General features: G+C 52.7%; 55 protein-coding genes, 1 tRNA gene and 1 pseudogene (1 of these 57 only partly in view). 20 read left to right on the top strand and 37 right to left on the bottom strand.

Features of this window, described 5'->3' with window-relative positions:
• The 3 genes from AC6CHQ_RS06270 to AC6CHQ_RS06260 form a co-directional block, all read right to left on the bottom strand.
• Positions 1-502 carry the 5' portion of an alpha-ketoacid dehydrogenase subunit beta gene (locus AC6CHQ_RS06270; protein ID WP_251239081.1) on the bottom strand. It extends 476 nt beyond the left edge of the window, so 502 of the gene's 978 nt are visible here — the first part of the coding sequence; the start codon lies at positions 500-502; its stop codon lies beyond the left edge, outside the window.
• Positions 503-505: 3 nt separating this feature from the next.
• Positions 506-1,621: a pyruvate dehydrogenase (acetyl-transferring) E1 component subunit alpha gene (gene pdhA / locus AC6CHQ_RS06265; RefSeq protein WP_498081161.1), complete on the bottom strand. Its 1,116-nt coding sequence runs from the start codon at positions 1,619-1,621 to the stop codon at positions 506-508.
• A 264-nt stretch (positions 1,622-1,885) separates the two neighbouring features.
• On the bottom strand, positions 1,886-2,527 hold the full coding sequence (locus AC6CHQ_RS06260; protein ID WP_498081160.1) for a YkyA family protein: 642 nt from the start codon (positions 2,525-2,527) through the stop codon (positions 1,886-1,888).
• A gap of 144 nt (positions 2,528-2,671) precedes the next feature.
• On the opposite strand from AC6CHQ_RS06260, the gene def reads away from it, so the two are divergent.
• Positions 2,672-3,235, top strand: coding sequence for a peptide deformylase (gene def / locus AC6CHQ_RS06255; protein ID WP_498081159.1), 564 nt, complete (start codon positions 2,672-2,674; stop codon positions 3,233-3,235).
• A 448-nt stretch (positions 3,236-3,683) separates the two neighbouring features.
• Here the strand turns inward: def and AC6CHQ_RS06250 are convergent, their stop codons facing one another.
• Positions 3,684-4,457, bottom strand: coding sequence for a Cof-type HAD-IIB family hydrolase (locus tag AC6CHQ_RS06250; RefSeq protein ID WP_251239077.1), 774 nt, complete (start codon positions 4,455-4,457; stop codon positions 3,684-3,686).
• Between the two features lie 270 nt (positions 4,458-4,727).
• Between AC6CHQ_RS06250 and AC6CHQ_RS06245 the strand changes: the two genes are divergently transcribed.
• Positions 4,728-4,937, top strand: a complete 210-nt coding sequence (locus tag AC6CHQ_RS06245; RefSeq protein WP_092049216.1) for a DNA-dependent RNA polymerase subunit epsilon — start codon at positions 4,728-4,730, stop codon at positions 4,935-4,937.
• Between the two features lie 5 nt (positions 4,938-4,942).
• Positions 4,943-6,613 carry a ribonuclease J1 gene (gene rnjA, locus AC6CHQ_RS06240; protein WP_251239076.1) on the top strand — a complete coding sequence of 557 codons (1,671 nt, stop codon included), beginning with the start codon at positions 4,943-4,945 and terminating at the stop codon, positions 6,611-6,613.
• A gap of 117 nt (positions 6,614-6,730) precedes the next feature.
• Here the strand turns inward: rnjA and AC6CHQ_RS06235 are convergent, their stop codons facing one another.
• Both AC6CHQ_RS06235 and AC6CHQ_RS06230 read right to left on the bottom strand, forming a co-directional pair.
• The gene (locus AC6CHQ_RS06235) at positions 6,731-7,390 is read right to left on the bottom strand and encodes a potassium channel family protein (protein WP_498081158.1); all 660 of its coding nucleotides are present in this window, start codon (positions 7,388-7,390) and stop codon (positions 6,731-6,733) included.
• 106 nt (positions 7,391-7,496) lie between these two features.
• Complete coding sequence (locus AC6CHQ_RS06230) at positions 7,497-7,781, bottom strand: hypothetical protein (RefSeq protein WP_498081157.1); 285 nt, start codon at positions 7,779-7,781, stop codon at positions 7,497-7,499.
• Positions 7,782-7,848: 67 nt separating this feature from the next.
• Here AC6CHQ_RS06230 and AC6CHQ_RS06225 point away from each other — a divergent pair, with 67 nt between their 5' ends.
• The 8 genes from AC6CHQ_RS06225 to AC6CHQ_RS06190 all read left to right on the top strand — a co-directional run bounded on the left by AC6CHQ_RS06225 (position 7,849) and on the right by AC6CHQ_RS06190 (position 15,508).
• Positions 7,849-9,306, top strand: a complete 1,458-nt coding sequence (locus AC6CHQ_RS06225; protein ID WP_498081156.1) for a hypothetical protein — start codon at positions 7,849-7,851, stop codon at positions 9,304-9,306.
• A 175-nt stretch (positions 9,307-9,481) separates the two neighbouring features.
• Complete coding sequence (locus AC6CHQ_RS06220; RefSeq protein WP_498081155.1) at positions 9,482-10,024, top strand: helix-turn-helix domain-containing protein; 543 nt, start codon at positions 9,482-9,484, stop codon at positions 10,022-10,024.
• Between the two features lie 23 nt (positions 10,025-10,047).
• Positions 10,048-11,154, top strand: coding sequence for an ABC transporter ATP-binding protein (locus AC6CHQ_RS06215; RefSeq protein ID WP_498081154.1), 1,107 nt, complete (start codon positions 10,048-10,050; stop codon positions 11,152-11,154).
• Positions 11,144-11,968 (top strand): ABC transporter permease, encoded by an 825-nt coding sequence (locus tag AC6CHQ_RS06210; RefSeq protein ID WP_092049232.1) that lies wholly within the window; start codon positions 11,144-11,146, stop codon positions 11,966-11,968. Before AC6CHQ_RS06215 ends, AC6CHQ_RS06210 begins: the two co-directional genes overlap by 11 nt.
• Positions 11,952-12,752, top strand: coding sequence for an ABC transporter permease (locus AC6CHQ_RS06205; RefSeq protein ID WP_092049235.1), 801 nt, complete (start codon positions 11,952-11,954; stop codon positions 12,750-12,752). The genes AC6CHQ_RS06210 and AC6CHQ_RS06205 overlap by 17 nt, the downstream gene beginning before the upstream one ends.
• On the top strand, positions 12,749-13,825 hold the full coding sequence (locus AC6CHQ_RS06200; protein WP_498081153.1) for an ABC transporter substrate-binding protein: 1,077 nt from the start codon (positions 12,749-12,751) through the stop codon (positions 13,823-13,825). The genes AC6CHQ_RS06205 and AC6CHQ_RS06200 overlap by 4 nt, the downstream gene beginning before the upstream one ends.
• A 139-nt stretch (positions 13,826-13,964) precedes the next feature.
• Positions 13,965-15,185, top strand: a complete 1,221-nt coding sequence (locus AC6CHQ_RS06195) for an MFS transporter (RefSeq protein WP_092049240.1) — start codon at positions 13,965-13,967, stop codon at positions 15,183-15,185.
• Positions 15,186-15,313: 128 nt separating this feature from the next.
• Entirely contained in the window at positions 15,314-15,508 is a 195-nt protein-coding gene (locus AC6CHQ_RS06190; protein WP_092049243.1) for a hypothetical protein, read from the top strand.
• A 91-nt stretch (positions 15,509-15,599) separates the two neighbouring features.
• Here the strand turns inward: AC6CHQ_RS06190 and AC6CHQ_RS06185 are convergent, their stop codons facing one another.
• The 11 genes from AC6CHQ_RS06185 to AC6CHQ_RS06135 all read right to left on the bottom strand — a co-directional run bounded on the left by AC6CHQ_RS06185 (position 15,600) and on the right by AC6CHQ_RS06135 (position 29,205).
• The gene (locus AC6CHQ_RS06185) at positions 15,600-18,170 is read right to left on the bottom strand and encodes a VWA domain-containing protein (protein ID WP_498081152.1); all 2,571 of its coding nucleotides are present in this window, start codon (positions 18,168-18,170) and stop codon (positions 15,600-15,602) included.
• Entirely contained in the window at positions 18,154-19,917 is a 1,764-nt protein-coding gene (locus AC6CHQ_RS06180; RefSeq protein WP_498081151.1) for a vWA domain-containing protein, read from the bottom strand. The genes AC6CHQ_RS06185 and AC6CHQ_RS06180 overlap by 17 nt, the downstream gene beginning before the upstream one ends.
• 16 nt (positions 19,918-19,933) lie before the next feature.
• Positions 19,934-20,800 (bottom strand): DUF58 domain-containing protein, encoded by an 867-nt coding sequence (locus AC6CHQ_RS06175; protein WP_498081150.1) that lies wholly within the window; start codon positions 20,798-20,800, stop codon positions 19,934-19,936.
• Positions 20,797-21,789 carry an AAA family ATPase gene (locus AC6CHQ_RS06170; protein WP_498081149.1) on the bottom strand — a complete coding sequence of 331 codons (993 nt, stop codon included), beginning with the start codon at positions 21,787-21,789 and terminating at the stop codon, positions 20,797-20,799. The genes AC6CHQ_RS06175 and AC6CHQ_RS06170 overlap by 4 nt, the downstream gene beginning before the upstream one ends.
• A 5-nt stretch (positions 21,790-21,794) precedes the next feature.
• Complete coding sequence (locus AC6CHQ_RS06165) at positions 21,795-23,183, bottom strand: DUF8809 domain-containing protein (protein WP_498081148.1); 1,389 nt, start codon at positions 23,181-23,183, stop codon at positions 21,795-21,797.
• 12 nt (positions 23,184-23,195) lie between these two features.
• Complete coding sequence (locus AC6CHQ_RS06160) at positions 23,196-24,026, bottom strand: ABC transporter permease (RefSeq protein ID WP_251239062.1); 831 nt, start codon at positions 24,024-24,026, stop codon at positions 23,196-23,198.
• Positions 24,023-24,958: an ABC transporter ATP-binding protein gene (locus AC6CHQ_RS06155; protein ID WP_251239061.1), complete on the bottom strand. Its 936-nt coding sequence runs from the start codon at positions 24,956-24,958 to the stop codon at positions 24,023-24,025. The genes AC6CHQ_RS06160 and AC6CHQ_RS06155 overlap by 4 nt, the downstream gene beginning before the upstream one ends.
• The gene (locus tag AC6CHQ_RS06150) at positions 24,955-27,276 is read right to left on the bottom strand and encodes a DUF8725 domain-containing protein (RefSeq protein ID WP_498081187.1); all 2,322 of its coding nucleotides are present in this window, start codon (positions 27,274-27,276) and stop codon (positions 24,955-24,957) included. Before AC6CHQ_RS06150 ends, AC6CHQ_RS06155 begins: the two co-directional genes overlap by 4 nt.
• Before the next feature lie 72 nt (positions 27,277-27,348).
• The gene (gene ccpC / locus AC6CHQ_RS06145; RefSeq protein WP_251239059.1) at positions 27,349-28,227 is read right to left on the bottom strand and encodes a transcriptional regulator CcpC; all 879 of its coding nucleotides are present in this window, start codon (positions 28,225-28,227) and stop codon (positions 27,349-27,351) included.
• A 165-nt stretch (positions 28,228-28,392) separates the two neighbouring features.
• Positions 28,393-28,836 (bottom strand): cyclic-di-AMP-binding protein CbpB, encoded by a 444-nt coding sequence (gene cbpB / locus AC6CHQ_RS06140; protein ID WP_092049264.1) that lies wholly within the window; start codon positions 28,834-28,836, stop codon positions 28,393-28,395.
• Between the two features lie 138 nt (positions 28,837-28,974).
• A complete protein-coding gene (locus tag AC6CHQ_RS06135; RefSeq protein ID WP_251239058.1) occupies positions 28,975-29,205 on the bottom strand; it encodes a hypothetical protein in 231 nt (76 codons plus the stop codon).
• Positions 29,206-29,332: 127 nt separating this feature from the next.
• On the opposite strand from AC6CHQ_RS06135, the gene AC6CHQ_RS06130 reads away from it, so the two are divergent.
• Positions 29,333-29,854 carry a YkyB family protein gene (locus AC6CHQ_RS06130; RefSeq protein WP_498081147.1) on the top strand — a complete coding sequence of 174 codons (522 nt, stop codon included), beginning with the start codon at positions 29,333-29,335 and terminating at the stop codon, positions 29,852-29,854.
• Positions 29,855-29,862: 8 nt separating this feature from the next.
• On the opposite strand, the gene AC6CHQ_RS06125 is transcribed toward AC6CHQ_RS06130, so the two are convergent.
• Together AC6CHQ_RS06125 and AC6CHQ_RS06120 are read right to left on the bottom strand one after the other, a co-directional pair.
• Positions 29,863-30,732 (bottom strand): NAD(P)-dependent oxidoreductase, encoded by an 870-nt coding sequence (locus AC6CHQ_RS06125; RefSeq protein ID WP_498081146.1) that lies wholly within the window; start codon positions 30,730-30,732, stop codon positions 29,863-29,865.
• A 139-nt stretch (positions 30,733-30,871) separates the two neighbouring features.
• The gene (locus tag AC6CHQ_RS06120) at positions 30,872-31,075 is read right to left on the bottom strand and encodes an aspartyl-phosphate phosphatase Spo0E family protein (RefSeq protein WP_251239055.1); all 204 of its coding nucleotides are present in this window, start codon (positions 31,073-31,075) and stop codon (positions 30,872-30,874) included.
• A gap of 115 nt (positions 31,076-31,190) precedes the next feature.
• Here AC6CHQ_RS06120 and AC6CHQ_RS06115 point away from each other — a divergent pair.
• Both AC6CHQ_RS06115 and AC6CHQ_RS06110 read left to right on the top strand, forming a co-directional pair.
• Positions 31,191-31,373 (top strand): annotated as a pseudogene (locus AC6CHQ_RS06115) (YkvS family protein); the annotation flags it as partial.
• A 74-nt stretch (positions 31,374-31,447) separates the two neighbouring features.
• Complete coding sequence (locus AC6CHQ_RS06110) at positions 31,448-32,200, top strand: DUF8580 domain-containing lipoprotein (RefSeq protein WP_498081145.1); 753 nt, start codon at positions 31,448-31,450, stop codon at positions 32,198-32,200.
• 56 nt (positions 32,201-32,256) lie between these two features.
• On the opposite strand, the gene AC6CHQ_RS06105 is transcribed toward AC6CHQ_RS06110, so the two are convergent.
• The 11 genes from AC6CHQ_RS06105 to AC6CHQ_RS06055 all read right to left on the bottom strand — a co-directional run bounded on the left by AC6CHQ_RS06105 (position 32,257) and on the right by AC6CHQ_RS06055 (position 48,113).
• On the bottom strand, positions 32,257-32,703 hold the full coding sequence (locus AC6CHQ_RS06105) for a MarR family winged helix-turn-helix transcriptional regulator (protein ID WP_092050719.1): 447 nt from the start codon (positions 32,701-32,703) through the stop codon (positions 32,257-32,259).
• Between the two features lie 81 nt (positions 32,704-32,784).
• Complete coding sequence (locus AC6CHQ_RS06100) at positions 32,785-34,215, bottom strand: ATP-binding protein (RefSeq protein ID WP_498081144.1); 1,431 nt, start codon at positions 34,213-34,215, stop codon at positions 32,785-32,787.
• Between the two features lie 219 nt (positions 34,216-34,434).
• Complete coding sequence (locus AC6CHQ_RS06095; protein WP_251239051.1) at positions 34,435-35,814, bottom strand: TrkH family potassium uptake protein; 1,380 nt, start codon at positions 35,812-35,814, stop codon at positions 34,435-34,437.
• A 93-nt stretch (positions 35,815-35,907) separates the two neighbouring features.
• On the bottom strand, positions 35,908-37,239 hold the full coding sequence (locus tag AC6CHQ_RS06090) for an anti-sigma-I factor RsgI family protein (RefSeq protein ID WP_498081143.1): 1,332 nt from the start codon (positions 37,237-37,239) through the stop codon (positions 35,908-35,910).
• Complete coding sequence (sigI, locus tag AC6CHQ_RS06085; protein ID WP_251239049.1) at positions 37,236-37,982, bottom strand: RNA polymerase sigma-I factor; 747 nt, start codon at positions 37,980-37,982, stop codon at positions 37,236-37,238. The genes AC6CHQ_RS06090 and sigI overlap by 4 nt, the downstream gene beginning before the upstream one ends.
• A gap of 178 nt (positions 37,983-38,160) precedes the next feature.
• Positions 38,161-38,925, bottom strand: a complete 765-nt coding sequence (locus AC6CHQ_RS06080; protein ID WP_251239048.1) for a TerC family protein — start codon at positions 38,923-38,925, stop codon at positions 38,161-38,163.
• A 210-nt stretch (positions 38,926-39,135) separates the two neighbouring features.
• A complete protein-coding gene (locus tag AC6CHQ_RS06075; RefSeq protein WP_498081142.1) occupies positions 39,136-42,216 on the bottom strand; it encodes an efflux RND transporter permease subunit in 3,081 nt (1,026 codons plus the stop codon).
• A gap of 166 nt (positions 42,217-42,382) precedes the next feature.
• Positions 42,383-43,957: a peptide chain release factor 3 gene (locus tag AC6CHQ_RS06070; protein WP_251239046.1), complete on the bottom strand. Its 1,575-nt coding sequence runs from the start codon at positions 43,955-43,957 to the stop codon at positions 42,383-42,385.
• A 139-nt stretch (positions 43,958-44,096) separates the two neighbouring features.
• Positions 44,097-45,584, bottom strand: a complete 1,488-nt coding sequence (locus tag AC6CHQ_RS06065; protein WP_498081141.1) for a UDP-N-acetylmuramoyl-L-alanyl-D-glutamate--2,6-diaminopimelate ligase — start codon at positions 45,582-45,584, stop codon at positions 44,097-44,099.
• Between the two features lie 12 nt (positions 45,585-45,596).
• Complete coding sequence (locus AC6CHQ_RS06060; protein WP_498081186.1) at positions 45,597-46,643, bottom strand: M42 family metallopeptidase; 1,047 nt, start codon at positions 46,641-46,643, stop codon at positions 45,597-45,599.
• A gap of 81 nt (positions 46,644-46,724) precedes the next feature.
• Complete coding sequence (locus AC6CHQ_RS06055; protein WP_251239044.1) at positions 46,725-48,113, bottom strand: aldehyde dehydrogenase; 1,389 nt, start codon at positions 48,111-48,113, stop codon at positions 46,725-46,727.
• A gap of 361 nt (positions 48,114-48,474) precedes the next feature.
• Between AC6CHQ_RS06055 and AC6CHQ_RS06050 the strand changes: the two genes are divergently transcribed.
• Together AC6CHQ_RS06050 and AC6CHQ_RS06045 are read left to right on the top strand one after the other, a co-directional pair.
• Positions 48,475-48,618 (top strand): hypothetical protein, encoded by a 144-nt coding sequence (locus tag AC6CHQ_RS06050; RefSeq protein WP_177168223.1) that lies wholly within the window; start codon positions 48,475-48,477, stop codon positions 48,616-48,618.
• A gap of 222 nt (positions 48,619-48,840) precedes the next feature.
• Positions 48,841-48,913, top strand: a tRNA-Val gene (locus tag AC6CHQ_RS06045).
• A 17-nt stretch (positions 48,914-48,930) separates the two neighbouring features.
• Here AC6CHQ_RS06045 and AC6CHQ_RS06040 read toward each other — a convergent pair.
• The gene (locus AC6CHQ_RS06040) at positions 48,931-49,212 is read right to left on the bottom strand and encodes a hypothetical protein (RefSeq protein ID WP_251239043.1); all 282 of its coding nucleotides are present in this window, start codon (positions 49,210-49,212) and stop codon (positions 48,931-48,933) included.
• Positions 49,213-49,457: 245 nt separating this feature from the next.
• On the opposite strand from AC6CHQ_RS06040, the gene AC6CHQ_RS06035 reads away from it, so the two are divergent.
• On the top strand, positions 49,458-49,961 hold the full coding sequence (locus tag AC6CHQ_RS06035) for an STAS domain-containing protein (RefSeq protein ID WP_251239042.1): 504 nt from the start codon (positions 49,458-49,460) through the stop codon (positions 49,959-49,961).
• 42 nt (positions 49,962-50,003) lie between these two features.
• On the opposite strand, the gene AC6CHQ_RS06030 is transcribed toward AC6CHQ_RS06035, so the two are convergent.
• The 4 genes from AC6CHQ_RS06030 to AC6CHQ_RS06015 all read right to left on the bottom strand — a co-directional run bounded on the left by AC6CHQ_RS06030 (position 50,004) and on the right by AC6CHQ_RS06015 (position 54,287).
• Positions 50,004-52,019 (bottom strand): TRAP transporter permease, encoded by a 2,016-nt coding sequence (locus AC6CHQ_RS06030; protein ID WP_251239041.1) that lies wholly within the window; start codon positions 52,017-52,019, stop codon positions 50,004-50,006.
• Positions 52,009-52,521, bottom strand: a complete 513-nt coding sequence (locus AC6CHQ_RS06025) for a DUF1850 domain-containing protein (RefSeq protein ID WP_251239040.1) — start codon at positions 52,519-52,521, stop codon at positions 52,009-52,011. The genes AC6CHQ_RS06030 and AC6CHQ_RS06025 overlap by 11 nt, the downstream gene beginning before the upstream one ends.
• Before the next feature lie 90 nt (positions 52,522-52,611).
• Entirely contained in the window at positions 52,612-53,607 is a 996-nt protein-coding gene (locus AC6CHQ_RS06020; protein WP_251239039.1) for a TAXI family TRAP transporter solute-binding subunit, read from the bottom strand.
• 98 nt (positions 53,608-53,705) lie between these two features.
• A complete protein-coding gene (locus AC6CHQ_RS06015) occupies positions 53,706-54,287 on the bottom strand; it encodes a phosphatidylglycerophosphatase A family protein (RefSeq protein WP_251239038.1) in 582 nt (193 codons plus the stop codon).
• A 99-nt stretch (positions 54,288-54,386) separates the two neighbouring features.
• Between AC6CHQ_RS06015 and AC6CHQ_RS06010 the strand changes: the two genes are divergently transcribed.
• From AC6CHQ_RS06010 to AC6CHQ_RS06000, 3 genes are all read left to right on the top strand, one after another.
• Complete coding sequence (locus AC6CHQ_RS06010; protein ID WP_251239037.1) at positions 54,387-55,109, top strand: alpha/beta hydrolase; 723 nt, start codon at positions 54,387-54,389, stop codon at positions 55,107-55,109.
• Positions 55,110-55,173: 64 nt separating this feature from the next.
• Positions 55,174-55,689 (top strand): 2'-5' RNA ligase family protein, encoded by a 516-nt coding sequence (locus tag AC6CHQ_RS06005; RefSeq protein ID WP_092054038.1) that lies wholly within the window; start codon positions 55,174-55,176, stop codon positions 55,687-55,689.
• Positions 55,690-55,692: 3 nt separating this feature from the next.
• The gene (locus AC6CHQ_RS06000) at positions 55,693-56,121 is read left to right on the top strand and encodes a GNAT family N-acetyltransferase (protein ID WP_092054041.1); all 429 of its coding nucleotides are present in this window, start codon (positions 55,693-55,695) and stop codon (positions 56,119-56,121) included.
• Positions 56,122-56,173: 52 nt separating this feature from the next.
• On the opposite strand, the gene AC6CHQ_RS05995 is transcribed toward AC6CHQ_RS06000, so the two are convergent.
• Positions 56,174-56,431 (bottom strand): stage VI sporulation protein F, encoded by a 258-nt coding sequence (locus AC6CHQ_RS05995; RefSeq protein ID WP_092054045.1) that lies wholly within the window; start codon positions 56,429-56,431, stop codon positions 56,174-56,176.
• A gap of 12 nt (positions 56,432-56,443) precedes the next feature.
• Positions 56,444-56,608 (bottom strand): YjcZ family sporulation protein, encoded by a 165-nt coding sequence (locus AC6CHQ_RS05990; protein ID WP_251240733.1) that lies wholly within the window; start codon positions 56,606-56,608, stop codon positions 56,444-56,446.
• Positions 56,609-56,715: the final 107 nt, after the last annotated feature.

The raw sequence follows: 56,715 nt of genomic DNA, 5'->3' as shown, positions 1-56,715 counted from the left end.
CCGGATCTTCATCCCGGATTGAGGAAATGAGAAGCCCTTTAGCATCGTACGGGCCGGATGGAATGACTACTTTAAGACCCGGTTGCTGCGCCATAAGGCCTTCAAGGCTGTCGGCGTGCATTTCAGGCGTGGCCACACCGCCGCCAAACGGCGAGCGGATCGTCACCGGCGCGTGGAAATGGCCGGCACTGCGGAAGCTCATCCGTGCAAGCTGGCCACTGATCGAATCCATCACTTCATAGACGAACCCGAAAAATTGGATCTCCGGTACTGGGCGGAAGCCCTGCAGTGAGAGGCCGACCGCCAGTCCGCCGATGCCGGATTCGGCCAGCGGCGTATCGAATACACGGTCTTCCCCGAATTCTTTCTGGAGTCCTTCCGTAGCACGGAAGACGCCTCCGTTAACGCCGACGTCCTCCCCGAAGACGAGGACATTTTCATCGTTTTTCAGCTCATTACGGAGTGCATCCGTAATCGCCTGGATCATCGTCATTTGTGCCATCGGTCACTTCGACTCCTTCGCTGTATAAATATCAAGCTGTTCTTTCACGTTCTCAGGCATTTCACCGCGGTACATGATATTGAGGAAGTCGCTCACTTTCTGTTTAGGAGCGGCATCCGCATTCTTGATGGCTGCCTTGATTTCTTCTTTGGCACGCTCGATCACTTCGTTTTCCTTTTCCTCATTCCAGAGGCCCTTGCCTTCCAGGTATTTGCGGAAACGGATGAGCGGATCGCGTTTTTCCCATTCCGAATCGGTTTCGGATGTGCGGTAGCGGGTCGGGTCATCCCCGGCCATCGTATGTGGCCCGTAACGGTAACACATGGTCTCGATCAGTGTCGGTCCGCCGCCGTTCAGTGCGCGTTCGCGAGCCTGTTGCGTGACCGCATAAACTGCCAGCGGGTCCATTCCGTCGACAAGTACACTTGGAATGCCTGCAGCAATCCCCTTTTGGGCAAGTGTTTTCGCCTTTGTCTGGAGAGAGCGTGGCGTCGAGATCGCATACTGGTTGTTCTGGATGATGAAGATTGCCGGCGAGTTGAATGCACCTGCGAAGTTGATGCCTTCGTAGAAGTCACCCTGAGATGTTCCGCCGTCACCCGTATAAGTGATGACAACCGATTTTTCTCCCCGCTTTTGCTTGCCAAGCGCTACGCCCGCCGCCTGGATGTACTGGGCTCCGATAATGATCTGCGGAAGGAATATATTGACTCCATCAGGAACGTCGCTTCCCTGGAAGTGACCTCTGGACCACAAGAATGCCTGCTCAAGAGGGAGACCATGGAAAACGATCTGAGGGACATCCCGGTATCCCGGAAGGATGAAGTCATCCTTTTCCAAAGCATACTGGGAAGCAAGCTGAGAAGCTTCCTGGCCGGCAGTCGGCGCATAGAAGCCCAGGCGTCCCTGGCGGTTAAGGGATATCGAGCGCTGGTCAAGGATCCGCGTCCACACCATGCGGGTCATCAGTTCTGTCAGTTGCTCATCACTCATTCCAGGATCCATCTCTTTGTTGATGATTTCCCCTTCCTCATTGAGGACCTGAAGCATTTCGAATTGATCTTCGATTTCCCGGAGATTCTGTTCCGGATCGAATGCGTTCGCCTTCTTTTGAGCCATTGCGGCAACTCTCCTTTATCTGTATTATCATTTTTGTTTTGCGAATTGGTACACCTGATTCATTTCGGATTATACAAGAACGTGAAACACCAGTCAACACAAGGCTTTGAAAGCGCTTTTAGTATTAGTACACAGCGCTATATTCATTGATCTGTATTAACACATAGCCGTGATTTGTTTTAACTCATGGTAAAGGACAATTCCAGTATTCCCTTTATGAAAATGAAAAAACGCCCGAAAGCTTTTGCTTTCGGGCACGTCGGATTAATTACCTTCGCTTTCGGCGATGGTGTCATAGGCCATCTTTTTCTTTTCGTTGACAGTATCCGTCGCTTCGTTAAAGGCACTTGCAGCGGCCTTGACTTCAGAATTCGCGCTGTTGACAGCTTCCACTTTTTCCTGGATAGACTGGAAGTCAGCTTCCTCATCTGTCGCCAGGCTGTATAATTCCTTCTGAATTTCTGAGGCTTTCTCGTATAGTCCGGAGAATTCCTCATGGGCGCCGTAACGGTCAGTCATCGATTGCTTCAGATTGTCAATGGCATCTCTGACCGGATCCCCGTCATCACCGATTTCGTCCAATCCGGAAAGCTCTTTTTGGGCTTGACCAAGCGCATCTTTGCCTTCTTCAAGGAGGCTGAGGCGTTCATCTGCCGAGCTGTCCGCTTCGGCTGCCAGTGCCGCCAGCTCCTCCCGATCATCCTGTGTAAGCTCCATCATCTCATTGAACAATTCAAATTCCTCTTTTTCAAGCGATGCCATTTTTTCCTGGGCTTCCAGGAACGGCTGCTCCTTTTCCTGAATCGTGCCGATTGCATCCGATAGCTTGCCTTCGGATGACGCACCGAAAGAGCAGGCGGAAAGGAGCATCGCTGCAAGCGCAGTGCCCGCCAATCTGATTTTCATGCCAATCTCCCCTTCCCTTTCCTGTTTCTACTATATTCTCTGTAAAGGCTGTTTTCAATCGGGCGGGGCATTTTGTTTCATCAACCCGCCAGTGCCGTATATAATGATAGACAAGGTAAACCGCACGAAAGGAAGTCAGCTGCCATGATTACGATGGACCAGATTATCCGCGAGGGTCACCCGACCCTTCGGAAAAAAGCGGAGGAATTAAAGTTTCCTCTGACAGAAGAAGAAAAGAAAACTGCTGCCGAGATGCTTGAGTTTCTCAAGAACAGCCAGAATCCCGAGACAGCGGAAAAATACGGACTCCGTGCGGGTATCGGAATAGCCGCCAACCAGATCGATGTGCCAAAACGGATGTTCGCCCTGCACATCGTTGATGAGGGCACGGAGCCGCTCAGCATGACCTTTGTCAATCCAAAGATCGTGAGCCACTCTGCCCAAAAGTCCTATCTGCCCGGCGGGGAAGGCTGTTTGTCCGTTGACCGGGATGTGGCCGGATTTGTTCCGCGCTATTCCAAAATTACGGTCAAAGGCTTCACGCCCGATGGAGAACCGATCAAAAAGCGGCTTAAGGGCCTCCAGGCCATTGCCTTCCAGCACGAGCTCGATCATCTGAATGGCGTCATGTTCTACGACCATATCGACCCGGACGAGCCGTTCCGGAAATATCCTGACGCAGAACCGCTGAAAACAGACGAAGAATAATAAAACCGGGACCGCTTTACGGCCCCGGATCTATTGCAGACAGGCAAACCCTGTCTCAGACTGCAGCCAAAGTGAGTGTACGGCTCCTTTGGCTGCAGTTTCTTCTTTGTCTAAACATCCCCCGGATTTCCGCTCCGGGCCTTTGTTGGCCAACGCTGTCGCTTTTGGCCACAGACGCCGTTCTTCGTGACGGCGTCCGCTATTCCGCGGGCGTTGCCTTAGCCGATACCAGTACGCAGACTGGCATCGGCTAACGCTTTTTTCACTGTAAAACGCCTGTACCGAAGATATTGATTGAAGTGCAGGGTGGTGACTCCTCCGGGATAGATAGCGCGGAGAAACCCAAATGTAAGTAGGTTTTGCCCAATTGAACCATCCGGTGATCACTCCCGTGGGTAAACCTTGGACGAGTTTTTCCATAGTCTGAGACAGAGAAGTTTTTCTTTTTTTAGATGAGTTTCAGTTGGTCAAGGATTCTTGCGATGCCATCTTCTGATACATCACCCGCGATATAATCAGCGCGCTTTTTGGCTTCTTCATGGGCATTTCCCATAGCCACGCCCACACCGGCAGCCTCCAGCATCTCAATATCGTTCAGGCCGTCCCCGAATGCGACGGCATCGGACATCGTCAAGCCTTCCCGATCGAGGATCCGCTGCATCCCTTCTGCTTTGGAAGTTCCTGCAGGAAGGATATCGGTGGATGTGCGGTGCCAGCGGACAAACTTCATTTCCGGGAAAGCCTCGGCGTATTCCTGTTCCTGCTGCTCGGTGCAGAACAGGAGTGCCTGATGGATCGGCCTTTCCAAGTAAAACGTTTCCGATGCACGCGGATACGGCATTTTAAGCGAACTCAGGCTGTCTCCGACATGCGGATGACCAGTCTCCGTTGCTACCATCTCCCTGTCGTCCATGAAAATTAACGGGAACCGGTCTCTGTCCGCCTTTTCCTTTATTCGCGCAAGGACATCCGTTTCGATGATGCCGCCATGGATCAATTCGCCCTTGTGGACGGCATATTGTCCGTTAAAGCAAATGTATGTATCGACGTCCAGGTCTTCAAGCACCGGACCGACCATGAATGGCGCCCGTCCGGTTGCAATGGCGACAAGATGGCCTTTTTCACGCGCAGCCATGATCGCTCTTCTGGCTGAATCGGGCAACTTTTTCTCATGGTCGTACAGGGTGCCGTCAATATCGAAAAAGAGGATTTTCTTCGTCATCAAAATCTCCGCCTTCCTATATAACTTCTTTCACCTTGCACCTTGACAGAACATTCAAAAAGGACTATAATGACGTCAAGGAGTGATAGCCATGCTTAAACGCCTGAAACGCAAATGGTTGAAGCGGCTCAATGGCATCCTCGGCAAAAAGTCCATTGCATAGTGAACTCATGCCCCCGCAACTACGGGGGCTTTTCTTTATTTCACTGTGCCTGCATGCTATTATAAACGATATGGCAAGTATTTGAACGTGAAAAAGGAGAGCAGACCATGATCTACAAAGTGTTCTATCAAGAAAACATGAATGAAGTACCAGTCCGCGAAAACACAAAGTCCCTGTACGTGGAAGCAGAATCGGAACGCGCAGTCCGTGCCGCGCTGAAAGATCGCAACCTGTACATCGAATTCATCCAACTACTCGAAGACGGCCACCTGGAGTACGAGAAAAACTCGCCGGACTTCCGCATTGAACAGGTGTGACGCGGATGAAATCGGTCAAGAATGATCAGACAGCCGTATTTGCGCTCGGCGGACTGGGCGAAATCGGCAAAAACACGTATGGGGTCCAATTCCAGGATGAAATCATCCTGATTGATGCGGGAATTATGTTCCCTGAAGATGATCTTCTCGGCATCGACTATGTCATTCCCGACTATACGTACATCGAACGGAATGTCGATAAAATCAAGGGCCTCTTCATCACACACGGCCATGAGGACCATATTGGCGGTATTCCGTATCTGCTCAAGAAAGTCAATATTCCTGTCTACGGCGGAAAATTGGCGCTGGGTCTTCTGCGCAACAAACTTGAAGAGCACGGTCTTCTGCGCCGTACGAAACTCATCGAAGTGAAAGAAGAGGAAGTCATCAAGTTCCGCAAGACTTCGGTCAGCTTCTTCAGGACTACACACAGTATCCCGGATGCCTTTGGGATTGTTGTCAAGACGCCTCCCGGCAACATCGTCCACACCGGCGACTTCAAATTCGACTTCACACCTGTCGGAGAGCCTGCGAACCTGGCGAAGATGGCACAGATTGGAGAAGAAGGCGTCCTTTGCCTCTTGTCCGACAGCACCAACGCGGAGGTTCCTGATTTCACGATGTCCGAAAAAACAGTCGGAGAAAGCATTGATGAGATCTTCAGGAAAGTGAACGGGCGTATCATCTTCGCAACGTTCGCTTCCAACATCTACCGACTGCAGCAGGCAGTGGACGCCGCGATCCGTCACGGCCGCAAGATCGCCGTATTCGGACGCAGCATGGACAATGCCATCACCATCGGGACAGAGCTTGGTTACATCAATGCCCCGAAGGAAATGTTCGTCGATACTCAGGCACTGAACCGCCTCCCTGCCAACGAGGTCATGATCCTCTGTACAGGCAGCCAGGGGGAACCGATGGCTGCCCTTTCGCGGATTGCCAACGGCACTCATCGCCAGATCCAGATCCAACCTGGAGATACGGTCATTTTCTCTTCTTCCCCGATTCCAGGAAATATCGCAAGCGTGAACCGGACGATCAACCTGCTGTTCCGCGCCGGTGCGGAAGTGATCCATGGATCCCTAAACAATATCCATACTTCCGGCCACGGCTCCCAGCAGGAACAAAAACTGATGCTCCGCTTGATCAAACCGAAATTCTTCATGCCGATCCACGGAGAATACCGTATGCTGAAGACGCATGCCGGTCTCGCCGTGCAGTGTGACGTTCCGGAGGACAACATTTTCATTATGGAAAATGGAGATGTCCTCGCGCTCAGCGCAGACGAAGCCCATCTGGCGGGAAGAATCCCGTCAGGCGACGTCTACATCGACGGCAGCGGAATCGGCGACATCGGCAACGTCGTTCTTCGGGACCGCCGCGTCCTTTCAGAAGATGGCCTCGTCATCGTGGTCGTCACGCTCAACAAGGCGAAAGGCAAGATTGTGGCCGGACCTGATCTGATTTCCAGAGGATTCGTCTATATGCGGGAGTCCGGTCAGATGATCAACGAGGCACAATCGATGCTGAACCGCCGCCTCCGTCAGACCGTTGCCAACTCTGATACACCTGATACAGATGCGCTCAAGAGCCAAATCAACGATATTCTCGGCCCGTACCTGTATGAACAGACCAAACGCAAGCCAATGATCCTTCCGGTTGTCATGGAAGTCTGAGTGCTGGCATAAAAAAGCTGCGCGGAACCGATTCCGTGCAGCTTTTATTAATGGCAAGCGGATAAAGCCCTCAGCAAAATAGCCCATGCGGAAGTGATCTCCGCATGGGCTATTTGTTTAGTGCAGTGCTTTTTTTTCAAAGCGGAGAATATCTGAATCCGAACCGATAATGATCAGGATATCTCCCTCTTGGATGCGTTCTTCTGCCAGAGGTGAGACGACTACGTCTTCTCCCCTCTTGATCGCCACGATATTGATGCCATACCTTGCACGGATATCAAGGTCAAGGATGGAATTGCCGGCAAGCATCTCATTGGCCTTGATCTCCATGATGGAGTGCTCTTCAGACAGTTCGAGATAGTCGAGTATATTGTTCGATATCATATGATTCGCAATCCGGATGCCCATGTCCCGCTCCGGGTGGACGACCTGGTCCGCCCCGATTTTCTCGAGCACCTTCGCGTGATAGTCATTTTGTGCTTTTACGGTGATTTTCTCAACGCCAAGTTCTTTCATGATCAGTGTTGTCAGTATGCTTGACTGGATGTCTTCCCCGATGGCGACAATCACGTGTTCGAAATTCCGGATGCCTAGTGACACAAGTGCCTGTTCGTCGGTCGTATCCGCCACGACGGCCTGTGTCGCAATAGATGCGAATTCGTCCACCCGCTCCGGATCCTGGTCGATGGCGAGGACGTCTGCCCCCTGCTCCACCAGTTCCCGGCAGATGCTTCCGCCGAAACGTCCCAATCCGACAACGACAAACTCTTTTTTCATCAGTCTTTCCTCCAGCTGCCGGCCCGGCTGCGCGGGCCGCGCGTAAAATACGGCTTCACCCGTTTATACTACCCCGCAGAAAGGGAAGGATGAATGTGAGACATTCTCAACCCCGGTCAAACGGATATTTCGGCCGGTCCGTGCAGAACTGGCATTTCGGGTCGGTGCAGGGTTCTTCGCGCCACTCGTTGCATCCGGCGCAGTACGCAGAATCATAGGTGGCATCATAGGACAGCGGTTCCAGACAGAATTCGCAGTAGTCATCAAGTTCTTCGTAGGGGATGATACGGTCTTTCGTCATCAGGAAGACCCCTTCAATGATAGGCGTAACGCCATTGCGGCTCCGTCCCCGTCCATTGTCCGGACCCGGGAAGAAATTGTTTTTGCCCATTGCCACCCCTCCTTTTTCCAATAGTGTACCACATCATCCCAAAACTACAATGAATCGTGGTGAAATCATGACTGAGCTTCCGATAACCAAAGACTTCATCGTTAAAGACGGCTATCTCTCATTTATTCTGCCGTTTGCCTACAGGAAAAAACAGATCCGCAAAGCTGCAGACGCCCTTAATGATGATGGCTTCCACTTCTTTACACTCGACGATCCTGGAGGGCGGATTGATGAGCTTTATGAAGGGGCGATCGAGATTTCCCAGGAAGAGCTTGACCAGTATTTCCTTCCCTACGTGGAACAGAAAATCTTCCCGCCCTCTGTGGAAGATTACGGTTTCCACCGCTTCTACAAAGTGGTCGGGGAAGATTTTTCACTGAAGGCTGACGGAGAGACGTATCCCTTCCGTTTCATGAGTCTCGATGTGATTCTCGGACCGTTCGGCATCGCCTTCCTCACGTCAAGAGTGCGCCTTCAGGATAAAGACCTTCCCCTGTCCTCTGTCCTGAACTTTATGCAGCACTTCAGAGCAACAGAAAACAAGCTGAAAGAAGAAAAAGGTTCTGTCATATTCTGTGATGATGGCGTGGAGTTCTCAAGTATCCATGAATTTCTGTTTGGCCGATTGGCCTCCGCGGTCAAGCCATTCGTCATTCACGACGACCGGCTCACGGGCTACTTCGGCAGCCTGCCATATTTTGAAGACGAGCGGATGTATGTCACTTCTTTTCTGTTCGCGGAGTCAGGCACCGAAATCAGCGATGAACAGCTTTTCCGCATCGGCAGGGTGGACGGGCTCAGTCCCGAGAGAGAATCTTTCATCTCAGCATCCAACATGGATTACATACGGGACTATCTGGATCAATATCTGCATGACCGCTGGGCACCGGACCTTTATACGATAGCAACTGATTTTGCCTACTCCAATGTGACGACGAAAAACCCGGAAGACATGCAGCGGCCGCTTGCCCATTTCATGGGTACGCATTACTACAATTTCATGCTTCATTACTTTTACCGGATCATGCTGCTGCGGGTCTCATTCGAATACAGCCGGCTTAAATGGGACAAGGACGAAGAATATCTGAAGCGGCTGATCGAGCTGATCACGATCTTCTCATCCTGGTACCACTTTAAGCTGGTGAGTGTCCGCCAGGAAGGCCGTGAGCTCGGCCAGCTTTTCAGGCGGGCCTTCAGTCTGGATGAACTTTACGAGGAAGTCCGCACAACCCTCGAAGAGCTGTATCGCACACAGGAAAACTCGGCAACCAATCGGATGAACCTCCTCCTCTTTTTCCTGACCGTCTTCACAGTCATCTCGGGTATCTATGGGATGAACCTGGTAATTGACGACTGGAAGAATGACACCAGCTGGAAGGAAATCTCTTCGTACGGAGTATTTGGATGGATCGCGCTCGTGACAGCCCTGCTCGGGATTGGCATGTCGATCTACCTCTTCATTACTTACCTTGGCCGCATCGTCTGGAGGAAGCTGCGGAGGAAGTTCGACGATATGGACTTCTGATACTTTGGTTCGGCACGCAATCACAGGCGTGCCGGGCCTTTTCGCATGCCGCCGGTTATTTTTGCAATAACACAAGCATTTTACTCTTGCATTCCCGGATGGATTTTGTATAATAAAACCCGCTATTGCTAAACTTAAAGTTTATTATAAGTAAACTCCAACAGGAGGCTATGCCATGCAGATCGGAAAAAAGATCAAGCGGCTGAGGCTGAAAAAAGGGCTCACCCAGGAAGAACTGGGCGAGCGTACGGATTTGACCAAGGGCTATATTTCACAGCTCGAACGCGATCACACCTCACCATCCATCGAAACCCTGTTTTCGCTTCTCGAGGTGCTCGGCTCATCTCCCAAGGAGTTTTTTGACGACGGCAATCCTGCCGCCAAGGTGGTTTTCGGTAAGGAAGAACACATTTTGAATACCGATGAGGAACGGGGGTACTCCGTCCGTTGGCTCGTATCCGAATCAAACGAAAAGGAGATGGAACCTGTTCTGCTGACCCTTGCGCCTGGCGGTGAGTTCAAAGAGTTCGAGCCTTCCCTCTCCCAGACGTTCATTTTTGTACTGGATGGGCAGATCCGCCTTCAATTAGGTACAGAGAGTTATGAGGCCGGTTCAGGCGATGCCCTTTATTACGAGGCTTCGCATGACCATCAGTTGTTGAATTCCGGTCCCGGGGAGGCCAGGTGCCTGCTCGTCGCCACCGATTCGTATCTGTGATTATTGGAAACTGGAGGTAAGACATGACGCAACAGCCCATCATCCGTTTTGACAATGTCTCAAAACGGTACAATGACGACACGACTGTCCTGAACAACATCAGCTTTGAAATGGAACGCGGCAAGTTTTATACGCTTCTCGGACCATCCGGCTGTGGAAAGACCACGATTCTCCGCCTGATTGCCGGCTTTATCGAACCGAGCAGCGGCGAAATCCAGTTTAACGGCAAGAAAATAAATGATATCCCGCCGAATGAGCGGCAGGTCAATACCGTTTTCCAGGACTATGCCCTCTTCCCTCACCTGAATGTCTTTGAAAACGTCGCCTTCGGACTTCGCATCAAGAAAGTCAAGCAGACGGAAGTCAAGCGCCGTGTCGAAGAAGCCTTGCGGTTCGTCAACCTTCAGGGGTATGAGAACCGTGAGATTTCCGAGATGTCCGGCGGCCAGCGCCAGCGTGTGGCAATCGCCCGCGCCATCGTCAATGATCCGGAAATCATCCTTCTCGACGAGCCGCTGTCCGCACTCGACCTGAAACTCCGGACAGAGATGCAGTATGAGCTTCGCGAATTGCAGCAACGGCTCGGCAAGACCTTCATCTTCGTCACCCATGACCAGGAGGAAGCACTTGCGATGTCCGATGAGATCTTCGTCATGAATGCAGGCGAAATCGTCCAGTCCGGAACACCGATCGATATTTACGACGAGCCGATCAACCGCTTTGTCGCGGACTTTATCGGGGAGTCCAATATTGTGGATGGAATTATGATCCGGGACCACCTCGTCCGTTTCGCCGGCAAGGAATTCGAATGTGTGGATGCCGGTCTGGATGCAAACGAAAAAATCGAGGTCGTCATCCGGCCGGAAGACCTGGAAATCACTTCCCCGGAACGCGGGAAGCTGATTGTCACAGTTGACACACAGCTTTTCCGGGGTGTCCACTATGAACTGTCGACTTACGACAGGGACGGCAACGAGTGGCTTGTACATTCCACAAGAAAAGCGCAGGTGGGCGATGAAATCGGCCTCGACTTCGACCCTGAGGCGATCCACGTCATGAGGCTCAACGAATCTGAAGAAGATTTCGACCGGAGGCTCGAATCATACGAGGTGCCGGACCATGCAGAATAAATCGACGAAAGCCCTTTATCTGATCCCGTATGGTGCCTGGATCCTCCTGTTTGTCGTCGCACCAATTGCACTTGTCGTCTACTACTCGCTGTTCGATATCCACGGCGATTTTACATTTTCCAACTACAAAGCGTTCTTTTCCTCGGTCTATCTGGAACTGACGCTCAGCTCGTTCTGGTACGCCTTCCTGATCACGCTGTTCTCGTTGCTGATATCGTATCCGACCGCTTATTTCCTGACAAAGACAAAACATAAGCAGCTATGGCTGCTCCTGATCATCATCCCTTCGTGGATCAACCTGCTTTTGAAGACTTACGCTTTTATCGGGATCTTCGGGCAGTATGGTCCGATCAACGCCTTTTTTGCAGCAATCGGCATCGGATCCACACAGCTGCTGTTCACCGATTTCAGCTTTATTTTCGTATCAGTCTATATTTTCATTCCGTTCATGATCTTGCCGATCTTCAACGCGATCGACAGGCTTAATCCGGCACTGATCGATGCGTCGCGTGATCTCGGGGCAAGTCCCTGGACGACATTCCGGAGGGTTATTCTCCCGCTCACGATGAACGGGGTGAAATCCGGCATCCAGGTGACTTTTATTCCCGCGCTTTCGCTATTCATGATCACACGGCTGATTGCAGGGAACAAAGTTATCACGCTCGGCACAGCGATCGAACAGCAATTCCTCGTCACCCAGAACTGGGGAATGGGGTCGACGATCGCGGTCTTCCTGATCCTGTTCATGTTCATTATCATGCTGTTCACCGGCCAGAAAGAGAAAGGAGGCGCATCGGTTGGGAAAACAAAGTAACGCGCAGAAACTCTTTCTTGCGCTCGTATTCATCATCTTGTATGCGCCGATCTTCTTTCTGATCTTCTACTCGTTCAACTCAAACGGGACGATGTCGTCTTTTGAATCGTTTACGTGGGAGCACTATGCCGCAGTATTTGATGATACCCGGCTCATCATGATTGTGCTCAATACCGTTATCGTCGCACTCTTGTCGGCACTGATTTCAACCGCGATCGGCGTTCTCGGCGCACTTGCGATTGTTTATCTGAAAAACCGGAAACTCCGCAACACGCTGCTTTCATTGAACAACGTGCTGATCGTCAGCCCGGACGTCATTATCGGTGCGTCGTTTTTGATTCTTTTTACTGCGGTTGGTGTGCGCCTCGGATTTGCATCGGTGCTGATCTCGCATATCGCATTCAGCGTGCCGATCGTTGTCCTCATGGTGCTGCCGAAACTGCTGGAGATGAGCGACTCGCTGATCGATGCCGCCCGCGACCTCGGCGCATCCGGCCGGGACGTGCTGACACGCGTCATCATCCCGTACATCAAACCGGGGATCTTTGCCGGATTCTTCCTGGCGCTCACATACTCGCTCGATGACTTTGCCGTGACCTTCTTTGTAACGGGCAATGGATTCAGCACCCTGTCCGTCGAGATCTACTCGATGGCACGCGCAGGCATCTCTCTGACGATCAACGCGCTCTCCGGCCTGATCTTCATCGTCACTATTGGTCTGGTCCTCGTCTACTATGCATTGAACCGGCGCAACCGCACACCTGTCACGGGGGTGAAAAAATGAAAGACATCATCCGGGCCTCAGTCGCGGTGATTGTCGTATCCGCCCTGCTCCTCTACATCAACAGCCAGCTCGGCAAGACATCGGGAAGCACGGGTAGCGACACCATCACCGTCTACAACTGGGGTGAATACCTGGATCCGGAACTCCTGAATCAGTTCACGGAGGAAACCGGCATCCGAGTCATTTATGAAACATTCGATTCGAATGAAGCGATGATGACGAAAGTCGAGCAGGGCGGGACGTCCTATGACGTCGCCATGCCATCTGAATACATGATCGAGAAAATGAAGGAGGATGACCTTCTCATTCCTCTTGATCATTCTAAAATCCCGAATCTGAAGAATATCGATCCTTATTTTTTAGATCTGCCGTTTGATCCGGGCAATGAATACTCCGTCCCCTATTTCTGGGGCACAGTCGGGATTGCTTTTAACCCCGATCTGCTCGAGAAGGACTTTGACTTCACAAGCTGGGAGGATCTGTGGAGCCCCGAACTCCGCCAGCAGGTCATCCTCGTCGACAGTGCCCGCGAGGTGATCGGGATGGGACTGAACAGCCTCGGGTATTCCCTCAACTCGACCGATGAAGCCGAACTGGATGCCGCATCTGCCAAGCTGGACGAACTTACGCCGAATGTCAAAGCCATCATCGGCGATGAGATTGTCGAGATGATGCGGCGGAACGAGGCAGCCATTGCCCTCACTTGGTCGGGCCAGGCCCTCGATATGATGTATATTAACGAATCAATCGATTTCGCGGTGCCTGAGGAAGGTTCCAACCTTTGGTTCGACAACATGATCATTCCGAAGACTGCGGCCAATGTCGACGGTGCACATCAGTTCATCAACTTCATGCTGGATGCTGAGGTCGCGGCACAAAATGCCGATTGGGTCGGTTATTCTACGCCGAATGCTGCCGGACTTGAGCTGATGGACCCGGAAGTGACCGGGGATGAGCGTTTTTATCCGGATGAGGAAATCCGCGAGCGCCTTGAAGTGTACCGGAACCTCGGACCGGAAATGACCGGTGAATACAATGAACGCTTCCTCCGTTTTAAGATGGGGATGAATTAATAATCAGCCCGGAATCCGCAGATTTCGGGCTGATTTTAATTTTTGTTTTTTTCTTGGAAGGCATAGCTGCTAGTGAAATGGGTAATGTGGATATGGTAAGATAGTTTGACACACGAAATTTCAAAAAGGGGGCCCGGGCATGGCGGAGGGAACCAATCGTTCTGCATTGTATATCCTCATGTTCAACATGTTCATCGCGATGTCCGGCATCGGGCTGATCATTCCGATCATGCCGGCTTACCTGGAGACATTTGGAGCAGCCGGCCAGGTGCTCGGCTTTCTGATTTCCTCCTTTGCGCTGGCGCAATTCCTGTTTTCTCCGATATCCGGCAATCTGTCTGACAGATATGGACGGAAGAAGCTGATCATTTTCGGGCTTGTCGTCTTCGGCCTGTCACAGCTCGCCTTCGGTCTCGCGACGGAACTTTGGATGCTGTTCGTCGCCAGGTTCATCACCGGCTTCGGTGCGGCTTTCCTTATTCCTCCGATGATGGCCTTCGTTGCGGACATCACGACTTTTGATGACCGCGGAAAAGGGATGGGATGGCTCGGTGCCTCGATGTCCCTCGGCTTCATGATCGGCCCGTCTATAGGTGGATTCCTCTCGGGCGTCAGTCTTCAGTTCCCGTTTTATATCGCCTGCAGCGTCGCCCTGATTGCCGCTTTGTCCTCAGCGCTTATTCTTCCGGATCCCCGTCCGGAAGCCGGACCGGAAAAGCAGGAGCCGAAAAAGCAGGAGAACATTGTGGGCCAGCTAAAGCGTTCTATTGCTATGAATTACTTTATCCTGCTGATCATCACGCTTGTCTTCTCGTTCGGACTCGCAAACTTCCAGGCGACGATCTCCATGTATATGGACAAAAAATATGCCTACACCCCGGCCGAGATTGCGATACTCATGACAATCGGGGGCTTTATCGGGGTCGTTGTCCAGACATTTGTCGTCGATCCGCTGTTCCGCAAATTCGGTGAGATGCGGGTAATCCTTGTGAACCTGCTGATCGCGGCAGTGTCGATGTCCTGCATTTTATTTGTAGACCGCTTCTGGTCGCTTATGCTCATTTCGACATTCTTCTTCACGGCGACTTCCCTGCTCCGTCCGGCATTGAATACACTGATTTCGAAGATGGCCGGAAACGAACAGGGATTTGCCGCCGGCCTGATCAATGCCTATATGAGTCTCGGCAATATGTTCGGTCCTGCACTGGCCGGGACGCTATTCGACATTAATATGGCCATCCCGTATATGTTCGGAACCGCTGTGCTGCTTATCTGCTTCGGCATCACCGTTACCTGGGCAAGGCTGCACAAAGAACAGCTCCAGGCGCTCCGCTCCAGAAAAGTTGCGGTGACCCGGTAAAAAATCAATGCAGGACCACTGAAAGCCAAAAGGGCCGTCACTCAGATTTTTGAGTGACCGCCCTTTTTCGTGTGTCCCGCTGATTTCTGCTCGAAGGGATGGGTTTCCCCTAAAGAGGGAAATTATCAATGCATACGGCGGTTTCGTCATTCGTGCGCTTGGTTTCGTCATTCGCATGCCCGGTTTCGTCATTCGGCCCCCCGATTTCGTCATTCGCCAGCTTCCCGGGGCCGAATGACGAGATTATCCGATCGAATGACGAGATTATCCGGCCGAATGACGAAATTGCCCTGATGAATGACGAAATCACCACACGCGGCTGATCGCGGTCACCACCGCCTCGGTTTCGTCATTTTCTCAACCGATGGGTTCATCAGAGGCCACGCTTTGTGTGGCCACCTCCTGCGTTCCGCATTATTGATCATGCCTTTTTGCTTTCAGCAGCTTTTCCACGCTGGTTTCTTCCCTGTGCGCTGCTGATTCCCATTTCCCTCCTGCAGACCGTCCCGGTTTCAGGCTTCGCGGCATTCCGAATCTCCGCAACGTGATATCCGAAAAGAAGATCAGCATCGCCGCAAGGACGAACCAGTCCCAGGCCGGAAGGATGTCCTTTTTGGACGATTCCGGTGGCCGCACCGCTTCTTCGGCCGATTCCAGCATGCGGCCGCCGGACAATTCTGCAATGGCGGAAAGGCGTTCCTCATCCGGGGGCGCCGGCCGGTATTCATCACCATACGGGATTGTGATGCCTGCCGTCGTGGCGGTCTCCCCATCCCCGGATATCCTGAAGAAGACAAGCCCCGGGCCGGATTGTACCCGTACGCGTGCTGTGCCCGGACGGACCGGTTCAACTGCCGTCCCGAGTTCACGGCCCTTCTCGTCGGCGACGGCGATGTCCAGGAATGCCATGGTATCCGGTCCGGCCACTGTATAGGAACCGTCTGTGTTCCTGCGGATGTCAAACGGCTCGCTGCGATACTGCGGAAGGATTCTCGAAGCGGCGGTTGTCCACAACTCTCCCCAGCGGTCCCAGGATGCGAACCCTCCGCTCCATCCTCCCGAGCCGGAAGTATAGGCAAGCGTCTTGCCCAGGCCATATCGGCCTTCTGCGATGATCGGGTCTTCTTCCGGGCTCTCGAGGATGACTGCAGAGGCGGGCTTTGCAGTGGTCGCGATATAAGCGTTCATCTGCGGCAACCCGCTGCCGAATAGTGCATCCCAGCCTGTCCCACCGCGCACAGCCGGAGTGAAAGGCTGATCGACAATATAGGTCCTCGAAAGCATTGCCGTCTCCCTCGACAGGATGGACGGCACCGAATCGGCATCGGTCACTTCATAATAGCGGCCTGAAGCCTGGTCAGCGAGCTGCCTCAGAAGCTGCCGGTCCGCATCCGTGCCAATCGCAACAGTCGACATGGTCACGCCGTCAGCTTCGCCTGCTTCTGAAAGAGACGCGTAATCCCCTCCCGGCGCGGACATTCCGTCTGTGAGAAGGATGATATGCTTTCGTTCCAGGTCAAGGCCACGGAGCCGTTCATAGGCCAGCGCGACTGAAGGGTAGATATCGGTGCCGCCTCCCGGCGTGACCGACATGATTTTCCCCGAGGCTTCATCCGGATTCCCGATTGGTGATGTTTCGATCACTTCCCACGGACTATCGTCAAATGCGATGAATCCGAGTGTATCTTCTTCCCTCAGGAGTGCCGCAGAGCGCGCAGCCGCCTCCTTGGCCAGGTCAAGCTTCCGGCCTCTCATGCTGCTTGAACGGTCCAGCACGATCACGAGCCCCAGTGACGGGATGATCTGTTTGCCGGTCACGTCCATATCAACGGGAAGCATCTCCTCAATCGGCGTACGGAAATAACCGCCCAGTCCGAAGCTTTCCTCTCCTCCGACCATCATGAAGCCGAGCCCGAATGTTTTGACGGCCTGTTCGATGACAGTCATCCGTTCCTCCCCGACCCGGTGGCCTGGGACATTATCGAATATGACGGCATCAAACTGAAGATAGGACGACAGGTCCTGTGGAAGGTCTTCAGCATGGACTGTTTGGACGCTGATCCCGCTGTTTCCGATCATGTTTCCAAGCGGGCTCGGGTTCTCGGCTGTATCTGCGACCAGCACACGGGGAGGCCCTTCAATTTCAGTGGCGGCGGTCATCCGGTTGTTTTCCTGGATGCCGTCACCTTCCATGATGACCTGTACCCCGTATTTCACTAGCCCCTCTTCAACCTGTACCTCACTGAATGTAAACCGGTTTTCCCCTTCGGAAAGCTTAACGTCCCGCTCGGCAATGGGCTGATCATTGCGGAACAGGACCAGCCGTGCCTCTGACGGTCCTGTCGCCCTGACGGTCACCTCCAGCTGCTGGGACTCGCCTTTTCTGCCTGTTGTCGGGACGGTGAATGAAGAGACGGATGCGTCTTCTGTATCAGGTGGAGCAAACATCGCGGCATCGACCGTGACTCCGTCCGGCAGCTGGCTGCGGATATATTCGATTGCGTTCCCCCTCGTCTCCCTGCCGTCCGACATTAGCACGATCCTCGCCGGACTTTCCGCGGCGGCGGCTGCCGCATACCGGAGTGCGCCTTCGAGATCCGATTCTCCGGAACTCCCGTTTATATCCGCACTTCCGGATCCCGGCGATTCATTCGCCACTTCACCTGCAAACGAAAGTACCTTGATATCGCGGTCCTGTACCTTGCTGATGGCCTCTGAAAGAAAGGCCGAGGCCTCTTCTTCTGTCCCTTCCATAGAGGCGGAGCGGTCCACAAGAAATATCAGCTGCTCTTCCTCCGCCCTCATCAGAAGATAGGGGGAAGCTGCTGCAAAGATAAGCAGTGCGGAAGCCGAAATTCTCAATGCCGGGAGCACAAGGGATTTGTGTCCGCGTATTTCACGCTCCCGTTTCCAGGACCAGAGAAGATAGCCAAGGACCGGGAGAAGGAGTAATAGGTAGGCAGGATGTTCAATACGAAAGTCCATGGCGGCGCTGCACCTCCCATTCCGCAAGAATCAGAAGCAGGATCAGGAGGACGAGCGGCAGGAAGATCGGCTGTTTCCCGGCTGATAGTCCAGTTGTCCCTCCATCGGCCCTTTCACCGGCGGTGAACGAAGGTCCGGCAGTTACCATGCGCTCTTCTTTTGGCAGTATGACCGACAGGAAGCGTTCTTCATTGCCGGACCTTAAAACGTACAGACCGGGCTTATCGGGCGCGGTCACAGCATCGGCGGCAGCGAATTCGGACAAGTATTCACCGTCCGCGGTGTACAGCTGCCAGCCGCCTTCCTGTGAAGGTGTAACCGGACGCCTTTCACCGGGGAGGAAGGTCCCGGCAACCGCCTGCTCCCGTGAAAAGCCATCGATGACACTCCAGAGAAACAGCGGGAATGAGGGACGGAGCGGCCAGTCCGTCATGGATGGATCGGCCAGCACGGCAATCCTGCCATCGTCCGATCTCTGGATGAGCGGGCTGCTCTCGGGACCTGCAACCGCCTCCAAGTCCTCAAAAGGCGGGTAGAGACCCGATGTGTAGATTTCCTCACCCGGAGCAAAAGCGAACAGCGGATCTTCGGACGATGTGATGAACACCGGATTTTCTTCGGGCTCCCCCTCCCGACCGAACAGTATTGTGCGTCCCCGCCGTTGCTGGAACGTCATTTCCGAACCGGTCACGACAATCGCCTCCTCCGGCAGTTGCCCCGCCTCCCCGCTCCCGTATGCGGTCACATCGGCACCGGTCGCATGCAGGGCTTTATGAACCAGTTCGTGCAGTCCGGCTTCCACGTAGACCGGCAGTTCCCCTCTGACGGAAACGGCATGAACCGTATTGTCCGCAGGGTATCCATCTTCTGTATCCACCTTTAGCTGAAGTCCCCGGACTGCCGGCAGCCCATTAAACAAAACCCGCTCCGACTTTCCGGCACCCAAGGTCAATTCACGGGCTTGCCCTACCGGGTTACCCTGCCCGTCTTCAAGAGACAGCAAAGCTTTTTTGTCCGCCGGGGAATCATTGGCCACAACTGCAATTGCCGACTGGCCTTCTTCCTGCCGGGCGATGCCAAACTGCCTGACCGATACATTTTCCGGGAGTGCCGGTGAGGCATATATCCTATAAACCACACCAGGCACAACTGCCGGAAGATCTTCCGGTCCCGCAGCATCCGTGAAAACATGGACATCTGCCTGTTTCCCGCCGGCGGCTGTTCCGGCAAGTGCCAACGCCGCTGTCAGATCCTGATGGGCATAGGTCAGTCCCAATCCCCTGACTATCCGGAGCGCTTCATCCGCTTCTTCTGAAACCTGCAGCAAAACTTCAGGAAAGCTACCGGCCCGGATGATGGTGAAGCGGGCGCCTTCATTGTCCCGGATCAATGATTCCATCCTAGTCTTGTGACGATCGAACAAGGGCTCACCATCTTCTTCTGCGAGCATCGTGGCAGAAGTATCTGCGACGATGACCAGGTGGTCGGACTGTTCACCGGAACCGGTTATACCGGGCTTCATAAGCAGAACAACGAACAGCAGAAGAGCCCCCATCTGGAGATAAAACAGGGCATTCCGATTCAGATGGCTGATAAGGGGGGAGCTTTCCATATGCTTCCGGGATTCTTCCCAGAAAAGGACAGACGGCACAGTCCGCTCCTCATATTTTTTCCTGAAAAAGTAATAAAGGAAGACGATGGCGGGAATGACCAGTGTCCAGATCATGCCGATTGAACCGAACCCCATCCGATCACCTCCTTGTTCAGCGGACCCAGCCCGCTTTTCTCATCTTTTTTGAGACAAACTCCAGCGGGGCTTCTTGTTGCCGCGCTTCGAGGACGGCCACACCGTACTCCCGGCAGAGGGAGGCAAGCTCGGAAAAATGTCGTTCACTGATCTCCTGCTGCCTGTGTATCAGGTTTGGAGTAAGTGATACATCGACCGCTTTGCCGGTCTCCGAATCGACAAGGCGTACATCTTCGGGCCGTACGGGAATGTCCGGAGTGTCATCTCTCAAAAGGATCATCCGGACCTCTCCCGCGCTTTTCCTGAGTTTGCGGAACAGCGGACGGAAGGATTCCGGCATCTCCAGTCCGTCAGTCACGATATAGCGGACTGACGCGCCCAAAAAGTTCTCTGAAGCAGCAGCATCTGTAAAGCCGGTCCCTTCGGGGGACGTCAGCTGTTCCAGGTGTCCCAGGAAACGGTTCCTGTTCCGGATGCTTTTTGCCGTAAGCACGGACCGTTTTGGGCCGCCGGCAGCCATGAAAGAAAGATGATCGTCCGCCGACAGCGTCATCATGCCCAGAACTGCGCACAACTTACAGCCATATAGCCACTTGGCCCCCCTCATCGACCGGCTGGCATCAAGAATCAGCGACACTCGAAGCTCGCGCTCATCCATGAACCGCTTGATGAACAGCTGGTCCGTCCTTGCATATATGTTCCAGTCGACATTTCTGATATCGTCACCCGGTGCATAGGGCTGAAAATCCGAAAAATCCGGTGATGTCCCGCTCCTGCCTGAAGTGTTCCTGCCAAGATGGATCCCACTCGGACCATTGCGGGTCACATGGCGGAGCCGGGAAGCGGCAACTGCGGCAGACGCCGGGAAAAAGGTTTCTGTCATGACGTGTGGCCTTCTGCCGATAAATCGGCCAGCCGGATGATCAGATCATCCGCGGGCATTCCTGCCGCTTCCCCTTCATAGTTGAACAGCAGACGATGACGCAGCACCGGAACCGCACATTTTTTCAGGTCACCGATCGACACATGAAAGCGTCCCTCGGTCAGTGCACGTGCTTTTGCCGCCAGCACAAGGCTCTGCAGGCCGCGGGGACCGCTTCCGAAGCGGACCCAGCGTTTCACCTCGTCCAACGGTGAATCGGAAGGATGCGTTCCGGTGACGATCCGGGTGGCCACATCCAGCATCTCCTCCGGCAATATCACTTCCCGCACCATTTCACGCGCGTGTCGGATTTCTTCCGGGTCCAATAATTTCCCGAGGCCTTCAGCCCCGCCCCCCGTCGTACGGCGGATGATTTCTTTAAGCTCTTCCGTACCCGGATGCGGGATAATCACTTTGCATAGGAAACGGTCCAGCTGTGCTTCAGGGAGAGGATAGGTCCCTTCGAGTTCAATCGGATTTTGAGTGGCCAGCACAAAAAACGGATCCTTCATCGGACGCGTATTTCCGAGTATGGTCACCGTCCTCTCTCCCATCGCTTCGAGCAGCGCGCTTTGTGTTTTCGGAGTGGCGCGGTTGATTTCGTCGGCAAGGACCATCTCGCTGAACAGAGGGCCTTCGCGGAAGACAAAGGTCTTGCGTCCGTCCTCCATCTCTTCGATCACCGTCGTCCCTGTGATGTCGGAAGGCATCAGGTCCGGTGTAAACTGGATGCGCGAAAAGCCCAGGTCCAGCACTTCGGAAAACGTCCGGATCAGCATCGTTTTCCCAAGTCCCGGCAACCCCTCAAGCAGGGTGTGGCCACCGGCAAGGATGGAGTAAAGGATAAAGTCCACCGCCTCTTCCTGGCCGACGATGAACTTCCCCACTTCTTCCTTCACCTTCCCGATTTTCAGACTCATCTCCGAGTAATCCTCTTTCACAAACGCCATCTTTCTCACTCCCTCTTGTCGATCGACGAAAAGTAATCGGACAGGACCTGTTGGAGGTCTTCCGGCAGGCCGAGACGGCCGGCATGTTCCACATAGGCATCCCGGTATTCGCTTTGCACCTCCCCGTAAGGCCGGACTTCCCCTTTTTCGGCTGGCACAAGACTTTTGGCTGCAGATGTCCCTTCCTTTTGCATCCCGGAATCCAGCACCGGATCTCCCGGTTCAGCCGCGGACTGCGGCGTGCTGACGAGGTTCCGGTCCCCGCTGCCAGATCCGTAGCCGGAACCCTCGCTGCCGGAGCCGGCACCTTCTCCTCCACTGCCTTCTGACCCGGATCCCGTTCCGCTTGTGCCCCCGCTTCCGGTGTCACTTCCGCTTTCAGTCCCGTTCCCCCCGCCGTTCTGTGCCTCATCGCCATTTCCGCCCGGAGCACCATCACTTTCGGCAGCAGAATTTTCTTTGTCTTCACTACCCGATTCTCCGCTTCCGCCGGAGGGCGTCTGTTCCTGTTCAGACGCATCACCGCCGGAACGATTCCCCTGTTCTCCATCAGACGTGTACTCCGCTGCCCCAGATGTGCGTCCCATGCCGGCCAGCTGTTCTTCGGCGTCTCCCGATAATGCGGCCAGTGCCGCTGCCGCTTCGCCTGGACCCAGAATTCGTTCTCCCGCTGCTTGTCCGGGATTGTACCCGGGACGATCCGACAGACGATCTTCAAGGGACAGCTCCCGCTGAAGCTTCATCGCCTCGTAGACCGCTTCTTCCGGGGAATCGGCGGATCTGATTTCTTCAGCCACATCCGCAAGCCGCTTCTCCAATTTCGGATCCTCCGCCACATCCGCCAGACCATTTACATTTTCTGCGAGATCTTCGATGATTCCCCGCTCTTCTTCCGCCTTCTGCGCTTCCATCTGCGCGGAGGATGGGAACAGGGCAAGCACCGACACAGCTGAGACTGCAGCAGCAGTAATAAGGAGCGGCCTTCGCTCCATCCACCGCCCTTTCCTATTACGGAACCGTTCCAGTGCGCCGCCTGACGCTTCCGCAGCTGCATCCGCAAGCGCCTCTGAAAGTGGGCCTTCACGCCTCCCGTCCGTCTCCGCAGCCAGGATGACATTGTCTTGGCTGAACGAATCAAGCAGCCATACCGAAGCCGGCCGCGAGGGAGCCTTCCGCCACTCATATATGAATGCCGTAACTGCAGTAAAGCATGCGGCCATCACTGCATAATCTGCATAACCCGGCCAGACAAACAGGCGGGAGACAGCAAGCGTCAATGCGACAGTAACCGCGCCGGCCGCCAGTGCCCGTACAGTTGTTCTTACAAACCATTCCAACAAGAGTCTCCGCCTTACGTGCGCGATGGCCTCATCGAGCTTGCGCCTGCTGTCCATACCAGCCCTCCTTTATTTTCCCCGAGCCATATTGACACGCAACGATTTAACCGACACAAAAACAGACGTCACGGTCATAAGTAGATAAAACAATAGATAAGTCACCCATACCGGCCATCTTAAACCCGTCATCCCATAAAGGAACTCTCCGGAATCCGGTGCGAGAAGAGAGGCTGTCAGAACTGCCGGATTAATCGCCGCAAACAGATAAGCGAAAGGTGAGGTGCCCCCCTGACTGAGCGAGGCGAAGAAAACGCTGAGAAAACCGGTTACCGCCAGCAAAGCAAGAACCGAACCGTATGTTGCGATCATCGAGATGATCGTTTTCCTGATCAATGTGGAAAACATGACTCCGAGGCTGCCGACCGCAACCGTCGTCAGCATGAAGTAGAACATGAGCAGAAGCAGCTGTTTGGGTGACACACCGCCGTACAGGAAGACCACACTGTATAGCGGCAGGCTTGAGACCAGCATCAGAACAAGAAAGGCAATTGATGACAGCAGCTTGCCGATGATTATCTGGAACGAGGACTGCGAAGTCGTCAGCAGCATATTGAGTGTCTGCTTTTCCCGCTCCGAACTGATGGAGCCTGCGGTCAGCCCCGGTGTAATGAAAAGGACGAGCACAAGCTGGATGTATGTGAGCATCGTGAACAGCATAAAGCTTTGACCAGGATCCAGATATCCCCCGGATGATCCGTCCTGCGTCATGATGTACATGAAGCCGATAACGAATAGGCTCATCGCGGCAAGGTAGAACAGGATGCCCACAAAGCTTTTCGGCGAGCGGAAACGTAGCTTGATTTCTTTCATCAGAACCGGGTTGGACAGGTGCGCTTTCATGATACCCCGCCCCCTTTCGTCAGTGACAGGAACACATCTTCGAGGTCGGTCTCCTCTTCGGAGAATGAGCGGATTCCGAGGGAGCCTGCAGCGGCCGCTGCAAGCAGTTCCTCCTGGTCCGCCTGTGAACCGCCGAAGGAGAATGTCACCTCACCAGCCTCATCATTCCTCTGCAATGATGATACAAACGGCCTTTCCTCGAAAAATTTGACCGCGGCAGCGGCAGGACCATTCAGCTTTACGGTGATGACCCGGTCCCCTTTCATCATTGAATGAATCTCCCGCACCGATTGCCTGGCCAGCAGCCTTCCCCGGTCGATCACTCCGATTTCGTCGCACATTTCCGCCAGCTCGGGGAGGATGTGGGAGGAGATGAGAATTGTTTTGTCCATGTTCTTCAGCCGCTTCATGATTTCCCGCATTTCTACCCTCGCCCTCGGATCTAGTCCGGAGGCCGGCTCATCGAGGATCAGCACCTTCGGGTCATGGATGAGGCTGCGGGCCAGGCAAAGCCGCTGCTTCATCCCGCGTGACAGGGAATCGACATAGGCATCCTGCTTTTCAGATAGGTTCACCAAGTCGAGAAGCTGCCCGATCAGAATCTTGCGCTCCCCGGCCGGAATGCCGTAGCTGGCCGCGTAAAAGTCCAGGTACTCCTCAGTTTTCAGCTGGTCATACACACCGAAAAAGTCAGGCATGTAGCCGATCAGCCTGCGCACTTCCGCAGGAGAGGTTCGCACGCTGTGCCCTCCGACAAAGGCATCGCCGGAAGTCGGAGGCAGCAGGGTCGCCAGGATTGAGAACGTCGTCGACTTGCCTGCGCCGTTCGCGCCGACAAATCCGAATACACTTCCCTCTCCGATTTCCAGGTTGAGGTCATGAAGCGCTTGGAATGCCCCATATGACTTGGTCAGATTCCTGGTTTTGATCATGGCGACGCCACTCCTTCCAATTCAATTTCCGGCAGCATGGTGTGCCCTCCGTTAGAGGGACTATCGATACGGAATCGGAATTCACCTTCCCGGCCGATATAGTCTTTTGCAGGCTCCAATCCATTTTTGCCGGTTGTAAGCTCTTCAAATTCCCCGGATGACCGATTCAGGATGGAGATGGCGGCGCCCTCCATCACCCGGACATTCAATGAAGTCCAGCCGACTTCCGGTTGCGCATAGGTTTCCGGAACGGACGGCTCATACAGAAACGTCCCCGGCGAGAGATAAAGTTCACCATCCGGATACTGTTCCACAAAGCCGTCATTCTCTTCCGGGGAAACGTGGCCATTGATAGCAGAAGGTGGGATACTGAATGGTCCGGACAGCCGGATCTCGGGATCGAACTGTTGTACGATGACCGAAACCGAACTGTACTCCGGATTTCCTTCCAGACTGACATTGGCAAGCGGAGTGGCGGTATGTCCGATCAGCGCCGGACGCTTTCCATCAAGATTGTAACCTGCAGCCTGGACCATATTACCGGCTCTCTGATCTTCCCGGTTCCCGAAGCTAATTCCTGTATGACCGGATCCTGGTGATGACACTGCCGGGAACAGCACACTGCCCGGAACCTCCACATCGATTTCCACAGTTTCTCCGGCCTCAAGATCGTCGAGCGGGATCAATCCGTCGCCGCTCCAGACAGAGACATCCCTCAGGCGGAACGGAAAGCCATTGGTGAGAGTGCCGGTCAGGCTCCCTCCGGAGACAGAAAGATCAGCCTCCAGACTTCCTGCATCTTGAATACGGGTTTCGCCATGGACCGTGCGGACCGTCCAGAATGGCATGTCCCTGAGTGTGAGCAATGTCCCTTTTGGCGTCTGTTCTGCAACCGCGTGCCCGAAGCTGCCCGTACCGCCGGAAAATGCAGCACTTGCCCCGGCAGCTGAAAGGGTCGTCGGTGACGATGAGGCCACCTCCAGATCCCCTCCCCGATTGGTCAGGATGGATCCCGTATACATCCCGGACAATGTTCCGCTTCCGTCTGAAAAGAACAGGGCCGCCTGTCTGAACTGCGGATGGAACAAGCGGTCTTTTGCACCGTAAGCGAATATCCCAGTCGAGATAAGGACTGCAGCAGCCGGGATAATCCACCAAGCCTGTTCCCGCCGGTCTCTTTTTTTGAGGACATAGTAAAGAACGGGACCCACAAGGATAATATAAAGCATGACTATGAGAATGATGGCCGCCGCAGGAATCCTGAAGGTTTCGAAACGTTCTGTTGCGCTTTGTCCCAGATGAACAAAGTCACTTTCGGGATCACCATGCATGCCGGCATAGGCGGTATTGCTGCCCGGCAGGCCCGCAAGAATCACTCCGATGAACCGGTCGATATCCGGTGCGGAAGCCAGCGGCTCGTCTCCGAATGAAAATGCAGTCTGAACGATACTGCCTGAACCGAATTTCGAGAATGCAGCAAGGACACGGCCTTCCCAGTCCCCCAAGGATTGCGCGCCATCTGTCAATGAAACCTCGAACGCCGGCACGGCAGTTCCGACGCCCGATTCCCGGAATGCCTCAGGTGGAAGTTCAGCACGGCGCTGCAGTTCAAGAGGCAATGCACTGCTGAACACTCCGGCATCCGCAGGGTCATCCGTCATCCCGATGAGGAGTGTCGCCCCTTCCCGGATGCGGCCTGCAATGGCCTCCTGATCAGCCGCTGAGAGCCCGGCCAGCACTCCGTCATCCGCGATGATCAGATCAGCCGCCTCCCATCCGGCCGTATCCGCAGGAAGAGAGGCATCCCGGCCAACCCGGATCACTTCAGTTTCCGGTTTATTCCCGAAGTCCAGATTCCGGAGTCCCGCAAGACGGTCGGCACTTTCGGCAAGAGCAACCGCAAATGAAGTTTCCATATAGTAAAAATTCACATTCGGGCGCCGGTCACCTTTGTATTTAACCTCCCGGCCATTTCTCCAGCTTCCATCAAAAAAGCGGAATTGCTGTTCCGAAAAAGAGTAGGAATTAGCCGAATCGACCGTCATCCTCACCCTTTGCGTCTCACCCGTGCCGATATTCAACCCGATAGCCCTTGCTGTGCCGTTTTCATAAATATTGTTGAAATCAACGACCAGATCGCCCTCGAACGGGTCACCGTCATTGCTGATTTCGATGATGACCGGCATGGCTCTTCCTTCCATCGCCTTCCCGTCTATCCCACCCGTGGCCTTAACGGTCAGTTCAGGGGCAGCAGCAGCGGAACCTGCCCCCATCAGAACGCCCATGGCAACTACGAATAATGCCATCCCCCATTTCATTGCACTCAACTTTCCCATCCCCTTTGATTCAGCTGTTCACTGTGACGTTCCTGCGCACGTCCCGGTTCCTGCTTACTTGACACGCTCAGCGTGTCTGAGCGCAATTTCCTTGAATGCTTCAACCTGTGGCAGGGCTAGAGCCTGCTCATATCCGATCAGCCAAGTGTCCCTGGTCAACTCGAACCGGTCATCCCCATCAGTGAGCGATATCTTATTGACCGGGTCATCATCGCGGAGCGTAATGGAAGGCAGTACAGCATAGCCGATACCATTCACAGCAAGCTGCCGGCACGTCTCAATCTGATCGACGATGATCTGACGGCCCGGGCTGGACTGGAAATGCCGCCGCCACCATTCACGGATTTCCTCGTAATAATCCGAATCGCTCTTAAACTGGACAAACGGCCTTTCCGTATCCGGAATCTCATCGACCGAGCTGATCACTGTATCAACCAGATAAAGATGGTCACGAAACAGATGTACCTTGGCCCCTTTCCAGTCAGAATGGCCCCTGACAATTCCGATATGGGCTTCGCCATCATGAAGGGCCTTCACGATCTCCGAGCTCCAGCCCGTCATCAGGGAGATTTTCGCGTCCGGGTACTCCGTGACAAACTCCTTTAGCACGGCGGGCAGCCATGTCTGCCCAACGATGGAGGCACAGGCTATTTTGAGCGTACCGTGCACTTTATGCACCATGGCCTGGAGGGTTTCTGTTACTTCCTCGTAACGGGAAAGCGTCTCCCGGGCAAACTGGATGACGTGCTCGCCGGCGGGCGTCGGGATCAGCCCTTTGGATGACCGGATGAACAGGGGAGCTCCCCATTCTTTCTCGATCGAACGCAGCCGTTGCGACAATGCAGGCTGCGAGATAAACAGGCGGTCGGACGCTTTCCGCATATTCCCTTCTTCCGCCAGCGTTTTGATAACATTAAATTCATTCACGTTCATCTTCTTTCATTCCTCCTATGGACCGGCCAAACTTCCTTTGTTTCTTTATTCCCCATTAACAGGCGGAGCACCTCCGGTTTTCGCATAAACATTCTCCGGAACAAATACATGTCTGGGAAATAAGAACCATAAAAAAAGGTTCCGGATGCGTCCGGAACCGACCGATCAGCGCGGCATCGTATAAACCGCTTTTTTCAGTTTCTTCATCAGTACCCGGCGCGTCATGATTCCGGCAAACATGCCTTCTTCGTCTTCCACGCATAGGAATGGATGATTGATCAGCAGATCAAACACCCGCCTGAACTCTGTATCGATGCCGACGATCGGGATATCCGTCTGCATCAGTTCGTCGACTTTCATTTCGGACAGCCGCTCGTATTCGATCCGTTCCATGCCGAGGATCGACTCGGTGATCATACCCATGCTGAGGAGACCTTTCAGGTGATATCCATGGTCCAGAACCGGTATGGCCGAGTATCCGGTCTTCGTCAGTACAAGCAGCGCATGTTCGGCATTGTTGCCGACCTGGACATGAGCAACTTTTTCGGATGAGATAACATAGTCACGGATGGGCTCGTGAAGAAATTCTGTGTTGTTAACGGAAATCATTGAATCCGACCCCTTTGTCAACCTTTAAAATTTGGATTCCCCATTTCCATCATATCATAACCCGTTACCGGCTGACGAGCTTACAAAAACAGGATGTCCGGGGGAACATCAGCCGGTTCCCGGACATCCTGTATGTGTTCAGTATGTGAATGCATAATAAAAAATGACTATGGTAATGAACACCGTCGCGACTCCGATCACAATCAGAATCGGATTAAGCGAATACGGATGGTCCCTGATCTCATCCCGGATCATATCTTCGCCGTTTTCAGTTTGCGCCACAGTCCTGTCCATTCTCCTGACCGATGCGAGCCCGATGGCGACAATAAGCAGAATCACCGCAATTGTCGGCCATAACCAAATATCCATTCTGCAGCCTCCTTCCCGTTTTCCGTTAACCTGTGCGCTTTAAGGCCGATTCATTCGCATCTGTGAATTCCAGCCCGGACATGGTAGGATGAATGCAAATCCAGGAAATTGAACGGAGGGGAACAGGATGGCTGAAAAGCTATTTGACCGTGACCAGTTGGCAAGTGCCGTCTATATCACGAATAAGCATGCCAAGACGGCGCCTGACAATGACTTTTTATACAAACTGAAAAAGGAAACACTCGAAAAGATGATGCAGGACGGTCTGGCAAAAAAGGTCGGGCTTCAGTTCGTCCGGAACCCGAAGTTCAGTCAGAAACAGTCGGCGGTTCTGATCACTTGCGGTGAGTTCCATTTCCATCTGCCGGCATCCAGAGAAGAGTTGAAGTCACTTCCCCATCTTGGCGAACCGGATCCCGAGTACCGGAATCCGAAAGTCAGGCTCGGTCTAAAGGCTGCCAAGCAGATTCTCCAGGACTATACCGGCCTCAAACCCGACGATACCGCCAAGACACCGTCCGGCAGACCTGACCTCGGGCCTGGATCACTGTCCCGGTATGGAAAACAGGATCCCGGAAAACAATCACCTGCCGGTCGCAGAAAGCAAAAACCCTCCCCGTCAAGCCACCGTTCCTGGTTTGACCAGTGAACCGCCTTCTACAGATATAGCTTGTACAATGCTTGAGTCCCTTCATCTTCCGAGCCCGTCTCGGCAAGTGCCGTGTACATCCGCTCCGCCAGCGCCACTCCCGGAAGCTCCAGACCCATTGACTTTGACTCATCAAGGGCGATCCTCAGATCTTTCAGGAAATGCTTGATGTAAAAACCGGGGGCAAAATCACCTTTAAGCATCCGTGGTGCCAGATTGCTGAGCGTCCAGGAACCCGCCGCGCCTGCCGAGATCGACTTGAGCACAAGCTCAGGGTCGAGTCCGGACTTCACAGCATAAGCCAACGCTTCGCAGACACCGATCATACTCGTGGCAATGACGACCTGGTTAGACATTTTCACATGTTGACCGGAACCGGCAGGCCCGTGGTGCACAATATTTTGTCCAACCTTTTCAAGCAGCGGAAGAATTTCGCTGAATGCTTTTTCAGGTCCTCCGCACATAATGGAGAGCGTCGCATTCCGCGCGCCGACATCGCCGCCTGAAACCGGGGCATCGACAGCCGAGCAGCCTGCCGACTCTGCCTGTTCCGCTATACGTACGGCAAGCTGTGGTGAGGAAGTTGTAAAATCGATCAGGACCGCTCCGCTGCCGGCCGTGCTGAAAATCCCCTGTTCCCCGAAATACACTTCTTCCACATCTTTCGGATAGCCGACCATCGTCATGATGACTTCTGCCCCGTCTGCCGCTTCCGCGGGACTTGCGGCCCAATGCGCTCCTTTTTGGATAAGTGCTTCCGCCTTTTCCCTGGTTCTCGTATAAATGGTGAGGCTGTGCCCGGCGTCCATCAGATGGCCTGCCATCGGCCCTCCCATGACCCCTGCGCCGATAAATGCAATCTTCTTCCCATTTTTCATTCGAATCCCCCCATTCTTTTCTCCATTGTAGCAAATCGGAGCAAAAAAAAGGGACGGTTCGCCAGGCGAACCGTCCAAGTAAAGGGGGAAATGAGAATGTTGCTGTGTTCAAATGTAATATATCCTGATTTTGGGCGCTCTAAACATCAAAAAATGGTTTTTTTGTTTTTCCCGAAAGATTTCTTTCATGACGGCCTTCATTTCCAGGCGAGTAAAGATTCAGCAGTTCATCCAACTGCCGGCTAAGCCGTACTGTATCCGGGTGAACACGCCCTTTTTCCGCCGCGCTTCCGGACATCCGTTCCCGCATCTTTTCAATCTGCTCGTCTATGGACAGTTTCATAGAACCTCCCTTGTCGGGTCAGTATCGTCAGAAAAACAACTAAAAATTCTTTACTCAAAAGAGAATTTAAGGCAAACTGTTGTTAAATCTACCGGAAGGGGCGTTACGGATGCAAATTGCCGAAGTGGGAAACATCATTGAGTTCAAAGATGGACTTCAGGGTATAGTAGAGAAGGTCAATGAAAACTCGGTCATCGTCGACCTGACGTTCATGGAGAATTTCAAACAACTGGAAATCGAAGAAAAAACCGTGGTCAACCATAAACGCTATAAGATATTGTACGGCAGCAACGACTGATCCGATACATAGGCTACGTACAGATTTTCCGGACAGCCGGGTTTTCTGACCAAGTAAAAGGAGGATCTGCAATCATGCAACGTAAGTGGAAACATGCGACTTTATCAGCAACGGCCATCCTGCTGCTGGCAGCCTGCGGCACTGCCGAAGAAGCGGACCAGCCGGAGGAAGACACTCAGATGGTGCAGGAAGAAGAAGCAAATCAAAACGGTGATGCCGTCGAGGAGACTGAAACGGAAGACGGACAGCCAGCCGAAGAAGAAGAATCTCCAGAAGAAGCGGATTCGGCCGAAAAGCCTGCAGAAGACGAGGAATCTGCAGAAGAATCTTCTCCAGGTGAACAGGCGGAACAACGGGGCCCAGAGCGGGAACTGACCTACCAGTCCGGAGGCGAGCAGCAGACCTCCCAGGCGAAGCTGACCGAAAGTGATGTCATGGACTTCTCCCTCTATGTTCTGGATGGCTATCAGCTGACCTCAGAAGAGCCGAACAAGGACGTTCTTTATTGGAATGAAGACGAGCAGGTCTTCATGAGGATCGAAGTATTCGGTACCGATGCCGACTATGCGATGCTCACCGAGCAGATGATCGGCTCCCTTGAATTTGACGGTGGAGAAGCAAAAGATGTATCCGATGAGTACAATCTCGCCGAAGCTGACGGCATAGAAGAATTGGTGCTCAGACAATTGGAAAACGGAGAAGGCCTTACTACAGGGGCTGTGTTCAAGAAAGACGGCATGACAGTCCGCCTTACAGTCTTCGACAAGCCGGAAGCCGACCAAACAGATGCCCTTCTTTCCATGGGCGCCACCATTGGACAAAAATAAATCAGGCAGTAAGAAAAAAGACCGGAAATCCGGTCTTTTTTTCTGTGAGTTTGTGATTATTTGGAAAGATCCTTAATGGATAGGCCGAGTTTCTTGAGCAGTTCGATTGCCGTGTCCTTCTCTTCAGCACTGAGCGCTCCCAACAGTTCATGGAGATTCTGCTCATGAACAGGGAAAATCCTGTCGAGCAGTTCCCTGCCTTCCTTTGTGATATCAACAAAAGTCACGCGCCGGTCCGTTTCACAGGTTGTCCGATCGAGATAGCCCCGTTTCTGCAGTTTGTCGATGACATAAGTCATCGATCCGCTTGCCAGCAGGATCTTGCCACCGATTTTCTGGATCGGCTGCCTGCCCCTGTGATAGAGAAGTTCGAGCACCGCGAATTCAGTCGGATTAAGTCCATACTCTCCAAAAAGCCTGTATGCCCTTTCTGTGATGACCTTATGTGCCCTTGAAAGGACGACAAATAACTTTAATGATTGCTGGCTATCGCTTTCCTTCATCATTTCATCCCCTGCCGAGTTTCTGCTGTATTCATTATAGGACGTATTTCCGGAAAGTGTCAAAGCCGCATGATAAAAAGCTCATTGGATAAGCAAAGCATTATGGTCTTTTTGCTCGACCGCCAGTTTTCCATGGATAGGAAGGAGCAGCTCGAACCGCGTCCCTTTGCCCGGCTCGGATTTGACGAACAGATGCCCGCCCATCGACTCGGCAGTTTCGAGAACAAACGGCAGACCGAGGCCGGTCCCCTCCTTCTTCGTCGTGAAGAACGGCAGAAACACCTGTTTGATCTGTTGATCCGTCATCCCGCTGCCTTCGTCACTAAATGCCACAACGACATGATCCTGATCGTACGGCTCGATGGAAGTGATGAGCGTTGTATGGGGTTCTGAAGCTTCCAGGGCATTTTTGAACAGATTGATAAATGCCTGCTTCATGCGATGCTTTTTCCCCTTGACTGTGACATCAGCATCCAGCTGGACATCCATGAAGATACTGATTTTCCTCGTTAACGCCTGCGGTTCCATAACCATGACAACATCCGCCAGGCAATCGGATAGCTCGAACACCTCATCCTCCTGGTTGGATGGTTTGGACAGTGATAGGAACTCTCCCATCAGAGACTCCATCCTGCTCATTTCACTGTCGATGACGTCTACATAACGTGCTGAATCCTGATCAGTGGTCAGCTTCAGCAGTTCTGTGAAACCTCTGACAGATGTCATGGCATTTTTAAGTTCATGGGCGATGCTGGCAGCCAGCTGACCTACGGCGGAGAGTGATCCGCTATGCTCCATTTGCTGCTTCAAAATCACTTTTTCAGTATCGTCTCTGATCAAAGCGACATATAGCTCTTCCTTAGAATCGAAGTAAACAAAAACATGATAAAAACGCTCTTCTTCGTCTGCTGATACGAACCGGTATTTGAACTCCGCTTTTCCGTTATTCTCAATGCCTGTCTGGACGATTCCAACTTCATTTTCTGTGATTCCCACCTTGAGCAATTCTTTGTATGAGCATCCGATCAGCTCATCCGGTTTCAGACCGAAAAAGTACTCAACGCGTTCATTGACATCTTGGATGAGTCCATCTGTTCCGAGCACAAAATAACAGTTCACTTCATGATGAAAAATACTGTGATAGGCACGAGCATCCTTTTTGACATCAGAGGTTTTGGGTTTTTCCATCTTGAAACGGAGAATCATTTCATTGGAATGCCTGAAAACTGTTCCGATGACTTCAATATCAGGATATATATGACCTTCATTTTCCAAAGCAAAACGGGACGTCACTTTTTTTCCAGGATTAACCTGCTCAATAAAGGTTGTCCATCCGTCCAATTGGCCGTTTTGCAGCACTTGATCCATCATGCTCCCGGGTGTAAGGCCAAGCAGACTGACAGCTTTGGGATTGGACCGCAGGCATTCATTTTTCCGATTGACCATCACAACTGCATCTTCGGTTTCGTCGAACAGGAAATCGATTGTTTCCATGATAGAATTTTGCGGCATGTCCCACACCAGCCTTTCCGTTTTGGACTAGCTTATGGAAACCAGATTAGAAATATGACTTGGCAAGTCTGACCAATCAAGAAGTTTTATTCTGATTATTCCATATTTTTACCGTTCACAATATAAGACTATTTACTCATATTCAGCCGGTGGGGTCAAGGTTTGCCGTTTACATTTATTCGGAGACCTTTTCATGCTTATTCGCTATTTTTCGAGTGATCAACCGATAATGACCCGCTCTTTAGGATATCTGTAATTCAATTTCTGCGGTTTACCTCCCAATGTGAAAAGGAATGAAATCAGGCCGACCCTTCCGACAAACATGAGGAACATGATGATCGACTTGCCTACAACACTCAGATCTTCAGTGATGCCCAAAGACATGCCGCAGGTCCCGAAGGCAGAAGTAATTTCAAATATCAGTGCGGTCAGCGGAATGCCATCTTCCGTAATGGACATGATCATCACTGACAGGAGTACCAGAAGGCCGGCAATGAGAACCACTGCATACGACCGGTATACATCAATGAGTTTGATCTCCCTGCCGAAAATCTGAATGATGTCCTTGCCCCTTGCGAAGTTGATGAGAAACAGGACCGCAATTGCGAAAGTAGTGGTGCGGATCCCCCCTCCCACCGAACTGGGAGATGCCCCGATAAACATGAGGAAGCTGATGAACACTTCTGTCGCTTCACTGAACTGTGTGATATCCATTGTAGTCAATCCGCCGGAACGGGCCGAAACCGAGTGGAACATTGCGGCAAAGAGCGCTTCATGCCACTGCATCCCCCGGAACGAATGGAAAGACTCGATCAAAAGGATAACAACCGTCCCGGCAACCAAAAGAATACCGAATGTAGCCGTGGTGATTTTGGCGAACAGCGTGAACCGGAATGAAGGCTCTTTATTTGTCAGGAAACGCTTCACTTCAATCAGAACAGGAAAACCGATCGCACCGAGAATGATCAGCGCCATTGTCACAAGCTGGACGAAATAGTCATTGAAATAGGGAAACATCGAATCGCTGCCGATCATGAAGCCGGCATTGGTCGTAGCCGTGACCGAATGGAACATCCCGTTCAGAAGGGCATCCCTAAACGATTCATAGTATTTAGTGAAATAGAGCGTCAGGATACTTCCGCCGACCAGTTCGATGAGAATCATGATCTTCATAATCTCCCGAATCAACTTGACCGCCCCGGCCATGCTGTACTGATTGTGGTCGACCATGATCAATTGCCTTTCCCGCAACCCGATCCTTCTTCTGATCAGCAGCCAGAAAAAAGTACCGATCGACATGACCCCGATCCCTCCGAAGTGGAGAACGACCATGAACATGACAATGCCAAATGTCGTATAGGTGGCACTCAGATCGATTACGGAAAGCCCGGTCACGCTCACTGCACTCACAGCCGTGAACAAACTGTCTATAAAGCTGATTTCAACTTCTGGCCGATGAACACCAGGAAGGTTCAGCAATATGGCCGAAATGGTGATTGCAAAAAAGTAGTAAATGACAAGGACGCGGGCAGGTGTCAATTTTTGATTTCTGATCCTGGAAAGCATCTTCTGCCGCCGTGTCAGTTCTTTGTATGCCATAGTGAGCCCATGTCCTTTCTGATGAACCTTGCATGATGTCTCATTTTATAGAAATACGCCAAAAAAAGAAAGGCGGATGGAAACAGCACCGCCTCAGTCGCCGGGACCCTTTCCATTTCCACCTTTCCCGTTTCCGCTGTTGTTATTCTGGTGCCCTCCCTTATCAGGCTGGCCTTTTCCGGGTGATTCCGATCGTCCTGGCACAGGTTTATCCTTGCCGGACGGATTTTCTTCCTTCCCCGGTTTCGGCCCTGAATGGGATGGCGGCGAAGACTGCTTGTCCTGTCCCGCATGGCCGGGAGGAGGGCTTGTTTTGTTTGGGCCTGCGTGAGCCGGAGGATTACCGTTCCCTCCCCGCTCCGCTCCTTTCGGATTTCCGTTGTTGTTCTTGTCAGGATTCCCTTTTTGGGGATGCGGCCTTGTGTTTTCCGGCTTTCCAGGTGTTTGAGGCTTCTTGTATTGCGTATCATTTTCCGAGGGCTTACCGGAAGGCTTTTTCTGTACTTCCGGTTTTTGTTGAATTGGAGGATTTTTTGTTTTCGGCGGCTTTTCCTGTTCCCTGTCCTTAACCGGACGAGGTTCCTTCTTGCTGCCTTCCGCCGGCCGTTCGGAATTGCCGGATGCCGGCTTATGCTTCGCATCAGATTTTGGCGTGTAAGCCGGGTCCGGTGTTCCTTCCTTCCGCTCCGGAGCAGGTGGATCATCAGGAGACATAATTCGGGGCTTGTCCGTTTTTGGATCTGGTTTCTTCTCCTGCTGCGGCGAGAGAGGTGCAGGTTCGCCTGATTTTCTTTCCTGCTGAATCAGGCGGCTGATCGGAATGCCTTTTTCCCGGGACCGCTCAAGCATTTCCGGTTCGGCTTCAGACAAACGCAGGAGCATTCCTTCTTCTCCCGCTGCCCCTTCTATAAACCGAACAGTCCGGTCAAGTGCAGCGGCCAACTTTTCATCGCCTGTCCGGACCGCTGTGACCGCCAGTTCCCCGTCAGTTTCTCCATATTCAGCAAAAATCAGGCTAATCAATTTCGTCACTTCTTTGCCGTTCCAATTTTCGAGCTCCCTGATCAGTGCAGCCCCATCGTCATTGAGGGCGGCCAGTTCCCGGACCTTCCCTTCTTGATCGATGCCGAACTCAACTGACGGATTCACTTCCAGCTGGATAAAGGCAAGTGCCGGTTCTCTGAAAGGCAGGAAAAGTGATGAAAGCACGAGAAGCAAGGCTGCGGCCAGTACTGCAATGGCAGGAATGGACTTTCGGCCTGCTGACTGATACGAACGCTTTTGGGAAAGCAAAGGCGTGACCAGTACTTCGGATCCGACTTCCTGCCCTTCCGCCACTCCCCGGATAAACTGTCCGTCAGGAGTCAGGATGGTCACATTTCCATTATTTTGTTCGACAATGATCCCCCTGGTCTTGTTTATCATTCGGGCATCCATCCTTTTAAATACTCATTGAGCATCGGCAGGTCACTGTCCTTTAATATCACCATGGCAAGAATATACTTACGATGTCGTTCAATCGTTTTTCTGGAGACACCGACCAACTTCTCGAGTTTCCGGATTGGAAGGCGCTTCTTGCGCAGGGTCTCTCGCATCAGTTCTTCGGAGCTGCAGATGATCACAGCAAGATCCATGGCAGTCCTCCTTGCATCCGCATGCTTCGGGGAGACATCTGCCAATTCGCTGAACGAAAGGCCGAATTTATCGAGAAGCTCCGAATACCTTCTGATTTCTTCGCGTCGATCTTCAACCTCACGAGCCTTGGCATATCTTGAGAGGGAAGCGGACTCTTCCGCTGCCGCCGCGGTTTCTTCCCCTATGGCAAGTTGTCCGTTAAGACTGTTCCGGGACTCTTTCCGGAGATGGTCAATCAGCTTTCGCCGGATGACAAGATGAGCGAATGCCATAAAAGAGGCATCCCGGCTGCGGTCATATTTCATGACAGCTTCATGGAAGCCGCCAAGTGCGATACTGTATTCATCATCATGTTCATCGATATAACGGTTGCACGCCAAGTAGGCTGCTTTTTTCAGAAAGGGGGAATAAGCACGGAGAAGTCCATCCAGTTCTTCGCCCGAGCCGTTCTGGGCAAGAAGAACTCGATTTTCCACATCCGCGGTTTCACCACTTCTCCGATTCATGAATCCGTTGAAAGCCGTGATTAACACGATTGACCTCTCCTGACCCTGGTTTCGATAAACTGATTGTATCGGCAATCCCGGTATTTGGAAAGAGGTCATTCCTTGTCCTTCATATTATTCGACAACTACCGGTGCTTTAGGGGGTGGATTTCCGGTGGATGAATGCATATAAAAGAGACTGCCGGGTTGGCAGTCTCTTTTAAAGTCAATCCTGTTTTTTTCGGTCGTTTCTGAGCCCGATGAGAACACCGACTACTGCGATAAGCAGCAATACCGACCAGAAGGTTGTTTTCCATATTGTCGAGTGCGGGAAATCCGGATCGATAATCTGCAGTTCCGGGTGGCCGAGTGTCAGAACGAGAAGTTTGACCCCGACCCAGCCGACAATTGCGAAAGCGGCTCCCTCGAGCGCCGGATAGCGATCCAGCAGACGGACGAACCATGTCGCGGCAAATCGCATGATGATCAGACCGATCAGTCCCCCGAAGAACATGACCGCAAACTGTCCGCCGTTGATGCCGCCGATGTCAAAGTCGCCGAGTTCAGGCAATGTGATTGCGATGGCTACCGCAGCCAGCATCGAGTCGATGGCAAACGCAATATCCGCCAGTTCGACTTTCAGGACGGTCATCCAGAAGCCGGACTGTTTTTTCGGCTCCTTGAGATTATCCTCGTCCTCACCGTGCTTCTTCCTCATATCGTAAAGATTCTTGAAGGCGATAAAGAGCAGGTACGCTGCACCAAGCGCCTGGATCTGCCAGACATCGACGAGAATAGTGATCATGAAAAGTGCTGCAAAGCGGAAGACGAATGCTCCCAAAAGCCCATAGAAAAGGGCTTTTTTCCGCTGTTTCAGCGGCAAGTGCTTGACCATGACCGCCATGACTACCGCGTTATCAGCAGCCAGCAGCCCCTCCAAGACAACTAGGACGACAAGCACCCATGCATATTCGAGTAAAATAGCTTCCAAATTCATTTCCTCCTTTTTTGGAAAACAAAAAGACCTTTACCCCGAAAAAAGGGCAAAGGTCTTGCTAAGCCCTCATCCGGTAATTCCCGGAATCAGGCTATCATAACCGATGGCATGGCCATGTAATGACGATTATGAAATAGGTTTCCCTATAGCTACTCCCCTTTGACACTAAGTCAAAGTTCATTCAGTTTTCCTTGGCTTATTGTATCACACCGGGCGATCGGATGTCCCGGATTTTTTCATTTTCCTCGTCTCACGATCAAACAGGCTATATACGACCGGCACAATGTAGAGGGTCAGGGCGGTGGAGCTGATGAGACCGCCAATCACTGCGATTCCCATCGGCTGGTTGATCTCCGTCCCTTCCCCGATTCCCAGGGCCAATGGAAGAAGCCCGAGGATGGTCGTTAATGCGGTCATCAGAATCGGTCTTGCACGGTCTTTGACAGAGATGATAATAGCGTCCAAAGACCGGATGCCTTCCGCCTTCCGCTGATTGATGTAGTCAACGAGTACAATCCCATTGTTCACGACGATCCCCACCAGTATCAGGATCCCGATTACAGCAGAAACGCTGATCGGGATATCGGTGAGCAACAGGGCGAATGATACCCCAATAATCATGAGCGGCACAGTGAACATGATGACAAATGGATATTTGAACGACTCGAACTGCGCAGCCATGACAAAGTAAACGAGTACCATAGCCAGTATAACCGCCATGATCATGTCGTCGATCGAGTCTTCGAACAGTTCCCTGTCACCGCTATAGGAAATGTCAGTTCCTTCCGGCAGCCCTGCCTTTTCCAGCTCACGCTCCACATCCCCTGTCACTTCACCGAGCGTTCTGGAGGATGCATAGTGGACAGTGAAGCGTACTGCATTTGCCTGGTCAACCCGTCGGATGGCTGCCGGCCCCTCGGCAACTTCGATATCCGCCAGGCTTTCCAGGGTTACGAACGTACCGGACGGCGCGCGGAGCTTGAGCTGTCCGAGCGCATCAATACTGTCGAGGTTGTTCCCGCCGGTTCTGATCCGCACAGCATGGACATCTCCGGCCTCATCAACAATCTGTGACGCTGTTACACCCCGGGTCATGTCATTGACAGCGGAAGCGATTTGGGCAGGAGCGAGTCCATTCGCGGATGCCGCAGCACGGTCGACTTCAATCAGGATCTCTTCGACCCCATCGGTCAGATCGTTGGTGACATCCGTGACGCCCCCAATCTCCGACAGACGGGCAACCGCCATTGACGCAGCTTTGTCCAGGCGTGATTGATCCGTGTCCGTCATCGTGAAGGACAGCGTATTCGGAGATGAACCGGCAGCCGTCTGGAGATTGAAGTTGATTTCAGTGCCTTCACCGCCCATCCCCTGGATATCCGGCTGAATATCATCGACGAATTCGAACACGGACCGGTCCCGCTCCGAAAGCGGCTTGAGCTTGACATAAAGCTCTCCACGGTCAGCCTCGCCAGTTCCCTGGGCAAGTCCCTGCTGGGTGCCGCCGGTAAGGCTGACATACACATCAACATCGTCTTCAGATTTCAAGCGTTCCTCGATCTTTCTGATGACATCACCGGTCGCCTTTACTGACGCATTGTCCGGCATGTTGACCGTGATGCTTACAAATCCTTCATCCGTCGCCGGAAGGAATTCTGTTCCGACCCTATAGATGCCGAACCCGCTTGCAGCAAGAAGAACAGCTGTCAAACCAAGGACCAGTTTCCGGTTATAAAGCGACCACTTGATTGAGCGCTCGAAATTCCCATATGCTTTGGAACGCCTGCGCCGTGTCTCCAGATCACGCTTCGGCTTTCTGAGCATACGGGATGCCATCATCGGGATAACCGTCAGCGCAACGAACAGGGAGGCCAGGAGACTAAATGAAATCGTCATGGCGAACTCCGTGAAAATCCGGCCGATCAGACCCGAGATGAAGATGACGGGCAGAAATACGGCAACCGTGGTGAGTGTGGAAGCTGTAATAGCCCCGCCCACTTCTTTCGTTCCGTCAAGTGCGGCCTGCTTGCGGTTCTTGCCCATGGCTAGATGCCGCTCAATGTTCTCGATGACCACAATGGAGTTGTCGACCAGCATTCCGATTCCGAGAGCCAGGGCCCCGAGCGTCAGGATATTAAGTGCGAAGTCCGAGAAATACATCAGGACAAATGTGACAATGACCGAGTACGGGATCGCCACGCCGATGATGATCGGACTCCGCACCGATTTCAGAAACAGGAACAGGATGAGCATGGCGAAGATGCCGCCCAGAATGAGTGATTGACCGATGTTTCCGATGGCCAGCTGGATATAGTCTCCCTGGTCAAAGAGGATATCTGCCGTCATCCCCTCATATTCAGGCTGTGCAAGCAGCCGGTCCAGCGATTCCTTGAAGGATTCGGACACTTCCGCGGTGTTTGCGCCGGACTCCTGCAGGACCGACATGATCACAGACGGTTCCTCATTGGTCCTTGTCTCCATTCCCCCGTCCTCAGGGGAAAGACTGATTTCACTGATGTCTGAAAGTTTGATTTCCGCACCGTCCATCGGATTGACTGTCAGGACAAGATCCCCGATTTCCTCAACTGAGGTCAATGTGCTGACGATGCGCGTGGTCAGCCGCTTGCCGTCATCCGTTTCCACCGGCTCCCCGGGCATGGAAACATTGTTGGCCTGGATAGCCTGTACAATATCCTGCTGGGCAAGCCCGTTATCTTCAAGCTTGCCCGGGTCCAGGACAATCTGCACATCCTCGACAAGCGAAGAGGATACGGTGACACTTGCAACGCCTTCCGTCCTTCTCAGTTCCGTTTCAAGCGATTCCGCGATTTCCCGGATATCTCCGGATTCTTTATCGGAACGCAGGGACAGCTGGATTACCGGAAACTGCGACGGGTCAAACTTCATGAACCGAGGTTTTCCCGAATCATCGGGAACGGGGGTTTGGTCGATCCGTTGCAGAACATCCATCTGTACATCATCGATCTCCGTAGACCAGTCAAACTCTAGGAAGATCAGATTTGCGCCTTCCTGGGAAGTCGACTGGATCGATTTCAGGCCGGGGAGCGTAGACAAACTGGTTTCAAGCGGTTTCGTAACTTTCTCGCTCACTTCCTCCGGTCCCGCTCCGGGATAGCTCGTCACCACGACCGCGATCGGCGGGTTAAGTTCAGGTATGAGCGTCAGCGGGATCTTCATGAACGAAACAGCTCCCAAAATAAGTACAAGGAGCATCGTCACAATCGTAAAAACCGGGCGCCTGATCGAAAAACCGCTTATCTTCATCCTTTTTTCCCCTTTTCAAAAAGCTATGTCCATCATACCGGAAGCGCCTGCCACCCTCAATGTTCAGCGCACCTTCAATCTCCAAAACAGGCGGCAGCAAAGCCGGTCCCTTGCTGGAAGGTCCGGCCTGCTGCCACCTGTCTGGATATGCATGAAAGCCTGCTGATCAGAGCAAGCTATAAAGCCTGATGTCCGGATGTTTGTCCTGGAACCAGCGAAGGGCAAAGTCGTTTTCGAAAAGGAAAACGAGGTTGTCGTAGCGGTCCTTGACGAGCATGGCACGCGGGCCTGTCATGGACTCTTTTACATCCCCCTCGTTCTCAATCCAACGGGCCACTTTCTGGCCGATGTGCTGGATGATCACCTCGGAGTTGTACTCGCTCTTCATGCGATGTTCGAACACTTCAAACTGGAGCTGGCCGACCGCTCCGAGGATGACTTCCTCGGTATGGAGCGTCTTGTAGTATTGGATGGCACCCTCCTGGACCAGCTGCAGAATTCCTTTATGGAAGTGCTTGGACTTCATGACGTTCTTCGGGGACACCTTGACGAACAGCTCCGGAGTGAATTGAGGCAGCGGCTCAAAGGCGAAGTTCTTTTTGCCGCCGGTGATCGTATCGCCGATCTGATAGTTTCCGGTATCATAAAGCCCGATGATATCCCCTGCGACCGCCATGTTGACGGTCTCCCGGTCATCTGCAAGAAACTGTGTGGACTGGCTGACCTTGAAGGTTTTCGGGATTCTTGGGACGGTCACCTGCATCCCGCGGTCAAACTCGCCCGAGACGATGCGGACAAACGCAATCCGGTCACGGTGTGCCGGGTTCATGTTCGCCTGGATCTTGAAGATGAAGCCTGTGAACTCGTCATCGTAAGGGTTGACGCTGCCGCCACCCTCCATATTGCGCGGCTGCGGCTGTGGCGCAAACTGGAGGAAGGTTTCCAGAAACGTCTGAACACCGAAGTTGGTCAGTGCGGATCCGAAAAAGACCGGTGTCAGTTCACCTTTTTGCACACGCTCCTCGTCAAAGTCGTTCCCGGCTTCGTCAAGCAGCATAATGTCTTCCAGCGCCTGGCTGTAATAGGAAGAGTCCTGGATCGGATTAGGTGCCGCAAGATCTCCGTCAGCGCCGAGCTCCAGGTATTTTTCTTCCCCTTCTGTCCTTGCGAGCTCCACCCGGCGGTTGTGGCGGTCGTAGATGCCCATGAATTCTTTGCCCATGCCGATCGGCCAGTTCATCGCATAGGATTGGATGCCGAGCACTTCCTCGAGTTCTTCCATGAGCTCAAGGGGCTCCTTGCCCTGGCGGTCGAGCTTATTGATGAACGTGAAGATCGGGATTCCCCGCATGCGGCAGACCTTGAACAGCTTGATGGTCTGCGGCTCGATCCCTTTTGCGGAGTCGACCATCATCACAGCCGAATCGACAGCCATGAGCGTCCGGTAGGTGTCTTCACTGAAGTCTTCGTGTCCCGGGGTGTCCAGGATGTTGACCCGCTTCTCGTCATAGTCAAACTGGAGCACCGAGGACGTGACCGAAATGCCGCGTTGCTTCTCGATGTCCATCCAGTCGGATGTGGCGAATTTCCCGGACTTCTTTCCTTTGACGGTTCCCGCATCCCGGATCGCTCCACCAAAAAACAGCAGCTTCTCGGTCATCGTCGTTTTCCCGGCATCCGGGTGGGAGATGATCGCGAATGTTCTTCTCGATGCGATTTCGTGTTTTAATTGGTCTTCCATTTTCATTTCTCCTCATCTGTTTCAGCTTTCCCCATCATAGGGACCGGAGAGTCCGATTTCAAGCGATATTCACGGAAAGGGCCGGAAAGGCGAACCTTTCCGGCACCTATCTTCCCTGTAAATGACCAGCTTATCTGAGTCAGTCCCTGGTGCCGGCCTTGCGTCCGAATTTCTTTTCCGCTTCATGAAGCGCAATCTCGGCATCGCTATGCGGGTATTTCGTGTTCCCGATAATCTGAAAATCTTCATGGCCTTTTCCTGCGAACAGGATGATATCCCCTTCATCCGCAATTTTCACCGCGTGCCGTACAGCCTGCTCACGGTCACCGATGCAGGCATAATTCTTATGCGTCATGCCTGCTTCAAGTTCTGATGTAATCGAGTCATACTCCTCATGGCGAGGATCGTCTGTCGTGAGTATGACATAATCGGCGACAGAAGCCTTTTCCGCCATGATCGGCCGCTTTGAGCGGTCCCGGTTTCCTCCTGTACCAACCAGGAAAATGAGTTTGTTCTTTTTATAGGGCAGAACAGAAGCGATTGCCTTCTCAATGGCATCCGGTGTATGCGCATAGTCAATATAGATTGTGAGCGGAAGGTCCGTCTCGACACGTTCCATCCGCCCTTTAACGGCGGGAAGCCCGCTGAGTCCTGCCAAGATCTCATCCAGCCCCAATCCGTATGCGTAAAGGGCAGCCACCGAAGCCAGCGCGTTATAAACATTGAAGCCGCCGATCAGGTTCATCGTGACCTGGCGCTCCCCTTCAGGCGTATCCATCAGAAAGACAGTGCGGCCGGCTGCGAGCCGGATATCGCGTGCCCTGAACATCGCCTCTGATTCAACTGCGTAACTGATCACCGGATGCGGCGTCATTTGCCGGTACCGGTCAGACCAAAGATCATCCGCATTCAGCACAGCAAATTTTGGCGTGGATGTATCTTGGCCCAGCTGCGAGAACAGTAGCCCCTTCGCATAGCCGTAGTGTTCCATCGTGCCGTGATAGTCCAGATGATCATGGCTTAGGTTCGTGAACACCGCTACATCAAATTCCGTACCGGACAGACGGCCTTCGACAAGGCCGTGGGAGGACACTTCCATCGTCATCGCCTCGCACCCTTCCGACAGTGCCTGGCGGATCATGCGCTGGGTTGTGAGGGAATCAGTTGTCGTATTGGCCGACTCATAGAGGACACCGTTCAGATTGAAACCGATTGTTCCGGATGATGCCGACTTACGCCCGCTGTAGCGGAGAATGCCATCGATAATATTCGCCACACTGGTCTTGCCATTTGTTCCGGTGACGCCGATCATGCGGATCGACTTTGAAGGATGACCGAAAAAAGCGGCCGCAAGAAGTCCTTCCGCGCGTGCCGTATCATCCGTGATGACGACGGCAGCTTTTTCCGGATCCGCCTCAACCGGCCGCTCCGCAATAATGAGTCTTGCACCGGCTGCAAGCGCCTGGGGCACATAGTCGTGGCCATCCACGGTGTATCCGCTGATGCAGATAAAAGCGCCGCCCGGCTGGACCGCCCGGGAATCCACAGCGATGTCCGTTACTTCTTCCGGAAGCATCCCGATCACTTCCCTGAACGGGAGATGTGCCAATAATTCTGTTGTTTCCATCTAATTTCCTCCTCAGTCTTCCGCGAGCGGCGAGAGAATGTAAGCCCTCAGCAGGCGTGCCGCTGCTTCCAGGGAATCCGTATGTGTCCTTTCAAGTGCATGGGACGATTCGATTCCCGGACCGAAAAGCGCGTGCCGGACATCAAATCCTGCGCGGATCGCCGCTGACGCGTCTGATCCGTAATAAGGATAGATATCCAGCTTGTGCGGAATGCCGTCATTTTTGCATAGATCCGCCAAGTGCCGCGTCAGGCCGTAATGATAAGGCCCGCTAGAATCCTTCACGCAAATTGACACGGTATATTCATCGGAAGACTGCCCGTCGCCGATCGCTCCCATGTCGAATGCAATGTATTCGACGGTCCCATCGGGAACCGATGCGTTGCCGCCAAACCCGATTTCTTCGTTATTGGAAATATAGAGATGCAAAGTATGCGGAAGCTTCTCACTGGTTTCCTTTAGTCTGGCCGCCAGCTCGAGCAGGAGAGCCGTGCTCGCCTTGTCGTCAAGATGACGGGACTTGATGTAGCCGCCGCTCCGCTCAAAACGCGGGTCGAATGAGACAAAGTCTCCGACTTCGATTCCGAGCGCCCGGGTGGCGTCCGCACTTCCGGTCCTTTCATCAAGACGGACTTCAATGTTGTCGCTGCTCCGCTCTGCCTTTCCGGAGTCACGGTAAACATGGACGGTTGTCTGGTGCATGAGGATCGTCCCGCGGATTTTCCGGCCGTCCGCCGTATGGACGGTACAATATTCACCCTCGGCGGCATTCCAGTTGAATCCGCCAATTTTGTCCAGCTTAAGGCGGCCCGAAGGTTTGATCTCCTTTACAATGGCGCCGAGTGTATCGACATGTGCCGTGATCAGCCGGCTCTTGCTGTCATCTTCCCCACGGAACGTGGCGATGACGGCACCCTTATTCGTTTTTGTCAGCTCAGCCCCGCTCTCGGCCAGATATGACGCAGCCAGTTTCATGACGTCCGCCGTGTAGCCGGACGGGCTCGGTGTATTCACGAGTTTTTCAAGGATTTCAAGCGATTGTTCGAGTTCAAATGTTATCTTCAAGTTGCGTTCCCCCCGACTGAAAAAGTCCAGTTTTCATTATACGCCTAGAGAGGGTGTCCGTCACGATGCACCGCATCATTTCAGAAAACGCCTGATCAGCTTGAGGCGGTTGCCGTAAGGAGGAAATGCAATCCTGACCGGAAAGGCGGTCCCGCGCTTTAGGATGCCCTTTTCATGTGTAAAAGCATCAAAACCATATTTGCCGTGATAGCTTCCGATCCCGGACGGGCCAGCGCCTCCGAAAGGCAGTGCCGTATTTCCGACATGGGACAGCGCATCGTTAATGCAGCCGCCGCCAAACGGGAGCTCGGACAGAAATGTATCCATCGCGCCCTGATTCTCGGAGAACAGGTAAGCGGCAAGCGGCTTCGGCCGTTCGCGGATCGAGCGGATGATCGCCGTCAGGCTGGAATAGCCGTAAACCGGCAGTATCGGACCGAAAATCTCTTCCTCCATCACCCGGCTTCCAACAGGCGGGCTGTCAACCACCGTCGGCTCGATATAGCCGGTATCCCGATTCATCCGCCCTCCTGAAAGGATCCGGCCACGCTCTTCGTCGATCATCTCCCGCAGCCTGTCGAACTGGCGCTCATCCACGATCCGGGCATAATCCGGAGATTCTGAAGGATCAGTGCCGTAAAAACCCTTGACCGCCTGTTTTAACTCCTCCAGAAACTCATCCTTCACAGTATGGTGAACCAGGCAATAGTCCGGCGCCACACATGTCTGACCGGCATTCGTGAATTTCGCCCATGCAATCCTCTCCGCTGCCATGCGGAGGTCGGCGGTCTGGTCAACAATGGCGGGACTTTTTCCGCCGAGTTCGAGGACAACGGGCACAAGCCGCTCGGCAGCAGCTTTCATGACGATCGATCCGACTTTTGCACTGCCCGTGAAGAACATGAAATCAAACGGCGCATGGATCAGAGCCGACGTCTCTTCCTTGCCTCCTTCCACGACTGTCACAAATTCGGGCGGAAATGTATCTGCAACCAGTTCTCGGATGACGGCAGAAACGTGCGGCGTCGTCTCGGAAGGCTTCAGGACGGCCGTATTTCCACCGGCAATTGCCGCCGCAAGCGGCTCGATCACAAGCTGGAAAGGATAGTTGAAAGGTCCGATGATCAGCACCGTTCCCCATGGCTCACGGATGACGAAGCTTTTCCCCGGCTGGAAATGAATCGGCGTCTTTTTCGGTTCCGGTTTCATCCATTCTCCGATGCTGGAAGCCATTTCCCGAATACTGGATAAGACAAAGCCGATCTCCGTCATGTATGATTCGAATTCACTTTTGCCGAGATCCTTTGCAAGTGCATCCGAAATATCTTTTTCCCTTTTCCGGATCGCTCCATGAAGGTCCACCAGCCTGTCTTTCCTGAATTGGGCTGACTTCGTTTTGCCGGTCCAGTAATATTCCCGCTGCCGGGCGACGATGCCGCCTGCCTGCGTATCCGTAAAAGCCATGTTCAACCACTCCTTTCATTCTTTCTTCATCTTATCGCCGGCGGCCCCGGATATCAAAACATAAACCGGGATATTCTATTCCTATCCGGATGACCTGACGGATTGTTAAATTTTTTTTAAGCTCATAAACGGCTCCCGACTCGGGCAACCTTTGGATATGGGCAGGAAAAGTTGTTGCCTGCCCGCCATGCATCCCGGCCTCCAGGCGGCGGATATCGCACCTTACAGTTTCATACGCTCCTCTTTCCCGGTCAGATAGAAATATAGGTCTTCCGGCTTGTTTTGTTCCTCACTCTGTTTCGGATTCCGATCATGCGGGGTATAGAAGGTCAAACAACGAAAAGATCAAGGAGGAAATGACATGATGAAACAAGAACAATGGTGGGATCATATGTTTACGGGAAATCTTGAATTGGGACTTAACCGCGAGCGGCTAACCGAGCTGGAAGAGGAAAACTTCCTTTACTTCTCGGAAGCTGAAGAAACCGTTCCCCAGGAGCAATAACTAAGTGACGATGCGATATTTGCCGTCAGCCGGTAAAGATGCAGTGCATACATAAGGACCGTCCAGCCGATTATATCCGGGGGACGGTCCTTAGCCATTTCCCGGATATTCCGCACTGATATCTGAAAAGTTTTATTTTAAGGATGACGTTGACTTTACCTGCTTCCCCTTGTATTATTGTAAATGTGCTTGAGAGAACAACCAAGCCAACATCCCAGTTTTGATTCCGTAGCTCAGCTGGGAGAGCGCTACCTTGACAGGGTAGAGGTCGCTGGTTCGAGCCCAGTCGGAATCATCATAAAAAACGCATCCCTAGGGATGCGTTTTTTTGTCTTTTCTGGACGCCTCATGGGTACTTTGACTTGGACTTTCATCCAAATATTTCTCAAAGGCAATCGCTTCTTCTTCCAGTGCGGAAGATAACACCTTATAGGTCGCGGATAAATAGACTGCGGCTGCTTCTGCATCTCCAGATCTGGCCTTTTCAATACCTGCCGGCAATTCTTCAACAAGCAGTTCCACCTTTTTCCGAATGCTTTCACGGCTGTTTCCCAAGTAGGTCGTTACTTCCAATTCCTCTACTTTATTAATCACTCTTAATATCCCCTAACCATATTGTTCTGCCGCTACATTCGACAGACAGATAAACAGTTCCTTCTTAAAAATGATAAATTCCGACTTTGTTCTATTATAAATCTGCTCATTCCTTGCTTGGACAGGTTTGATCGTTATTGAAAACGGCCTTTCTTCCGTCTGAGGTTCAAAAATAGCCTATTTCAGAAATAAACGTATAATAGTGATATACATACGATCAAAATACAATCAGCGAGGAATCCAAGATGAATGACCAACAGACCCGGCCAACCCCGGAAGAAATACAGCACACAATCGATCAGCTGAGAACACAAGTTGATGAATTGGAGAAACTCATCGGCCAGATCATGGTACCCATCATCCCGTCGATAATGCCGGATACGATTTTGGTGCCGTTCGCCGGAGAACTGACACCGGAGCTTTCAAAAAAAGTCGTCACGAAGGTACTCGATCATGTTTCCATGACAGGCACCCAAACTGCGATACTCGACTTCACCGCACTGTCCATCAAACAAACGGAGAGCCTCTCGGTGTTCGGCAATTCTGTCGAAGAGCTTTCGGCATCACTCAGCCTGATGGGCATTGAAGTGATTACAGTCGGATTCACTCCCCAATTCGCCCGCGAAGTCGCATTGTCCGGACTTCCTTTTGTAAACAAACTCAAGTCATTTTCCACTTTCCGCGCTGCTCTCCAGCACCTGATGAAGCTAAGGGGTATGGAGTTGACCGAAGATAACGGGAAGAATTAAAAAGACAGAACCCCTGCAGAATTTTTTCTGCAGGGGTTCTGTTTAGGATGCAGTCGAAATGGTCTGCTTGCCACCTTTGTTCTTAGTCACAAACTGGATGGCGAGAAGAATGACGAACAGGGCAAATCCGAATACGTCGGTCATGCCTTCCGGGAAAATCAGCATGCCGCCAGCCACAAGAGCGAGTATACGCTCCAGCCAGTTTAGCTTGCGATACCAGAAGCCGACGAAGCCGGCACCAACCGCGATCATACCGGCTAATGCTGTTGCGGTCACCCAAACGATTTCAAGGACACTTGCATCAATCATCAGCATCGCGGGGTTATAGACGAACATATACGGGATGATAAACGCTGCAATCGCGAGCTTCGCTGCGTTGACCCCTGTCCGGATCGGATCTCCTCCAGATATTCCGGATGCTGCAAATGCTGCGAGTGCGACCGGAGGTGTGATATCTGCAATGATTCCGAAGTAGAACACGAACAAGTGAGCAGATAAAGCTACAACAACCGGTACTGCTGCGCCTGACGGCTCGTCGATCATGAGCAGGGCAATGACGGCGGGAGCCGCAATCGTCGAAGTGATGACATAGTTCGCCGTTGTCGGTGAGCCCATTCCCAGAACGATCGCTGCGAGCATAGTGAAAAACAGTGTCAGGAAGAGATGTCCGCCTGAGGCTGAAATCAGCCCGTTGGCCAGGCTCAGACCTAGACCGGTCTTGACAACGACACCGACAATGATGCCGGCACATGCCGTTGCCGCCGCAACAGCCAATGCTGTCCGTGCCCCGTCAACAAGGGCATTGATCATGTCCTTGAAGTTCAGGCGGGTCTGTTTGTCGAACGCGCTGACGACAATCGTCAGTACGATTCCCCAGAGCGCGGCTTGCATTGTCGGGATACCGACGAGCAAGAAGATAATAATTCCGAGAATCGGGGTCAGAAGATAAATCTTCTTCAAGACTTCCTTCCGGTTTGGAAGCTGGTCATCCGAAAGACCGGACAGCCCGACCCGTTTGGCCTCAAAGTGTGTCATGATCCAGATTCCCGAGAAGTAAAGCAGCGCCGGAATGGCAGCGGCTTTTGCAATTTCCCAATAAGTGATGCCGCCGATGAATTCGACCATCAGAAATGCCGCTGCTCCCATGATTGGCGGCATGAGCTGTCCGCCGGTGGAAGCCGAGGCTTCTACCGCCCCGGCAAACTCTTTGCGGTAGCCAAGCTTCTTCATCATCGGAATGGTATACGAACCGGAAGTCACCACGTTAGCTACAGAGCTCCCTGATATGGTTCCCTGGAGGGCACTTGAGAAGATAGCCACCTTCGCCGGGCCGCCGGTCAGTTTCCCGGCCAATGCCACAGCCAAATCGTTGAAGTACTGACCCACACCTGTTTTTACGAGGAAGGCTCCGAAAAGGAGGAAGACGAAGATGAACGTGGCCGACACTCCGATTGGTGTACCGAGCACCCCGTCGGTCGTGTAAAACATCAACTGGGCAAGTGCCGTCAGGTCCTGTCCGCGATGCGCCAGGAATCCTGGCCAGTATGGTCCGGTAAACGCATAGATCAGGAATGCCGATGCGATAATCGTAATCGGCAGGCCGACAGCCCGCCGTGAGGCTTCGAGTGTCAGTAAGACGGCCAGGATGGCGACTGTCATATCGAGATCGGTCACCCGTCCGACACGCATGACCAATTCATCGTATTGCAACGGCCAGTACAGGCCGACGCCAATCGAAAGCAGCGCCAGGATAATATCGTAAAACGGGACTCTGTTCTTTTTGGCCGATTTACGGCGAAACGGGAACAGAAGGAAAATAAGAGACAGGGCAAAACCCAGGTGGACAGAGCGCTGGATATAGGCTGTATACTGTCCAAAAATCGCGGTGTATAGCTGGAAAACAGAAAAAGCCAGAAGACCGAAGAAAACAATTTTCTTCATAAGCCCCCGAACGTCACGGGTGTTGGATTCCGGGTCATATTTTTTCAGCAGCTCCTGCTGCTCTTCCTCGGACAGCTGGAGATTCTGCTCTTCCCTCATTGATTTCTCATCTGCCATTCATATTCACTCCTTTCAATAACTCCAGTAGGGACAATTTTCTTGATTCAAAACGGTAAGAAGATCCCCGCTCCAGCAGTTTCTTCAAATCATAACTGCGTCCGCCGCACAGGAATTCAAGGTCCGTATCGATATCCGCCACAAATAGGACAAACGAGTCGAGTACACGATTTTCATACTCAAGCGTGTATCGGCCGTCCTCGGCGGTGAAGGTCTCCCCTTCCTCCGCATGGCCCGGCATGCCGATTGCAAGGTCCTCGTATTCCATCCGGAGAAGACGGATTCTGCTATCATCTGTCACCTCATAAGTTTCAATCACATCCGTCAGATGGATTGAATGGGTATACCGGATGACGAATCGGTCCTCTTCCGTCTGCCGTATGTAGTGGATGGCCGGATTGTCCGAGCGGGTCTCCGTAAACACAAAGGCGTCTGAAAACGGGACTGCGAGAACACATGTAAATGACACCATGAGCAATGCAGTGCCCAGCACTTTCCGCATCACGTCCCCCCTTATCATCCGGCCATTTAAAAAGAACAAAGTGAAGCGATGAAGCACGGCTTCATCGCTTCACTGCATGTTACGGCGAAATCAGTTGCCGTTTACTTCGTCGAAGTATTTCTGTGCACCATCGTGGACAGGAATACCGATGCCCTCAAGGCCTTTTTCAGCTTTGATCAGCTGTCCTTTTGCATGCGTGATCTTATCTGTATTTTCATAGATGGCCTTCGTGATGTCGTAAACAACATCTTCAGGAATGTCGTTCTGAATGACGAGCATTGCTCCTACGGATACAGTCGGAACATCCTCGGTCAGTCCGTATGTGCCCGAAGCAATCGTGTCTTTTGCATAGTACGGATACTTTTCGATCAGTTCATCTGCTTTGGCATCTTCAACCGGAACGATGTAGACCTGTGTCGTTGCGTTCAGTCCTTCAACAGCCCCTGTCGGTGTACCGGAAGTGATGAATGCCGCGTCGATCTGGCCGGACTGAAGGCTTTCAGTGGATTCGCCGAAGTCCAAGTTTTGCGCATCGATGTCATCCATTGTGAGACCGTGGATTTCAAGGAGCTGCTCCGCATTTGCATACGTACCGGAACCCGGAGCGCCTACAGAGATTTTTTTGCCCTTCAGGTCGTCATAAGACTTGATGCCTGACTTTTCCGTCGTAACAAGCTGGATCGTTTCCGGATAAAGCGCGCCGAGCGCGGAAACATTGTCAATCGCCTGTCCATCGAACATCAGTTCACCTTTATTGGCGTAATAAGCAATGTCCGTCTGGACGAATGCGATTTCCGCTGTGTCATCAGCAAGCGCAGTCATATTGGCTGCAGAAGCCTGGGAGCTTTCCGCAGTTGTCTTGATGCCCGTCTCTTCCGAGATGAACTCCGCGAACGAACCTCCGAGCGGATAGTATGTGCCTTGCGTTCCGCCGGTCAGGATACTGAGGAACTTAATATCGCTTGAGCCTTCGTCTCCACCGCCCTCACTGCTGCCGCTGTCGGCACTGTCGCCGCCCCCACAAGCTGCCAGCATAAATAGCGAAATGATTCCGATGATAGCCAAAAACCGGAATTTCTTTTTCATGGATGATCCTCCCCTTCTCTATTAAGTTGGTCATACTAGTTTTCATTCTACTGAGACTATTTTCGCATGTCAACGCTTTCTTGAAAACGTTGACATACTTACTTGGCACCGTCCACATTGCTTTCCGGCGCCGTCTCATCCGGCGGAAGCTCCTTGAAAGTTTCCCCTTTTTCTTCAAGATCACGGGTACGGTGAGCAATCCGGGATGATGCGCATGCAGCCACACTGGCGACGAGGTCATCCAGGAAAGTATGCACCCCGATGCCCTTTTTCGTGTCAAGATGGTTGATGACCCCAATTTTGTTTTTGTCGAGGTGGCCGAAGGTGGTCACCGCAATGCTGCCGTACGTGTAGACAGCACCAAGTGCGATTGTCTCATCCACTCCGAAAAGACCTTCATCCGAATCGACAATCGACTGAAGGGGCTCGGACAACTGCTTTTTCTCAGCGAGTACGTCAAGCTCGATCCCGACGAGCAGGGCGTGCTGGACTTCACGTTTTTCCAGAACACTCTCCACTGACTCGATGCAGTGGGCAAGCTTCAGCCCATCATTGTATGGTGCCTGCATCTCATAGACGATTTTGGCAATGGCCTCGATGCTGACCCCGCGGCGTGTGAGGGCATCTTTCGCGGCTTTCGTGACTGTTGCGGACGGGACTTTCCTGCTTTGGTCAAACATGACAACTTCCCCTTTCTTTGCTGGACGCATGCACACATTATACCTGCATTATTCAGTATGCTACAATTTTATCTATACGTTGCATGAGGAGGATATGGTTTGAAAAAAGGACGCATCAACGAATTGACTTTTAAAAGCGAAGCGCTCGGCGAAGAGATGGAACTGCTTGTCTATCTTCCCGAGAACTATTCCGACCTATATAAACACTCGGTGCTGATTGCATCGGACGGAAAAGACTATTTTCAGTACGGACGGATGACCCGGCTGCTTGAAAAACTGTACGAGGAAGATGCGATCGAGCGGCTCATCGTCGTCGGTGTCCCCTACAAGAGCGTCAGCGAACGCAGAAGGATGTATCATCCCGACGGCGACCGGAACAGCGACTACATCCGGTTTATCGCCCATGAGCTCGTGCCGTTCATCGATGCCGAGTTTCCAACGTACCAGATGGCCGCAGGGCGCGGCCTGATTGGTGATTCGCTCGCAGCCACGGTCTCGCTGATGACGGCATGCAAGTATCCGAACAGTTTTGGCAAAGTCGTCTGCCACTCCCCCTATGCCGATGAAAAAGTGCTGGCAGCTGTCGAATCCGTTCAGGATCCCGCATCCTTCGACATCTATCAGGTTATCGGAACAGGCGAGACCGAAGTCCCGACCACCACAGGGGAAATCGATGACTTTTTGAATCCGAACCGAAAACTGAGGAACTTAATAGAGAAAAAAGGGTTTTCGTCATTCTATGAAGAATTTGATGGCAAGCACACCTGGAAATACTGGCAGAAAGATCTCGAACGCGCCATCCGGTTTGCTTTCGGAAAGTGAAGATTAACCAATCGGTGAACTTTCTGATATCCTTAAGGGAGAACACATAAAAGGAGGTCTTCGCATGAAATACGGAATCGTTGCATTCCCTTCAAAAGAATTGCAGGACAGGACCAACACATACCGAAAGCGCTATGATGCACACTACGCCCTGATTCCACCCCATATGACTGTCGTGGGGCCGTTCACGCTCGAAGGAAAGGAAATGAAGGAAGCGGCAGCCGAACTCCTTGAGGTCGCTGCCAAACAAAAGCCGTTCGAGCTGAAGGTGATGAGGGCAAGCACGTTTGCACCGATCACAAATGCGATTTACCTCAAGATTGAACCGAATGATGAAATCCTTGCACTTCGCGAGGCCCTCAGCCTCGATTTCATCAAAAACATTGAAAACCATCCATACGTACCCCACATCACGATTGCCCAAAAAATGTCCGACGGTGAGCATGACGATATCATCGGCCAGGTCAAGATGGACAACTTTGAGCATAAGGAGACGATCGATCGCGTGCATCTCCTCTACCAGCTAGAGGACGGTCCATGGACTGTTTACGAAACCTTTACACTGTCGGGAGATGAGTGATCGATGGTCAGCCTGAAGCTCGCCTCGACCGAAACGGAACGCGAGGATGCCTTTACCGTCCGTAAGGCGGTCTTTGTTGAGGAACAGGGCGTGCCCATCCATATCGAGCTGGACGAGCTGGACGACGAAGCTGTCCACTTCATCGCATATGACGGCGAACGTCCGATTGCGGCCGGCAGGATCCGGGACATCGGTGACAGCATCGGAAAAGTTGAACGGGTTTGTGTACTGCCCGAATACCGTGGCCAGCACCTTGGCCAGCAGATGATGGTGATGCTGGAAGAGCATGCCCGGAATGCCGGGCTCAGCAAAATCCGGCTCAACGCACAGAACCACGCTGTCCCGTTTTATGAAAAGATCGGTTACATGGTGACCTCGCCGGAATTCATGGATGCAGGCATCCCGCACCGCGTCATGGAAAAATCGGTTTAACACAAAAATCCGCGCAGACAACTTTGTCTGACGCGGATTTTTATTTTGCGGCTCAGCCGTTTTTATCGATCATCCGTTGGATATCCCCGACATTCAGGGAATTGCCGTTTTTCAGGATGGATGCGGCGATCTGGTCCTCGAGCTGCTGTGAAACATCTTTCTTCGCCAGCCGCCCGACTTTCCGGATGATCTTCCTCACTTGCCGCTCATCCTGGAAATTGGCGTGCTGGATTGCATTGGCCAACGCAAACAATTCATCCATCGAGACACCAGTCTTGTTCTCGATTTTCTTGAAGAGCGACTCGTTCATCCAGTCTCCTCCTTAGCAGTTGTAGCTTTTGCCGACAATAATCAGCAGGATGAACAGGATGACGATCAGCACGAACATCGAACCGCCACTGGACTTACCGCCGTAGCCACCGCCACCATAACCGCAGCCCCAGCCACCGCCGTAGCCGCCACCGCCGCCATAACCGCAACCGAACATTGCACTCCCCCCTTTCCTGTTCCTTGTAAGGTATGGCGGTCCCCCAATTGGGGGAAGGGCGATTGCCCGGAAGGTCATGAAACATAAAAGCCCGCTGCCCAATAATG

This window comes from Bhargavaea sp. GQ12 (assembly GCF_059758705.1).
This window is presented reverse-complemented; position numbering and strand designations above follow the sequence as displayed.

Coding starts and splice junctions, on each gene's coding strand:
- AC6CHQ_RS06090 (WP_498081143.1), bottom strand. CDS start 37,239: ATGATAAACAAGACCAGGGGGATCATTGTCGAACAAAATAATGGAAAT.
- AC6CHQ_RS06180 (WP_498081151.1), bottom strand. CDS start 19,917: ATGGGGTTCGGTTCAATCGGCATGATCTGGACACTGGTCATTCCCGCC.
- AC6CHQ_RS06250 (WP_251239077.1), bottom strand. CDS start 4,457: ATGACGAAGAAAATCCTCTTTTTCGATATTGACGGCACCCTGTACGAC.
- AC6CHQ_RS06130 (WP_498081147.1), top strand. CDS start 29,333: ATGGCTGAAAAGCTATTTGACCGTGACCAGTTGGCAAGTGCCGTCTAT.
- AC6CHQ_RS06175 (WP_498081150.1), bottom strand. CDS start 20,800: ATGACAGAAACCTTTTTCCCGGCGTCTGCCGCAGTTGCCGCTTCCCGG.
- AC6CHQ_RS06110 (WP_498081145.1), top strand. CDS start 31,448: ATGCAACGTAAGTGGAAACATGCGACTTTATCAGCAACGGCCATCCTG.
- AC6CHQ_RS06235 (WP_498081158.1), bottom strand. CDS start 7,390: ATGAAAAAAGAGTTTGTCGTTGTCGGATTGGGACGTTTCGGCGGAAGC.
- AC6CHQ_RS06245 (WP_092049216.1), top strand. CDS start 4,728: ATGATCTACAAAGTGTTCTATCAAGAAAACATGAATGAAGTACCAGTC.
- AC6CHQ_RS06165 (WP_498081148.1), bottom strand. CDS start 23,183: ATGGACAGCAGGCGCAAGCTCGATGAGGCCATCGCGCACGTAAGGCGG.
- AC6CHQ_RS06095 (WP_251239051.1), bottom strand. CDS start 35,814: ATGGCATACAAAGAACTGACACGGCGGCAGAAGATGCTTTCCAGGATC.
- AC6CHQ_RS06005 (WP_092054038.1), top strand. CDS start 55,174: ATGAAATACGGAATCGTTGCATTCCCTTCAAAAGAATTGCAGGACAGG.
- AC6CHQ_RS06210 (WP_092049232.1), top strand. CDS start 11,144: ATGCAGAATAAATCGACGAAAGCCCTTTATCTGATCCCGTATGGTGCC.
- AC6CHQ_RS06150 (WP_498081187.1), bottom strand. CDS start 27,276: ATGAAATGGGGGATGGCATTATTCGTAGTTGCCATGGGCGTTCTGATG.
- AC6CHQ_RS06155 (WP_251239061.1), bottom strand. CDS start 24,958: ATGATCAAAACCAGGAATCTGACCAAGTCATATGGGGCATTCCAAGCG.
- AC6CHQ_RS06055 (WP_251239044.1), bottom strand. CDS start 48,113: ATGGCTTTTACGGATACGCAGGCAGGCGGCATCGTCGCCCGGCAGCGG.
- AC6CHQ_RS06185 (WP_498081152.1), bottom strand. CDS start 18,170: ATGGACTTTCGTATTGAACATCCTGCCTACCTATTACTCCTTCTCCCG.
- AC6CHQ_RS06230 (WP_498081157.1), bottom strand. CDS start 7,781: ATGGGCAAAAACAATTTCTTCCCGGGTCCGGACAATGGACGGGGACGG.
- AC6CHQ_RS06135 (WP_251239058.1), bottom strand. CDS start 29,205: ATGGATATTTGGTTATGGCCGACAATTGCGGTGATTCTGCTTATTGTC.
- AC6CHQ_RS06105 (WP_092050719.1), bottom strand. CDS start 32,703: ATGAAGGAAAGCGATAGCCAGCAATCATTAAAGTTATTTGTCGTCCTT.
- AC6CHQ_RS06030 (WP_251239041.1), bottom strand. CDS start 52,019: ATGGCAGATGAGAAATCAATGAGGGAAGAGCAGAATCTCCAGCTGTCC.
- AC6CHQ_RS06000 (WP_092054041.1), top strand. CDS start 55,693: ATGGTCAGCCTGAAGCTCGCCTCGACCGAAACGGAACGCGAGGATGCC.
- AC6CHQ_RS05990 (WP_251240733.1), bottom strand. CDS start 56,608: ATGTTCGGTTGCGGTTATGGCGGCGGTGGCGGCTACGGCGGTGGCTGG.
- AC6CHQ_RS05995 (WP_092054045.1), bottom strand. CDS start 56,431: ATGAACGAGTCGCTCTTCAAGAAAATCGAGAACAAGACTGGTGTCTCG.
- cbpB (WP_092049264.1), bottom strand. CDS start 28,836: ATGATTTCCGTTAACAACACAGAATTTCTTCACGAGCCCATCCGTGAC.
- AC6CHQ_RS06160 (WP_251239062.1), bottom strand. CDS start 24,026: ATGAAAGCGCACCTGTCCAACCCGGTTCTGATGAAAGAAATCAAGCTA.
- AC6CHQ_RS06120 (WP_251239055.1), bottom strand. CDS start 31,075: ATGAAACTGTCCATAGACGAGCAGATTGAAAAGATGCGGGAACGGATG.
- AC6CHQ_RS06195 (WP_092049240.1), top strand. CDS start 13,965: ATGGCGGAGGGAACCAATCGTTCTGCATTGTATATCCTCATGTTCAAC.
- AC6CHQ_RS06260 (WP_498081160.1), bottom strand. CDS start 2,527: ATGAAAATCAGATTGGCGGGCACTGCGCTTGCAGCGATGCTCCTTTCC.
- rnjA (WP_251239076.1), top strand. CDS start 4,943: ATGAAATCGGTCAAGAATGATCAGACAGCCGTATTTGCGCTCGGCGGA.
- AC6CHQ_RS06070 (WP_251239046.1), bottom strand. CDS start 43,957: ATGGAAGACCAATTAAAACACGAAATCGCATCGAGAAGAACATTCGCG.
- AC6CHQ_RS06225 (WP_498081156.1), top strand. CDS start 7,849: ATGACTGAGCTTCCGATAACCAAAGACTTCATCGTTAAAGACGGCTAT.
- AC6CHQ_RS06190 (WP_092049243.1), top strand. CDS start 15,314: ATGCATACGGCGGTTTCGTCATTCGTGCGCTTGGTTTCGTCATTCGCA.
- AC6CHQ_RS06050 (WP_177168223.1), top strand. CDS start 48,475: ATGATGAAACAAGAACAATGGTGGGATCATATGTTTACGGGAAATCTT.
- AC6CHQ_RS06035 (WP_251239042.1), top strand. CDS start 49,458: ATGAATGACCAACAGACCCGGCCAACCCCGGAAGAAATACAGCACACA.
- AC6CHQ_RS06125 (WP_498081146.1), bottom strand. CDS start 30,732: ATGAAAAATGGGAAGAAGATTGCATTTATCGGCGCAGGGGTCATGGGA.
- ccpC (WP_251239059.1), bottom strand. CDS start 28,227: ATGAACGTGAATGAATTTAATGTTATCAAAACGCTGGCGGAAGAAGGG.
- AC6CHQ_RS06100 (WP_498081144.1), bottom strand. CDS start 34,215: ATGCCGCAAAATTCTATCATGGAAACAATCGATTTCCTGTTCGACGAA.
- pdhA (WP_498081161.1), bottom strand. CDS start 1,621: ATGGCTCAAAAGAAGGCGAACGCATTCGATCCGGAACAGAATCTCCGG.
- AC6CHQ_RS06200 (WP_498081153.1), top strand. CDS start 12,749: ATGAAAGACATCATCCGGGCCTCAGTCGCGGTGATTGTCGTATCCGCC.
- AC6CHQ_RS06020 (WP_251239039.1), bottom strand. CDS start 53,607: ATGAAAAAGAAATTCCGGTTTTTGGCTATCATCGGAATCATTTCGCTA.
- AC6CHQ_RS06015 (WP_251239038.1), bottom strand. CDS start 54,287: ATGTTTGACCAAAGCAGGAAAGTCCCGTCCGCAACAGTCACGAAAGCC.
- AC6CHQ_RS06170 (WP_498081149.1), bottom strand. CDS start 21,789: ATGGCGTTTGTGAAAGAGGATTACTCGGAGATGAGTCTGAAAATCGGG.
- AC6CHQ_RS06065 (WP_498081141.1), bottom strand. CDS start 45,584: ATGGAAACAACAGAATTATTGGCACATCTCCCGTTCAGGGAAGTGATC.
- AC6CHQ_RS06025 (WP_251239040.1), bottom strand. CDS start 52,521: ATGCGGAAAGTGCTGGGCACTGCATTGCTCATGGTGTCATTTACATGT.
- AC6CHQ_RS06215 (WP_498081154.1), top strand. CDS start 10,048: ATGACGCAACAGCCCATCATCCGTTTTGACAATGTCTCAAAACGGTAC.
- AC6CHQ_RS06075 (WP_498081142.1), bottom strand. CDS start 42,216: ATGAAGATAAGCGGTTTTTCGATCAGGCGCCCGGTTTTTACGATTGTG.
- AC6CHQ_RS06220 (WP_498081155.1), top strand. CDS start 9,482: ATGCAGATCGGAAAAAAGATCAAGCGGCTGAGGCTGAAAAAAGGGCTC.
- def (WP_498081159.1), top strand. CDS start 2,672: ATGATTACGATGGACCAGATTATCCGCGAGGGTCACCCGACCCTTCGG.